At 69.4% G+C, this 55413-nt stretch carries 49 protein-coding genes (2 of these 49 only partly in view); 25 read left to right on the top strand and 24 right to left on the bottom strand.

The features are described from left to right. A protein-coding gene (locus G4D83_RS08950) for a serine hydrolase domain-containing protein (protein ID WP_163864250.1) crosses the window boundary here: on the bottom strand, nt 1-1252 show its 5' portion. 35 nt of this gene lie to the left of the window's left edge; 1252 of the gene's 1287 nt are visible here — the first part of the coding sequence; the start codon lies at nt 1250-1252; its stop codon lies off the left edge, out of view. Between the two features lie 75 nt (nt 1253-1327). On the opposite strand from G4D83_RS08950, the gene G4D83_RS08945 reads away from it, so the two are divergent. From G4D83_RS08945 to trxA, 6 genes are all read left to right on the top strand, one after another. After that, complete coding sequence (locus G4D83_RS08945) at nt 1328-1963, top strand: TetR/AcrR family transcriptional regulator (RefSeq protein WP_163864249.1); 636 nt, start codon at nt 1328-1330, stop codon at nt 1961-1963. Nucleotides 1964-2105: 142 nt separating this feature from the next. After that, complete coding sequence (locus G4D83_RS08940; protein ID WP_163864248.1) at nt 2106-2765, top strand: LON peptidase substrate-binding domain-containing protein; 660 nt, start codon at nt 2106-2108, stop codon at nt 2763-2765. Between the two features lie 93 nt (nt 2766-2858). Beyond that, nucleotides 2859-4751, top strand: a complete 1893-nt coding sequence (nadE, locus tag G4D83_RS08935) for an NAD(+) synthase (protein ID WP_163864247.1) — start codon at nt 2859-2861, stop codon at nt 4749-4751. A gap of 150 nt (nt 4752-4901) precedes the next feature. Further along, nucleotides 4902-6044, top strand: a complete 1143-nt coding sequence (locus tag G4D83_RS08930; RefSeq protein ID WP_176435307.1) for an outer membrane protein — start codon at nt 4902-4904, stop codon at nt 6042-6044. 146 nt (nt 6045-6190) lie between these two features. After that, nucleotides 6191-6517 carry an FKBP-type peptidyl-prolyl cis-trans isomerase gene (locus G4D83_RS08925; protein ID WP_163864246.1) on the top strand — a complete coding sequence of 109 codons (327 nt, stop codon included), beginning with the start codon at nt 6191-6193 and terminating at the stop codon, nt 6515-6517. A 40-nt stretch (nt 6518-6557) separates the two neighbouring features. Further along, entirely contained in the window at nt 6558-6947 is a 390-nt protein-coding gene (trxA, locus tag G4D83_RS08920; RefSeq protein ID WP_163864245.1) for a thioredoxin, read from the top strand. 108 nt (nt 6948-7055) lie between these two features. Here trxA and G4D83_RS08915 read toward each other — a convergent pair whose 3' ends face one another. Together G4D83_RS08915 and G4D83_RS08910 are read right to left on the bottom strand one after the other, a co-directional pair. After that, nucleotides 7056-7649, bottom strand: a complete 594-nt coding sequence (locus G4D83_RS08915; RefSeq protein ID WP_163864244.1) for a DUF2378 family protein — start codon at nt 7647-7649, stop codon at nt 7056-7058. 66 nt (nt 7650-7715) lie between these two features. After that, the gene (locus G4D83_RS08910; protein ID WP_205522594.1) at nt 7716-8594 is read right to left on the bottom strand and encodes a hypothetical protein; all 879 of its coding nucleotides are present in this window, start codon (nt 8592-8594) and stop codon (nt 7716-7718) included. A gap of 136 nt (nt 8595-8730) precedes the next feature. Here G4D83_RS08910 and G4D83_RS08905 point away from each other — a divergent pair, with 136 nt between their 5' ends. Then, on the top strand, nt 8731-11337 hold the full coding sequence (locus tag G4D83_RS08905) for a TonB family protein (RefSeq protein ID WP_163864371.1): 2607 nt from the start codon (nt 8731-8733) through the stop codon (nt 11335-11337). An 80-nt stretch (nt 11338-11417) separates the two neighbouring features. Beyond that, nucleotides 11418-12254, top strand: coding sequence for a hypothetical protein (locus tag G4D83_RS08900; RefSeq protein ID WP_163864243.1), 837 nt, complete (start codon nt 11418-11420; stop codon nt 12252-12254). A 5-nt stretch (nt 12255-12259) separates the two neighbouring features. On the opposite strand, the gene G4D83_RS08895 is transcribed toward G4D83_RS08900, so the two are convergent. Next, nucleotides 12260-13507 (bottom strand): sterol desaturase family protein, encoded by a 1248-nt coding sequence (locus G4D83_RS08895; RefSeq protein WP_163864242.1) that lies wholly within the window; start codon nt 13505-13507, stop codon nt 12260-12262. 65 nt (nt 13508-13572) lie between these two features. Here G4D83_RS08895 and G4D83_RS08890 point away from each other — a divergent pair, with 65 nt between their 5' ends. Next, nucleotides 13573-14160: a Crp/Fnr family transcriptional regulator gene (locus G4D83_RS08890; RefSeq protein WP_163864241.1), complete on the top strand. Its 588-nt coding sequence runs from the start codon at nt 13573-13575 to the stop codon at nt 14158-14160. A 14-nt stretch (nt 14161-14174) separates the two neighbouring features. Here G4D83_RS08890 and G4D83_RS08885 read toward each other — a convergent pair whose 3' ends face one another. The 11 genes from G4D83_RS08885 to G4D83_RS08835 all read right to left on the bottom strand — a co-directional run bounded on the left by G4D83_RS08885 (nt 14175) and on the right by G4D83_RS08835 (nt 22231). Continuing rightward, nucleotides 14175-15167, bottom strand: a complete 993-nt coding sequence (locus G4D83_RS08885; RefSeq protein ID WP_163864240.1) for an Ig-like domain-containing domain — start codon at nt 15165-15167, stop codon at nt 14175-14177. Between the two features lie 122 nt (nt 15168-15289). Continuing rightward, entirely contained in the window at nt 15290-15997 is a 708-nt protein-coding gene (locus tag G4D83_RS08880; RefSeq protein WP_163864239.1) for a hypothetical protein, read from the bottom strand. A 156-nt stretch (nt 15998-16153) separates the two neighbouring features. Next, nucleotides 16154-16792: a hypothetical protein gene (locus tag G4D83_RS08875; RefSeq protein WP_163864238.1), complete on the bottom strand. Its 639-nt coding sequence runs from the start codon at nt 16790-16792 to the stop codon at nt 16154-16156. Nucleotides 16793-16929: 137 nt separating this feature from the next. After that, a complete protein-coding gene (locus G4D83_RS08870; protein ID WP_240356223.1) occupies nt 16930-17538 on the bottom strand; it encodes a hypothetical protein in 609 nt (202 codons plus the stop codon). 53 nt (nt 17539-17591) lie between these two features. Beyond that, on the bottom strand, nt 17592-18260 hold the full coding sequence (locus G4D83_RS08865; protein ID WP_163864237.1) for a hypothetical protein: 669 nt from the start codon (nt 18258-18260) through the stop codon (nt 17592-17594). 345 nt (nt 18261-18605) lie between these two features. Next, nucleotides 18606-18869 (bottom strand): hypothetical protein, encoded by a 264-nt coding sequence (locus G4D83_RS08860; RefSeq protein ID WP_163864236.1) that lies wholly within the window; start codon nt 18867-18869, stop codon nt 18606-18608. A 69-nt stretch (nt 18870-18938) separates the two neighbouring features. Next, on the bottom strand, nt 18939-19508 hold the full coding sequence (locus G4D83_RS08855; protein ID WP_163864235.1) for a MarR family winged helix-turn-helix transcriptional regulator: 570 nt from the start codon (nt 19506-19508) through the stop codon (nt 18939-18941). Between the two features lie 184 nt (nt 19509-19692). Further along, nucleotides 19693-20322, bottom strand: coding sequence for an EcsC family protein (locus G4D83_RS08850; RefSeq protein ID WP_163864234.1), 630 nt, complete (start codon nt 20320-20322; stop codon nt 19693-19695). Between the two features lie 37 nt (nt 20323-20359). Then, a complete protein-coding gene (locus G4D83_RS08845) occupies nt 20360-20803 on the bottom strand; it encodes a hypothetical protein (RefSeq protein ID WP_163864233.1) in 444 nt (147 codons plus the stop codon). 97 nt (nt 20804-20900) lie between these two features. Continuing rightward, nucleotides 20901-21293: an aspartate 1-decarboxylase gene (gene panD, locus G4D83_RS08840; RefSeq protein ID WP_163864232.1), complete on the bottom strand. Its 393-nt coding sequence runs from the start codon at nt 21291-21293 to the stop codon at nt 20901-20903. A 95-nt stretch (nt 21294-21388) separates the two neighbouring features. Beyond that, nucleotides 21389-22231 carry an LEA/WHy family protein gene (locus G4D83_RS08835; RefSeq protein ID WP_163864231.1) on the bottom strand — a complete coding sequence of 281 codons (843 nt, stop codon included), beginning with the start codon at nt 22229-22231 and terminating at the stop codon, nt 21389-21391. 151 nt (nt 22232-22382) lie between these two features. Here G4D83_RS08835 and G4D83_RS08830 point away from each other — a divergent pair, with 151 nt between their 5' ends. The 5 genes from G4D83_RS08830 (at nt 22383) to G4D83_RS08810 (ending at nt 28065) form a co-directional block, all read left to right on the top strand. Further along, nucleotides 22383-23864: an alpha/beta hydrolase gene (locus tag G4D83_RS08830; RefSeq protein WP_240356222.1), complete on the top strand. Its 1482-nt coding sequence runs from the start codon at nt 22383-22385 to the stop codon at nt 23862-23864. Continuing rightward, entirely contained in the window at nt 23864-24598 is a 735-nt protein-coding gene (locus G4D83_RS08825) for an ABC transporter ATP-binding protein (protein ID WP_163864229.1), read from the top strand. The genes G4D83_RS08830 and G4D83_RS08825 overlap by 1 nt, the downstream gene beginning before the upstream one ends. Continuing rightward, entirely contained in the window at nt 24595-25767 is a 1173-nt protein-coding gene (locus tag G4D83_RS08820; protein WP_163864228.1) for an ABC transporter permease, read from the top strand. The genes G4D83_RS08825 and G4D83_RS08820 overlap by 4 nt, the downstream gene beginning before the upstream one ends. A 112-nt stretch (nt 25768-25879) precedes the next feature. After that, the gene (locus G4D83_RS08815; RefSeq protein ID WP_163864227.1) at nt 25880-26947 is read left to right on the top strand and encodes a DUF2804 domain-containing protein; all 1068 of its coding nucleotides are present in this window, start codon (nt 25880-25882) and stop codon (nt 26945-26947) included. Nucleotides 26948-26961: 14 nt separating this feature from the next. After that, nucleotides 26962-28065: a zinc ribbon domain-containing protein gene (locus G4D83_RS08810; protein ID WP_205522593.1), complete on the top strand. Its 1104-nt coding sequence runs from the start codon at nt 26962-26964 to the stop codon at nt 28063-28065. 37 nt (nt 28066-28102) lie between these two features. On the opposite strand, the gene G4D83_RS08805 is transcribed toward G4D83_RS08810, so the two are convergent. The 3 genes from G4D83_RS08805 to G4D83_RS08795 form a co-directional block, all read right to left on the bottom strand. Continuing rightward, the gene (locus tag G4D83_RS08805) at nt 28103-29461 is read right to left on the bottom strand and encodes a DUF6986 family protein (protein WP_163864226.1); all 1359 of its coding nucleotides are present in this window, start codon (nt 29459-29461) and stop codon (nt 28103-28105) included. 24 nt (nt 29462-29485) lie between these two features. Beyond that, nucleotides 29486-32038 carry a M1 family metallopeptidase gene (locus G4D83_RS08800; protein ID WP_163864225.1) on the bottom strand — a complete coding sequence of 851 codons (2553 nt, stop codon included), beginning with the start codon at nt 32036-32038 and terminating at the stop codon, nt 29486-29488. A 103-nt stretch (nt 32039-32141) separates the two neighbouring features. Beyond that, complete coding sequence (locus G4D83_RS08795) at nt 32142-32681, bottom strand: hypothetical protein (RefSeq protein WP_163864224.1); 540 nt, start codon at nt 32679-32681, stop codon at nt 32142-32144. A 133-nt stretch (nt 32682-32814) separates the two neighbouring features. Between G4D83_RS08795 and G4D83_RS08790 the strand changes: the two genes are divergently transcribed. The 3 genes from G4D83_RS08790 to G4D83_RS08780 all read left to right on the top strand — a co-directional run bounded on the left by G4D83_RS08790 (nt 32815) and on the right by G4D83_RS08780 (nt 36689). Beyond that, nucleotides 32815-34875: a sensor histidine kinase gene (locus G4D83_RS08790; protein ID WP_163864223.1), complete on the top strand. Its 2061-nt coding sequence runs from the start codon at nt 32815-32817 to the stop codon at nt 34873-34875. Nucleotides 34876-35027: 152 nt separating this feature from the next. Next, entirely contained in the window at nt 35028-35690 is a 663-nt protein-coding gene (locus tag G4D83_RS08785) for an NlpC/P60 family protein (protein ID WP_163864222.1), read from the top strand. Between the two features lie 63 nt (nt 35691-35753). After that, nucleotides 35754-36689, top strand: a complete 936-nt coding sequence (locus G4D83_RS08780; protein ID WP_163864221.1) for a biosynthetic peptidoglycan transglycosylase — start codon at nt 35754-35756, stop codon at nt 36687-36689. A 10-nt stretch (nt 36690-36699) separates the two neighbouring features. On the opposite strand, the gene G4D83_RS08775 is transcribed toward G4D83_RS08780, so the two are convergent. The 3 genes from G4D83_RS08775 to G4D83_RS08765 form a co-directional block, all read right to left on the bottom strand. Beyond that, nucleotides 36700-38667 (bottom strand): CBM96 family carbohydrate-binding protein, encoded by a 1968-nt coding sequence (locus tag G4D83_RS08775; protein ID WP_163864220.1) that lies wholly within the window; start codon nt 38665-38667, stop codon nt 36700-36702. A 172-nt stretch (nt 38668-38839) separates the two neighbouring features. Then, on the bottom strand, nt 38840-39427 hold the full coding sequence (locus G4D83_RS08770) for a hypothetical protein (protein ID WP_240356221.1): 588 nt from the start codon (nt 39425-39427) through the stop codon (nt 38840-38842). Then, nucleotides 39424-40155, bottom strand: coding sequence for a hypothetical protein (locus G4D83_RS08765; RefSeq protein ID WP_240356220.1), 732 nt, complete (start codon nt 40153-40155; stop codon nt 39424-39426). The genes G4D83_RS08770 and G4D83_RS08765 overlap by 4 nt, the downstream gene beginning before the upstream one ends. A 493-nt stretch (nt 40156-40648) precedes the next feature. On the opposite strand from G4D83_RS08765, the gene G4D83_RS08760 reads away from it, so the two are divergent. The 7 genes from G4D83_RS08760 to G4D83_RS08730 all read left to right on the top strand — a co-directional run bounded on the left by G4D83_RS08760 (nt 40649) and on the right by G4D83_RS08730 (nt 47816). After that, complete coding sequence (locus tag G4D83_RS08760) at nt 40649-42022, top strand: DUF2156 domain-containing protein (RefSeq protein WP_205522592.1); 1374 nt, start codon at nt 40649-40651, stop codon at nt 42020-42022. A gap of 194 nt (nt 42023-42216) precedes the next feature. Beyond that, nucleotides 42217-43530: a cytochrome-c peroxidase gene (locus G4D83_RS08755; protein ID WP_163864218.1), complete on the top strand. Its 1314-nt coding sequence runs from the start codon at nt 42217-42219 to the stop codon at nt 43528-43530. Nucleotides 43531-43543: 13 nt separating this feature from the next. Then, entirely contained in the window at nt 43544-44662 is a 1119-nt protein-coding gene (locus G4D83_RS08750; RefSeq protein ID WP_163864217.1) for a metallophosphoesterase family protein, read from the top strand. 15 nt (nt 44663-44677) lie between these two features. Next, complete coding sequence (locus G4D83_RS45980; RefSeq protein ID WP_240356219.1) at nt 44678-45502, top strand: c-type cytochrome; 825 nt, start codon at nt 44678-44680, stop codon at nt 45500-45502. A gap of 45 nt (nt 45503-45547) precedes the next feature. Then, a complete protein-coding gene (gene sitA6, locus G4D83_RS08740) occupies nt 45548-46222 on the top strand; it encodes a SitA6 family polymorphic toxin lipoprotein (RefSeq protein WP_163864216.1) in 675 nt (224 codons plus the stop codon). 6 nt (nt 46223-46228) lie between these two features. Beyond that, a complete protein-coding gene (gene sitI6 / locus G4D83_RS08735) occupies nt 46229-46948 on the top strand; it encodes a SitI6 family double-CXXCG motif immunity protein (protein WP_163864215.1) in 720 nt (239 codons plus the stop codon). A 139-nt stretch (nt 46949-47087) separates the two neighbouring features. Beyond that, the gene (locus G4D83_RS08730; RefSeq protein ID WP_163864214.1) at nt 47088-47816 is read left to right on the top strand and encodes a 2OG-Fe dioxygenase family protein; all 729 of its coding nucleotides are present in this window, start codon (nt 47088-47090) and stop codon (nt 47814-47816) included. Nucleotides 47817-47858: 42 nt separating this feature from the next. On the opposite strand, the gene G4D83_RS08725 is transcribed toward G4D83_RS08730, so the two are convergent. Further along, a complete protein-coding gene (locus tag G4D83_RS08725) occupies nt 47859-52070 on the bottom strand; it encodes an MG2 domain-containing protein (protein WP_163864213.1) in 4212 nt (1403 codons plus the stop codon). 194 nt (nt 52071-52264) lie between these two features. Between G4D83_RS08725 and G4D83_RS08720 the strand changes: the two genes are divergently transcribed. Further along, on the top strand, nt 52265-54346 hold the full coding sequence (locus G4D83_RS08720; RefSeq protein WP_163864212.1) for a prolyl oligopeptidase family serine peptidase: 2082 nt from the start codon (nt 52265-52267) through the stop codon (nt 54344-54346). 4 nt (nt 54347-54350) lie between these two features. Here G4D83_RS08720 and G4D83_RS08715 read toward each other — a convergent pair whose 3' ends face one another. Both G4D83_RS08715 and G4D83_RS08710 read right to left on the bottom strand, forming a co-directional pair. Beyond that, complete coding sequence (locus tag G4D83_RS08715; protein WP_163864211.1) at nt 54351-55157, bottom strand: ABC transporter permease; 807 nt, start codon at nt 55155-55157, stop codon at nt 54351-54353. A gap of 2 nt (nt 55158-55159) precedes the next feature. Beyond that, a protein-coding gene (locus G4D83_RS08710) for an ABC transporter ATP-binding protein (RefSeq protein ID WP_163864210.1) crosses the window boundary here: on the bottom strand, nt 55160-55413 show its 3' end. 508 nt of this gene lie beyond the right edge of the window; 254 of the gene's 762 nt are visible here — the last part of the coding sequence; its start codon lies off the right edge, out of view — the gene reads right to left on this strand; the stop codon is at nt 55160-55162.

Here is a 55413-nt window from a genome sequence, read left to right as displayed (position 1 = left end):
TTGCCGCGGCATAGACGGCATCGCGCACGGCGCCGGGGAACGCGCCCGACATGCCCTCCAGCGCGGTGTTGGTCAGCGCCACCACCGTGATTCCACTTCGCGGGTCCACGAACCAGTTGTGCCCGTAGGCGCCGCCCCACTGCCATGTCCCCGCCGACTGGGGACTGTGCGCCTGCACCGGGTCGATGAGCACCGCCGACGCGAGCCCCCAACCCCAACCCGGTCCCTGCGGCCGCGACTCCGGACCCACGTGGATGGAGCCGAGTTGCTCGACGGTGTTCTGCTTCAGCACCGGCGCTCCACCCTTGCGCAGCGCCTCCAGGAACTTCACGTAGTCGCTCGCCGTCCCCACCATGCCGGCGCCTCCAGAGGGGAACGCTCGCGAGTCCAGCGCCCTGCCGGGGGTGTAGTGGACCACTCCCGCGCCGAAGGGGATGTCGTGCGTCTTGTCCATGCGCACGGGGACAGGTTCGCCGTCCACATACGGCGTCGCGAGCCGCGAGACATCACCGACGCGGAAGCCCGTGTCCTTGAGTCCCAGGGGCTGTGTGACGAGCCGTGAGATGACCTGGGGCAGTGGCGCGCCGCCCGCGCTCGCGACGACGGCGCCCAGCACATCCGTGGCCACCGAGTAGGCCCACTTCTCCCCAGGCTCCGAGGACAGCGGGACGGTGGCGAGGCGACGCAGGTTCTCCTCCAGCGTGAGCCCCGGCGGGTTGTCGAGCCCATCCGAGACCCTGGCCTTTTGATAGGGCCCGGGGACTGGCTGGTTGAAGCCGTACATCAGTCCCGCCGTGTGCGTGAGCAGATGCCTCACGGTGATGACGGGCTCGCGTCCATCCGGGAGCTTGGGACGGAACGTGGGCAGCCACTTCGTGACGGGGTCCTCCAGCGACAGCTTCCCCTGGTCGACCAGCGCGAGCGCCGCGACGGAGACGAGCGGCTTCGTCATCGACGCCAGCCGGAACACCGCGTCCTCGCGCAGGGGCTTCTTCGTCTCGCGGTCCGCGAAGCCCGCGGCGCGTCGATAGAGGACCTCTCCGTCCTTCGCGACGATGACCACGGCCCCGACGATGCGCTGGTCCGCGAGCGCCTGGTCGATGACCGGGTCCAGGCTCACCGCGAGGGCGCTCGACTCGGGACTCACGGCGACAGCGCTCGCCACGGTGGCGCGCGGCTCGGATTTCACCGGGGTGGACGGAGAGACACCCAGGCCCGCGGCCACCAGGAAGGTGGCGAGGATGGAATTCATCGGAGGGGACTCCTTTTTATGTAGCGAGTGTTATGTAAATAGGAAGGCCCTTTTTCGATTTCAATAGTGACCGTTATGAAAATAGTCACCCCCACCCGTCCCCGTGGCCGTCCCCGTGAGTTCGATGAGACGAAGGCGCTGGATCTGGCCATGATGGTGTTCTGGCGGCTGGGCTATGAGGGCGCGTCCGTGGCGGACCTCACCGGCGCCATGGGCATCACCGCGCCCAGCCTCTACGCGGCCTTCGGCTCCAAGGAGGGGCTCTACCGCCGCGTCCTGGCGCACTACCAGGCGGGCCCCGGGGCCTTCACGTGGGCCGCGCTCACCGAGGAGCCGACCGCCCGGGGCGCCATCGAGCGGGTGCTTCGCGAGTCGGCCCGGGTCTTCACCCGTCGCAAGCACCCACACGGGTGCATGATTTCAACGGCCATCCTGCGCTGCGCGGAGGCCCACCAGCCCGTGGCCGACCTGGTCGCCAGTCTCCGTGCGGGCGCGGTGGAGCTGTTTCGCGAGCGCATCGCCCGGGGCATCGCCGCCGGAGAGCTGCCACCGGAGACGGACGCGGGCGCCATGGCCCGCTTTCTCGGCGCCATCGTCCAGGGAATGTCCGTGCAGGCCCAGGACGGCGCGAGCGAGGCGGAGCTGCTCGGGCTCGTCGAGGTGGCGATGCGGGCCTGGGGTGGAGGGGCTGGCCGCCCGCGCGCACGGTAGTCGGCGCGAGGAACCGCACCCGAAAACTCCCAGCGAATCCCAGGGGTTGCGCCCGTGGGACTGGTCAAGGCCGTGGTGGAGCGCGGGTTTGCGGTGCGACGGGCGTCCGCGAGGCTTATCAACACAGGTAAGGATGCCCGACATGACCGCCCAAGAACGCGTGGAGCGCGCCGCCGCGAGTGCGCTGAAGGTCTTCCCGTTGCCGTCGGCGGTGCTGTTCCCCCACACCGTCATCCCCCTGCACATCTTCGAGCCCCGCTACCGGGCCATGGTGAAGGACGCGCTGGCGACGGACCGCGTCGTCGCGCTGGCACAGCTCGAGGACGGCTGGGAGGGCAAGTACGAGGGCCGGCCACCGATGCAGTCCATCATGTGCGCCGGCGTCATCGTCTGGGACGAGGAGGTGGAGGAGGGGCGCTACAACATCCTCCTCCAAGGTGTCAGCCGCATCCGCATGGTCTCCGAGCTGACCACGGACAAGGCGTACCGCGAGGTGCAGGCGCTGGCGCTGCCGGACCTGCCGTACGAGGGGCCGGAGGAGGAGCGGCTGCGTCAGGCCGTCTTCGAACTGGCCGGGCGTGTGCCGCCGACCTTCGCCGAGAACCTGCTGCCCGTGACGGCCCGTGCGACGGGCGGCAAGCTGGCGGACGTGGTGGCCTCCGCCATCAGTCCAGAGGCGGAGCGACGCCAGCACCTTCTCTCGGAGCTGGACGTGAAGCGCAGGTTGGAAGCCGTGCTGGAGGACGTGGGTGAGCTCATCGCCCGGCTCCAGCCCGTGCGGCCCTCGGGCCCGCTGAACTGACCCGAGTCCGCCTGGCCTCGTGGGGCTTGCCTTGTGCGTCGCTCCGCGCATTGCTGCGCTCCGCGTCGGACGCGAAAGGGGAGCGGGAGAACCATGCGGCTCGTGAAAGTCGGCATCGCCAGCGTCAACACCACCGTGGGAGCCTTCGTCCACAACACGGACCGGGCCCTGGTCCTGGCGAAGCGGATGGCCGAGGACGGCGTCACCGTGGGCGTCTTCCAGGAGCAGGTCATCGCCGGCTACCCCGCCGAGGACATGGTCCAGTGGCAGGGCTTCATCGACCGGCAGTGGCCGGAGCTGGAGCGCTTCGCGCGCGAGACGGCCTCGCTCTCCACCGTCTTCGTCGTCGGCGTGGGCGTCGCCCTCCAGGGTCAGCGCCTCAACTGCGCGGCGGTGGTGGCCGGAGGCAGCGTGCTGGGCCTGGTCCCCAAGGAGAAGCTGCCCACGTACAGCGTCTTCTATGAGGCGCGGACTTTCGGCCGGGGCCAGCCGGGCATGAAGGAGCGCTACCGCGGCGTGCCGCTGGGCGACTACCTGTTCCAGTTCGACTTCGGCCTCGTCGCGCCGGAGGTCTGCGAGGACATCTGGAGCGCGGACGGCCCCATGCGCCGGCGCACGTACTCAGGCGCGGAGCTGGTGGTGAACATCTCCGCGTCGCCCTTCCGGCTGGGCTTCGTGGAGACGCGCCGCGAGCTCATCGCCACCCGCGCCGCGGACCACCAGTGCACCATCGCCTACTGCAACGCGGTGGGCAGCAACGACGGCCTCATCTTCGACGGCGGCGGCTTCCTCAACCAGAACGGCCGCCACGTCATGGAGACGCCGCGCTTCCAGGAGGGCTTCGCCGCGGCCGTCGTCGACCTGGACCGCACCCTGCGCCTGCGCGGCGAGGCCACCACGTGGCGCGTGGACCGCGAGGCGTGGTTGACCACCGGCGGCCAGGGCACGGCGGTGCTGGACTGCACGGAGGCGGTGCGCACGCGGCGCGAGACGCTGACGTACCCCGTGCCCGCGCACCGCAGCTTCTTCCTGCCGCCCCCGGACAAGCGGCGCCCCGCGCGCGAGGCGCTGTGCGAGGACATCCTGGACGCGCTCTCCCTGGGCGTGGGCGACTACTTCGAGAAGACGCGCGCCTTCAAGGTGCTGGGCATCGCCCTGTCCGGTGGACGTGACTCGCTGTTGACGCTGCTCATCGCCCACCGCTACGCGAAGCGCGCGCGGCCGGAGAACCCGGGCTCGCTCATCCAGGCGTTCTACATGCCCAGTCGCTACTCCAGCGACTCCACCCGCGACGCGGCGGAGACCATTGCCCGCGAGCTGGGCGTGTCCTTCCAGAGTGTCTCCATCGACGAGGCCTTCGAGCGCGAGCGCGACGTGGCCGCGAAGATGCTGAACGGCACCCCCGTCACGCCGATTACCGAGCAGAACATCCAGGCCCGCCTGCGTGCCCAGCGCATGTGGAACTGGAGCAACTCCTGCGGCGGCCTGTTCCTCCAGACGGGCAACATGAGCGAGAAGTCCGTGGGCTACACCACCATCGGTGGAGACCTGATGGGCGCGCTCGCCGTCATCTCCAACCTGCCCAAGACAGTGGTGATGTTCCTCCTGGACTACCTCCAGGACGTCACCGGCTACGAGGGCATCCGCAAGGTGCTCGCCAAGCCCGCGGGGCCGGAGCTGGCGCACAACCAGGTGGGGGAGGAGGAGCTGATGCCCTTCCCCATCCTGGATGCGTGCTTCTACCTGTTCGCGAGCGAGAAGCTCACGCCCTCGGAGATGCTCCGGGCGCTGACGCCCATGTTCCCGGAGGTGGAGACCGGAAGGCTGGGCGGCTACGTGGACAAGTTCGTCCGCCTCTTCACCCAGTCCATCTACAAGTGGGTGCAGTCCCCGCTGTCGCTCCACGTCGGCAACCTGGACCTGGACCGGGAGCGCGCGCTCCAGTTGCCCGTCGTCACCGGCTCGGAGTGGATGCGCGAGAAGTAAGCCTGCTCGTGCAACCGTGTTGCCCGGGCTCCACGCCCGGCCGCCTGCTCAGCGAGGGGGCGCGCTTGGGTGATCTCCACCCAGGTGTGCCTTGCCGGATGTGGCCTCGCCGACAACCTTCATGTCAGCCACTCGACGACGGAGGGTTGAATGAAAGCGAAGATTCTTGCAGGCGCCATCGGGGCGCTCTTCTACGGCACCTCGGCTCTGGCTTCGGACGGCGACTGCCCACCGCCCCAGGCGAACGCGGGGAGCACCGGCCAGGGAGTGCTGCTGGCCCAATCACAGGACTCCTCTGGGGATGGCTCGTACCAGGAGGAGGACCTCATCATCGAGACGCAGCCCGTGCCGGATTCGTCGAGCATGGACGACAACTCGGGGATGGGAGGCAGTGGACAGAGCGGGCAGGATGACTCGTCCAGCAGCAGCCAGGCCGCTCCTCCCGCGAAGGGTGAAGTGCTCCTGAACATGCCGCTGCGCTGCGAGCCGGCGAACCAGGATGCCTCCCAGCAGGGCACGGGTGGCAGTGGTTCCTCGGGTCAGCAGGACATCCAGGGCCTGCAGGCGCCGCCGCCGCAGTCCTCGCCACAGCCGCGTCCGGAGGCGGCCCCCGCCGTGGAGCCTCACTCCGAGTCATATCCGGCCGAGCCGCAGGACGATGCCATTGGCGGCAGCGGTATCTCCGCGCCTCCGCCCTCTGACTTCCGTCCTTCGGCTGACGCCGCGGAGACCGTCGAACCGCTTGAGGTGAAGAAGAAGGAGAAGAACGACATGCGGGGTCTGAGCGTGTTCGTGGGCGGTGGTGTGGAGGGCTACACCGGCGCGCTGGCACCGCAGCTCAACCCGGGCCCCACCGCGGGCGTGACGGCGGCCTTCCGGCCGTCCAAGGTGTTCGGCATCGAGCTGGGCTATACCGGCGCGCTGAACGACATCGACTCGGCGCGGGGTGAGGTGAACACGGACGGTCCTGACCTCGTGCGCAACGGTGGAACGGCGGTGGCGACGCTGGGCCTGTTCCCCACCGCGTGGCAGCCGTATGTGCTGGGCGGCATTGGTATCAGCGATTACAACTTCCGCGGCGGCCAGTCGCTGGGCTACCGGGATGACACCGTCGGCACCGTGCCGGCGGGCGTGGGTCTGCGCGGCCACGTGGGTCACTTCACGGTGGACGCGCGCGCCAACTACAACTTCCTGTTCGACAAGGACTTCGCTCCCGGCATCGAGTCCGGCGGCGGCGACTTTGGCAACGGAGGCAGCTACCAGGGCGTCGTCAGCGTGGGTGGTACGTTCTGACGCAGGCGGCCTGAAGTCTTCACGCCAGGCGTGAGTCGGTGGCGCGGTGCCCGGTAACCAACGGGCCCGCGCCACTGTGCTTTCCAGTGCGGCGCCACGGAGGTTGGCGAGTTAAGGTGGAACCTTCTACTGCAACAGGAGACGGAATGGGCTTGGGTATCGAGGACGTGAAGGTAGGCACGGGCACGGAGGCCACCTCCGGCAAGTCGGTCACCGTGCACTACGTGGGGACGCTGACGAACGGCACCAAGTTCGACGCCAGCCGGGACCATGGTTCCGAGGGCTTCACCTTCAAGCTGGGTGCGGGCCAGGTCATCAAGGGCTGGGACGACGGCGTCGCCGGGATGAAGATTGGCGGCGTGCGCAAGCTCACGATTCCGCCCGACCTGGGCTACGGCGCTCGCGGCGCCGGTGGAGTCATCCCGCCCAACGCCACCCTGCTGTTCGAGGTGGAGCTGTTGGGAGTCCGCTGAAAGTCACGCTCCGCCCTGGCGGGGAGAAACGAGGACCGTCATGGCGACGGTGACAATCACCAAGGACAACTTCAAGGAAACAGTCGGCAAGGATGGCATCGTCATCCTGGACTGGTGGGCGTCGTGGTGCGGCCCGTGCCGCATCTTCGCGCCCACGTTCGAATCGGCGTCCGGCAAGCATGCGGACATCGTCTTCGGGAAGATTGATACCGAGGCGCAGCCGGAGCTGTCCGGAGCGTTCGAGATTCGCTCCATCCCCACGCTGATGGTGTTTCGTGACGGCATCCTGCTCTTCGAGCAGGCTGGCGCGCTTCCCGCCGCCGCGCTGGAGGACCTGGTCCGCCAGGTCCGCGCGCTCGACATGGAGCAGGTGAAGAAGGAAGTCGAGGAGCGCCGGGGCAAAGAGGGCAAGGAAGCGCCCAAGGCCTGAGTCGGTCCTCGCCGGAGGGGCCTTCAGGGCCCCGTCCGTGCCGCTGGCCGGAAGCGTCTCGCGGTGCTTCCGGCCGGTCGGCGGCTCCCTCGGGAGGAAGCGAGGGGGCTACCAGTGGATGAGCAGCGAGAAGTCCTTGAAGGGCGGCTCGCCGGACTCCAGCTCCACGCGGAAGCGCCGCTCCGGATTCGTCTTGAGCAGGCCACTGCGCACCAGGCCACTGCACCACGCGGGGCCGAAGAACTCGTCCTTGAAGCGCAGGCGCGCGGTGGTGTCGGAGACGCGCTCGTACTCCCGCTCGCCGAAGGTGCTGGTGGCGCCCGCCAGGCCCGCGCTCATCGACAGGCCGCGGTGCGGGTCCTCGCCGGTGATGGCCATCACCATGGCGCCCACGGGGGCGGAGAAGACGTGGCTCGCGGCGGTGAAGGACAGCTGCTCCACGGCGTGGGAGTAGTCCTCGCCCAGCGCGCGCTCCACGGAGCTGGCGCCCTCGTGGAGCAGTTCCAGGTACTCGCTGGCGGGGCGGTGTGAGGGGGCGCCGCGCGCGGGGACGCCGGGGATGGGTGCTCCGGCGGCCCGCGCCAGGTTCTGACCCATCCGCTGCGCGATGCTCTCGCGGAGGCTCTGCACGAACAAATCGAGCACCATGTGCTCGGGACGACACAGGGCCAGGCGGGCCTGCAGGTGCGGAGGAGAGTCCATGTGACTTTCCTAGCGGCGGCAGGCCAGCCAAGTCCAGCGGGGGTGGGGTGTCCGCGGGTCGGCCTGTCATTTGGCGACCGTGCAGACACCTCCACCGTTGAGGTGGGCCTGGTCGACAATGCTCTGGGTGACGAACTCCTGCAGCGTGCGCACATCATGCGCTCCGGGCAGATACACCACGGGCTGACCCGCTGCGTCGCGCAGTTCAAGACCCTGGGCATCCTTCAAGTCGGTGAGCTGCTGTGAGGCCAGTCCCCCTGGGGTGATGAGACGCTCCGAGTTGGCCGTGGCGGCGAGGGCGTCGAAGCGCAGCTGCACGCCTTTGTGGGTGCCGAGCCTGTCGTAGAACATGTGCTCGGCGTGGATGGTGACCTCCACGTCCGCCCGGGAGCCCTCTGGGACGATGATGCCCTGGGTGCCATCCACCCCGTTGATGCAGTCCACCATGCGTGCCTGCACGGGGAAGCCCATGCGGAAGTCGAAGATGCCCACCCCCGCCTTCACCGCGCGCCCCTCCACCCAGTAGCTGAAGCCGCGCTCGCGCATCATCGCCAGGTCCCCGGCGGAGACCTGACCGTCCGCCAGCTCCGTGTCCGCGCGGGGCGGGCTCACGTGGAAGCCCACGTTCCAGCGACCCGCCGGCAGGCCCGTCAGCTCCGTCAGCGGGATGTCGCCCTTCTGCACGTCCACCAGCACGTGGCGGCGGCTGTCCCGCACCTCGCCCGAAGCGGACGTCAGGGTGAAGTCGCCGAGCGACACGAGGTACTTGGTGAACTGCACGGACCAGCCGTCCTGGAAGAGCGTGTCCGGCAGGCCCCGCTGGGTGCCGTCTCCACCGCTCATCGTCACGCGCACGTCTCCCGGGGCCACGGAGTCACAGGCCGGGAGCACCAGTGTCAGCGCCAGCAGCGCACAGAGGCCAGGGACGCTCGATTTCAGGTTCATGTGTCTTAGATGTATATGTAACCAAGTTGCAATTCAAGCGGACCGTGTTGTATCTCCGGGCCGTCGACGTTCCGGTGGCGAGGTGTCTTGGGGTGCCGCCGAACCCAGGAGTGAGGTCCTCGCCGTGTGGATTGCGATGCTGGTGTTGTGTGCGGTGGGGGCGTTGGAGGAGCCGCCCATTTCGCCGCCGGTGCCCGTGGAGGCGGTGGCGCCGGTGATGCCCGGGGATGCGCCAGTGCTGGAGCATCCGGCGACGGTGATGTTGCGGCTCACGATTGACGACGGGGGCGCGGTGTCGCGGGTGGAGGTGCGCGAGTCGGCGGGCGCCGTGTTCGACCGGGCGGCGATGGGCGCGGCGGTGCGCTGGCGATTCGAGCCGGCGCTGCGGGGTGGAGTGCCGCTGGAGGTGCAGGTGGATGTGCCGGTGCAGTTCGCTCCCGCGCGAGTGCGCGAGGCGCTGACTGGGGTGGCGGGAGCGGAACGAGCGAGTTCCGAGTCCGCGCGAGCAGCCACCGAGGACACGTCGCGCGGGGAGATGTTGTCAGCGCCAGCGTCGACGGAGCCCGTGGGTGGCGCCGTGGACGTGCCGACCAGGGAGTCGTCACCGTTGGATGTTCTCGAGGCATCGAAGCCGTCCGCTGGAGCTTCGTCTCCGGGGTTCTCCACCACGGTCCGGGGCGTGGCCGAGGCGCCGCCACCCGTCGCGGTGGGGGACTTCCACATCGAGGTGGGGCAGCTCGCGGACGTGCCGCGCAACTCGGCGTCCGACCTGATGTTGCTCGCGCCCGGGGTGATGCTGGCCAATCACGGAGGCGAGGGCCATGCGGAGACGGTGTTCATCCGAGGCTTCGACGCGGGCGAGGGCAAGGACGTGGAGATGCGCCTCAATGGCGTGCCTCTCAACGAGGTCTCCCATGCCCACGGGCACGGGTACGCGGACACGTACTTCATCATCCCGGAGCTGGTGGACTCGCTGCGGGTCACCGAGGGGCCCTATGACGCCTCGCAAGGTGACTTCGGCGTGGCGGGCACGGTGGAGTACCAGCTCGGCCTCGCGCGTCGTGGGCTCACCGCGTCGGCCAGCTACGGCAGCTTCGCCTCGCGTCGGCTCGCGCTCGTGTGGGGCCCGCCCGAGTCCACTGAAGCCACCTTCGTGGGGCTGCTGCTGCGACAGGGGCAGGGCTTTGGACCGAATCGCTCCTTCGCCAATGCGACCGCCATGGCGCAGGTGGAGCTGCGGCTGGGAGACGACACGCGGCTGCGCCTGCTCGGCGCCAGCTCTGGGGCCCGATTCGCGTCAGCGGGCGTGGTGCGGGAGACGGACGTGGTGGACGCGCGATTGCCGTGTGCGGCGGACGCCGACTCGCAGTTCTTCTGTTTCTATGACGAGAACCAGGGCGGCGCGAGCCAGCGTCACCTCGTCTCCGCGGAGCTCCAGTCGCGGCTCAAACGCGGCGGCAGGATGGTGCAGCAGGGCTATGTGGTGCTGCGGCAGACGCGCATCCGCGACAACTTCACGGGCTTCATCCAGGACACGCCTCCGGGCGAGGACGCGCAGCGTGGAGATGGCACGGAGGGCTACTACCGGGGCAGCACCCTGGGCCTGCGCGGGCGCTACATCCCGGGGCTCACCCTGCTGGGACAGTCGCGTCCGCTGGAGCTGGGCTACGTGGCCCGCTACGACGATGTCCGCACGCGCTCACGACGACTGAGGGATAGCGGTGGCGCGCCGTACTCCACCTTGTTCGACAACCAGGTGCGCACCACGAACCTGGGCGGATATGCGTCCCTGCGCGTGCAGCCGCTCGACTGGCTGGCCCTGCGGGTCGGCGTGCGGTTGGACACGTTCCTGTTCGGCGTGGAGGACCTGAACCGTCCCGCCGTGGACCGCGATGGGCCGCGCATCCCCGAGGAGTCCCTGGAGGCCTATGGCTTCTTCGCGAGTCCCCGCGCCAGCGCGGAAGTGAAGCTGTCGTCTCGGCTCACGTGGCTGACCAGCGCGGGGCTGGGAGCGCGCTCCAGTGATGCCGCCGCGCTGTCGGACGCGGAGCTGGCGCCGTATGCGCGGGTCGCCTCGGGAGAGACGGGGCTGGGTTGGAAACGGGAGGGCGAGGCGCGGCCGTATTCGCTGGAGGCACGTGGTGCGGTCTTCGCCACGCGCGTGTCGCAAGACTTCGTCTTCGACGAGCGATTGGGGCGCAACCAGCCCATCGGTGCTTCACAGCGACTGGGTGCCTTCGCGACGGGGCGGCTGCGGTGGGCCGACTGGCTCGATGCGCAGGCCTCGGTGGCGTGGGCTCGCGCGACGCTGCCTGTTCCGGGGGCGTCGTCGTGGAAGCTGTGGGACGGGGCGGTGATGCCGTACATCCCCGCGCTGCTGGGACGGGTGGATGCCTCGGTGCGAGGTCACGTCACGGTGGGCAGCGAGCGACTCGGGTGGAACGTGGCGTTGGGGCACAGCGCGGTGGGGCCTCGGCCCCTGCCGCTCAATCGCTACAGCGAGCCGGTGTTCCTCTTCGACGTGGGGACTCGCGCGCGCTGGGACTGGATGGAGCTGGGCGTGTCCGTGGAGAACGTGCTGGACGCGCGCTGGCGTGAGACGGAGCTCAACTACGTCTCCAACTTCCGGGGGCCCGATGCGCCCGCATCCCTGCTGGCCACGCGCCACTTCTCCGCCGGAGCCCCGCGCACCTTCCGAGGAACCCTCACGCTGTATCTGGACTTCGAGGAGGACGCTCCATGAGGCGCCTGTCCCAGCGAACATCGCCAAACCCTGGCACGACGCGATGCCTGGCCGCATGGGAGCGCCAAGGAGGGAGCCCCATGACACGCGCGCTTCTTCTTTCTCGTCGTGCCTTCATGCTGTCCATGGGCGCGGCGCTTGTCGGTGGCAGCTCCGCGTGTGGACTGTCCGGCACCGGCGGGCGAGGCATCGTGTTCCACATGGGCTTGCGCACGGCGCTCGCTCCCGAGGCCTCGCGCGTGGGCGAGTTCACCACCGACACCGGGTGGAACGTGCGGCTCGACTCGGCGCGGATGGTGCTCGGGCCCATCTACCTGTTCGAGAATCCCTCGCCGCTCCAGCAGCAGACGCGACGTGCCCTGGAGTCACTGCTGAGCGTGCTCGTGCCCGCGGCCCATGCACATGACGGAGACTTCTTCTCGGGCGGGACGGTGCTCGGGGAGTGGGACCGCGAGGTGGTGTTCGACCTGCTCTCCGGAGGCGAGGCCCAGGTGCTGGGGCGCGCACCGGGAATCGCTGGCCGGGTGCGCTCCTTCTCGCTGCTGCTCCAGCCTCCGTCGCGGGCGCTCGGTGAAGCGGCGGCCCCGCTCGAAGGCCACTCGGTGCTGATGGCGGGCACGGCCTTCCGAGGAGAGACGCGCGTGCCCTTCCGGGTGGCGCTCGACTTCCCGCCGCCCGTGGAGCTCCAGCGCGTGGACTTCGTTCCCATCGAAGCGGACCTGGACGACGACGGACTCTTCGTCGTGGAGGCCCGCCCTCATCGGTGGTTCGAGGGCGCGCACTTCGACCGGCTGACGCTACCCGCTGACGGCGGTCCGGTGGATATCACTCCCGAGACGCAGGTGCACCGCGCGCTGTCCGTCAACGCGCGGCGCTTCACGGCCTTCTCGGGCGCCTGGGAGCCTGGGGTGGACTGAGCGGCTCAGCTCACGCCGCGTGCCACGGGCGCGGGACTCCGGTTGCTCGCGCGCGCGACGCTGATCCACACGAGGGTGACGGCGAGCCAGCCCACGGTGAGGGCTCGCCACGACAGCGGAGCGTTCGCCTGGACGAGCCACAGCGTCACGGCGCCGCCCATGGCGAACACGCGAGCCATCTCCAGCGCCAGCCCCCAGCGCTTGGACTCCATCATCCCGCCCCAGGCGGTCGCCATGCCCCAGAACAGGACGCTGAGCATCACCTTCTGCCAGCCCACCAGCGGCGAGGCGTGGTGGCTCACCAGCAGCATGAAGGGCATGGACGCAATCATCTGGAAGACGAGGTAGCCGCGGATGTTGGGCAGCTCGGTGGACTGGAACTTCACCTCCTGGCCCTCGCGCTGCCACTTCGTCTCCTCGCGGGCCGGAAGGTCGGCGGGGCGCCAGCCGGTGGGCATCACCCACAGGCGCAGCCGGTCCCACCCACTGCGCGTCTTCACCGCGTCACTGGCGAGCTTCGCCCAGAACTGGAAGTTGATGACGGTGGGGTCCCAGGTGTTCGGCGGGGTGGTGACGCCGTAGGAGCACTCCTCCGTCTCGTCGGCGTAGGTGCCGAACATCTTGTCCCAGATGATGAGGAAGCCCGCGTAGTTCTTGTCGATGTAGATGGCGTTGCGCGCGTGGTGCACGCGGTGGTGCGAGGGCGTGTTGAGCCAGGACTCAATCCACCGGGGCAGCTTGGGGATGACGCGCGTGTGCGGGATGAACTGGAGCACCAGGTGGAAGGCCACCATGGCCAGCACCGCCTCGGGCGAGAAGCCGACGATGACGAGCGGCCAGTAGAACAGGAACGAGAAGATGCGCTGCGTGACGCTGGCCCGCAGCGCCACCGCGTAGTTCAGCTCCTCGGTGGAGTGGTGCGGAGAGTGCGCCGCCCAGCCGATGTTGGTGCGGTGCCCGAAGCGGTGGAACCAGTAGAAGAGGAAGTCGACCCCCAGGAAGAGCCCGAGCAGCGCCCACGGGGACGCGACGTCGAGCTTCCAGGGCGCGAGCTGACCCAGGATGGTGAAGAGGGGCAGCATCAGCAGCGCCACCGCTACGTTGACGCACTGGTTCAGGACGGCGGTGCCCACGCTCGCGATGGAGTCCTGGAAGCTGTAGTAGCCGTTGCGCCTCGCCACGCAGTAGACGAACTCGCCCAGCGCCAGGGCGATGACGAAGGGTGTGGCAATCGCGTAGACGTTGATGGACATGTCCCAGGTGTACGGCGCCCGGCTCGATTGCCGCCTTAACCTGGGTTAACCTCGCCCTCGTCCCCGTGAGATTCCCGAAGCTCTACGAGCAGCTCGCCCCGCTCGGTCCCATTCCCGAGAGTGAGTGGGAGCGGGCCGAGTCGCTCGCGAGGGAGCAGGCGGTGGAGCGCAAGGCCCACTTCCTGCGCCCCGGTGACGCGGCGGACCGCTTCGCGGTGGTGCTCCAGGGCGTGTTCCGTCTGGTGCGCGTGTCGGCGCGAGGCGGCGAGACGGTGAAGGCCTTCCGCGCCGAGGGTGAACTCCTGGGCGCCTACGCGGAGATGCTCCAACGCGTGGCGTCGATGACGTCCATCGAGGCGCTGGAGCCCGCACGGGTGCTGGTGTTCCGGACGCAGGACTTCCAGACGCTGGAAGAGGGTCACGGCTGCTGGGTGCGCGTGGCGCGTCGCGTCGCCGAGCGGCACTTCCTGCTCAAGGAGCGCCGGGAGCAGGAGTTCCTGGAGCTGTCCGCCGAGGAGCGGCTGGACACCTTCTGGGCGGAGAACCCGCATCTGCGCGGGCGCGTGCCACAGCGCGACGTCGCGGCCTACCTCGGCATCACCGAGGTGGCCTTGAGTCGCATCATGTCGCGCAAGCGCAAGCGCACGGAGTGAGCTTCACCGGCTCGTCAGTATCGCTCGAAGACGAAGGTGAACTTCTCCAGTGGCGTCGGTCCGTAGGTGAGGCGCAGGAAGCGGTCTCCAGCGGGCGCGGTGAACTTCAGCACGTGGGTCATCGCGGGAAGGCACACTTGCGGCGCTGGCGTCACGGAGGAGGCAATCATCGTCTCGCTCTCCGTCACGTCGTGCACCACCACGGGGACGTCCTGGTTCAGGTACATGATGACCGGCTCGTCGCGCTCCGCGGAGACGACCTCCGAGTAGCCGAGGAACGACGCCCCGCTCGCCGGCAGCGTCAGCTCGTAGAACTCGTGAGGCGAGTCCGTCGCGGGATACATCGTCGTCGGAGACGCGCCCGCCCTCACGGCCACGGGAGCCTCCAGCAACGCGTGCCCGCAGGCGTGCTCCGTGACGCGGTCCCGCTCTCCCGTGGTGAAGTCCAGTCGGCCATTGCCGAGGCCCGCATGCGCCGCGTCCAGCGTATTGCCCGCGACATCCCGCAGCGACGTGAGGTCCAGCGAGTAGCGGTTGTCCTCCTCCAGCGGTGGCAGGTCCGACTCTGGACGCGGAATGGAGAGCGACAAGGTCAGCGCATCCTCGGACCAGGTGCCCGTGAGGACTCGAGCGGCGTTGGCGGGCACGCTCACGTCCAACAGCGTCACCTGCGCGGCGGTGGAGTCCATGGGCTCGCTGAAGGAGATGCTGACGAGCCGCCGCAGGCTCGTGTTCGTCGCATCCACCTTGTAGGTCTGCACGGGCAGCACGTTCGTCGCGCCTTCCTCGGGGCTGGACGCGGTGACGTGGGGCTTCGTGGTGTCGCCTCCCGCGTCAGGGCCCGCGTCTGTTGGAGTGCCCGAGTCTGGTGGAGTGCCCGAGTCCGGTCCGGCATCCGTCGCGGTGCCCGCATCGGGGCTCGGGTTGAGGGGGTCGTCGTTGTCGCAGCCCGTCAGGGTCAGGACAGCGCAGGTGGAGAGCAGGGCGGCGACGTGAGACAGACGCATGGTCGGGTGTTTCCTCGCGGGGATGCTGGGACGGACGGGTGTGAAGCGCGGGGCGCCCTCGAATACAGAGGGCGCCCCGCTGGAGGGGCCACGGTGGGCCTCTGGTTACAGAGGGGTGAGGCTCAGCAGTTGAAGATGGCGGGGTTCGTGTCGTCGCAGTCGAACCGCTGCTTCACGTAGCCGGCGGGGGCTTCGCAGGCGTAGCGGTACACGGGCGTGTTGGTGCCGTACCCGTCGCCGTCCTGGTCCCGGTAGAAGCGGTCCCGGTTGTCGAAGAGGTACTCGGGGACGACTCCGACCTGGTGCCCCGTCGCGGGGCCCGTGGCCAGGATGTACTCGCGGCCCACGACGAGGTCATACACGCGGGCCTGCGTCAGCGAGCAGGCCGTCTCCGAGACGGACTCGCTGACGAGCGTCGACACCGTGGCGCTGGTGGTGGTGTCCACCACCGTGAAGGCCACGTTCTGCGACAAATAGAACGAGATGGACTCCACCGTGGAGGTGCCCGACGTCACGGCGACAGGGGTGAACGTCACCGAGCCCTCCGCCCCCGACGGAAGGTTCAGCGTGTAGTGCTTGTGCCGCGTGCTGATGTCCGGCGCGGTGGCGATGCGCGTGGCGCTCGCCGTCACATTCACGTTGTCCGCGCCGTTGCTCGCGTGGGTGCAGGCGTGGGTCGTCATCAGCGTGTCATCCACCGATACGCACCCTGCCTCCAGCGGCGCCTCCGACTGGCCCGCCGACTCCTGCTCCACCTCGTCCATGGGGCCGCAGGCCGCCAGCGACAGCCCGAGCAATGCACCGCAAAGGGTCTGCTTCAGCATCTTCATTGTGGGGTTCCTTTCAAACGCCGGGCGCGACGCGCGGGCACCGAAGCGGGCGTCCACCGCCACTCCACGGCGCGGGCATTCATGTCTTAAATGTAATTGAGTTGCAATAATGGCGCGGACGTTTTCCTTGGGAAGAGGGCGTGCGGGTGTGCATGGCTATTCGAGGTGTTCGATGACCAGGCCGACCTCGGGGAGCGAGGTGGGGCCGAGCGTGAGGGTGTACTGGACGCGGTCTGTCAGCTCGTAGCCGACCATGTGTCGAAGGCCCGAGCAGAAGTCGCCCGCGGGCTTCGTTCCCGCCGGGGTGAGCTGCGTCTGGATGGCGGTCTCCACGAAGGTGACGGGGACGTCGGGCGTGCTGAGGTAGACGACGAAGTCACCGCTGGCGAAGGCCTTGTAGCTGAAGGTTCCCGTGTACTGGCCGTTCTCCTCGCGGAGCTTCACGGTGTAGTGCGTGTGGAAGTCGTCCACGCGTGGGTTGCGAGTGGTGGTGGCCGTCACGGTGACGTAGGGGCCGTGCGCGACGTGCCAGCAGGCATGTTCCCCGTCATCGCCGAAGTCGAAGCCGTCGCTGGGGACGTAGTCGGGGTCCACTTCACAGGCGAGGCCTTCGAGCGCGGCGACGTGGCCCTTGTTGCAATGACACCAGTCGCCCTCGGCCTCACGGTGGATGTGGCCATTGGGAGCGCACGGGTCTTCGGCGTGAGGCTCGACGTTCGGGGGCGTCTCGCCACCATCGCAGGCGGAGACCGCCACGGCGCACGAGGCCAGAAGGGCACGGAGGTTCAATCGCATGCGGGAGCGCTCCATGGGGAGGCGAGAGGAGGGTGTCATTGAGAGACATGGGGTGGCGGGAGTGGCGTGGACGACGTGGCTCGGGGCGGAATGCCCGGAGCGCTCCGGGCACCCGCGAGGGTGAAAGAGGGTGGGGACTACGGCTCGTGGTGGTGCGCGGCCTCCTCGATGACGAGCGAGAAGGTGGAGTTGCGGCTCAGGACGGAGCGGAACTCCAGGTAGTACTCGGTGTCGGCTTCCAGGTCCGCGACGATGGCCGTCTTCAGCGCGCCGCACACGTCGGTGGGAACCTGGTAGCGGCACTCGCGCGCGACTTCGAGGCCCGTCGCCGCGTCGTAGATGCGCAGGCCGCGGTGGCGCGACAGCAGGAAGGCGAACTCACCGGACTCATCGGGGAGGAAGGACACGCGGCCCGCCCAGCCCCAGGAGTTCGTGTTCCAAGGGAGGGTGAGGTTGTACGCGGTGTGAGGCGTGCTGACGTCCACCAGCACGGGCGCGCCCAGGGCGGCGGCGGTGGCGGCCTCGAAGGGCCCCAGCTCCGCGTGGATGCAGGCGTGCTCCACGACTTCGGCCAGCTCCTCGGGCTCCTCGCAGGAGGGCAGCAGGCCGAGCAGCGCGGAGTCGTCGGTGGACAGCTCGGCGGCGGGGACTTCCTCCTCGGCGGCGGTGGTGCTTCCGCAGCCGGTGAGCAGGAGCGCGACGCTGGTGGCGAGCAGGGACTTCTGGAACAGGGACTGGGGCTTCATCGAGGGACTTCTCCTTGTGGGACTGCTGGGGTGAATCAGTGGCGATGGGGGGCTCAGGGGACGTCCGGCGGGAGGACGACCCAGGCGGCGGAGACCTCACCCGAGGCGAGGTGCTCGGCGGGCAGTTGCAGGTGCGCGCTCCCACCGGGGAGTCGCAGCTCGGGCGTGAGACGGAAGGCCGCCTCGTAGGAGGCCGCGTCCGGGAAGGTGACGCGACTCACGCAGCCCGCGGCGAAGCAGCGCGGTGCCTCCGGTGACTGGATGGGCAGCACGCTCGTCGCCACCTGCTGGCGCCAGAGGTCCAGGGCCTCTCGGGCCTGCTGCGTCCAGGGGGCGTGGCTCTCTCCGGAGGCGGCCAGTGATGCGAGCACGGCCTCTCGGCGCGCGGCTGGCCCGGATGCGGCCGCGCGCAGTGCTTGAACGACGCGCTGTCTGGGCTCCGAGGGCGGTCGGCGCGCGCGGACAGAGGGCGCGGGTTCGAGTCCCGTGGTGTCGAGCGCCGACGGAGTGTCCGTGTCAGGAGGTCTCGTGGGCTCCGCAGCGGAGACGGGGAGCGCGGGGCGTGGTGGCGGGGCTGCTTCGTTGAGGCGCGGTGCCCGCGCGGACTCCGTCGCCGTGGATACCTCCGTGAAGGATGGCTCCACGGGGCGGCGGAGCAGCACGGACGTGAGGGCCGCGAGCGCGAGTCCCGCCACTCCCACGCCCCAGATGAGTCTGTTCATGACCGCCGCTCCTGCTCCGTGGCTGACGGGTAACGAGAGGTCGTGTCCGACCCCGAATGTCAGCGAGCCCCGCAAATATGCAACTGATATCTAAAAGTAATCAAGTTGCATTTACGGGGCGTGCCCGGCGCCTGTTCGAAGTCGGGTGCACTCGGGGGAATCGCGCGGTGCGTCCCTCGCGCCGGGCGTGCGCCGTGGGGCTGAGGACGAGCCCAGAGGTTCCGCGCTGCTTCGCTCGCGGAGGTCTGGAGTGGGTTGCCCGACAAGAGTCTCGGAGCGGGCGCGTGTCCTCGATGGACGAGTCCCCTCACGCGACAGCGCGTGGGCGCCGTCGGCGGGTCATCGTCATCGAGGCAACGAACTCAACCTGGAGTCGGCTCGACAGGCGTGTCCTGTGCCTGGAGTCGGCTCCGCGGGCGTGGCCCGACTGGGCGAGCACATGCAGGTGTTGGTGAAGGCCCGCTCGAAGCTCAGCCCGTTGCTCGCGAGGTGCTGGAACGAGGGCAGGTGCTGCTCCGCCAACCCCTGGGGCCAGTGGCGGAGCCGACGCTGCCGATTCGTCAGGATGATGAGCAGGTTGGGCGGCGTGGAGGCGTCGCCGAGTCGCATGGGCCACTCCAGGATGACGAGGGCCTCCAGCGTACTCCGCGATGTCCCTCCACGCCGGAGCGCGAACCGTCAGGCCGCGTTGGCGGTGACGCCTACGTCCTCGACGGCGGCGAGGCGGGGATGAGGCGTGGCGCGAGCACCGTCCGCGTCGGCCTCTTCCGCGGCCTGCTCCTCCGCGCGGTTCCAGCAGCCCAGCGCCTCCACCCAGCCCTCGAGCAGGTCCATCAGCGCGCTGCGCTGCTCACCACCCAGCGGCATCAACAGGCGCGCCATCCGCTCCTGCACCACCGTGTCCGCGCGCTCCGCCAGGGCGCGGCCCTGCTCGGTGAGGCGCACTCGCACGCGGCGGCGATCATGCCGCACGGAGCGCTCGCGCTGGACGAGCTTGGCGTCCTCCAGGCGGTCCAACAGCCTGCTCAGTCGAGGCAGGGCGATACCACCCAGTCGGTCGGCGAGCACGTTGACGGGCAGCAGGCTCTCCGCCTTCAACCACCAGATGGCCTGTACCTCCATCGGGTCCAGCTCCTGGTGAGGCAGGGCACCCAGAGGGCTGCTGAGGGCGCCGCAGCGCGCCACATCGATGACCAGGTTCCGCAACCGCGCCACCTGCACACGCACTTCCGCCGAAAGCTCGGACATCTTCGTGCCTCCGCCTTTTCGAGCGCCGCTCCCGGTCCGGCCCTTGGGAGTTCATTCGGTCGCCCGCCATGGATGGGGGCTTTCGCCCCGCCTGGAATCGGGAACGAAGAGGCAACGAGGGCATATCGGACCCGTGAATTAATCCGGGCGCCAGGCGCCCGTGGATCCGCACGGCCCGTGGCCTTCAGCTGGCCTGCTGGTGGCGGCCGGCCTTGGCCTTGGCGTGGGCCTTGTCGAAGCCCTCGTAGAAGCGCACGGCCTGCTCGCCCACGCGCTGGATGTGCTGGTTGTTGAAGTAGGCCGTTATCGGCGCGGCCACCAGCGGCATGGCGCGCCCCAGCGTGTGCAGGCCGCCCTTCTCCAGCATCAGCGCGGCCAGCTTCCCCAGCACCTTGGGGCTGGAGCGTTGGATGGGGCCCAGACCGTTGGCGTAGCCGAACAGGTCCAACATCTCCCCGCGCGCGCGCTCCGTCTTGAGGTTGACCTTGTAGAGCGTGGCCAGGTCGGTGAGCAGGATGATCTGCAGATACGCCATGAAGAGCAGGTCGGCCGGCAGCGCGACGAGTCCGAAGACGCCGCTCACCCCACCCACCATGCTGGCCAGGTTCTTCTTCTCGTCGACCAGGCGCTGCGCCAGCTCCCGCACCTCCGCGCGGGGGTAGCGCTTCTCCAGCTCCGCCACCCGCACGCGGGCGCGCTTCGTCTCCTGGAGAACGATGTCCGACAGCCGCGCCGAGCCGAGCTTCTTCAGCTCCGCGGGCGTCAGCTTCTTCATGAAGGCCAGCCGCTCGGCCACGCTGTCGTAGAAGCCCATTGTCGACGCTCCTCTTGGGGCGGGTGTCCCGCGTCCTCTAATAACCCCGCTCGGAGAGATAGAGGTCCACCAGCGCGCCTTCTTCGTACCAGGCGTGCCGCATCTCCACGTTGAACCAGCGCGAGTCCGGCTTTGCTCCTCGCACCTCCAGCTTTATCTGGTTGGGGGACGTGTCGATGACGGCCGCGCGCGCCTTGCAGGCATAACCCGGCTCCTCGCCGTAGCCACCCTCCAGGCAGACTTCGTCGCCCACGGACAGTCGCCGGGTGTACTCCGTGGCCAGGTAGAGCGCCTCGTCGCAACTGGAGCGCACCGATGACTTCCCGTGCGCCACACAGCGAACTTCGAGGGGCGCCTTGACGACGGGGATGGCTCCGTAGAGCGGATCCTCGTCATTGGGGTTGGGCCGGAAAGAGCCCACTGCGGAACAACCGGAGAGTCCCAGCGCGAGCACGCTGGCTCCCACCCACATCCGCCTCATCGTGGTGATTCCTCCGGGGCCATGGGCCCCCCTCTAAAGGTGGGCCGAGCATGGCAAAAGGCGCGCGGAGGGGAAAGCGACGAGAGGGAGACTGCCCTCAGGCGAGCCGGCGAGCGGGCCCCGGAATCTCTTCCGTCTGTCCCGGGACGATGCGGTTCTGGGCGTCCACGAAGACGACGGTGGGCTTCCAGGCGCGGGCCTCTGCTTCCTCGACCTCCGCGAACGTGGCGATGATGACCAGGTCCCCGGGCTTGTTGAGGTGGGCGGCGGCGCCGTTGATGCAGATGACGCCGCTGCCGGGCTCGCCCTCCAGGGCATACGTCTCCAGGCGGGTGCCCTGGGTGACGTTCCAGATGGCCACCTTCTCGTTGGCGATGATGTCCGCCGCACGCAGGAGGTTCTGGTCGATGGTGACCGAGCCTTCGTAATCCAGGTCGGCCTGGGTCACCGTCGCGCGGTGAATCTTGGACTTGAAGAGGATGCGGCGCATGGCGTGTGTCCCCAAGGGGCGCCCAACCGTAACGGCAAGGGCGCCCTGGGACAACATCGAGGTTGAATCCCGCCCGCCTGCTGCCCGGACGGGCGTTATTTCACGATGTTGACGAGCTGGCTCAGGTTGAGCGGCACGGACTGGGTGTCCGAGGTCAACTTTCCATCCAGGCTCAGCTTGGCGTTTCCGCCCGAGCGCAGGGCCATGGCCGCGGAGGCCGCCCGAGCGAAGTGGATGGTGAGCGGGAGCGTCACCTGCTTCGTCCCGCTGCCGTCGAGCATGCCCAGGTTTCCGGTGGACAGCGTCCCCACATCCGCGCCGGCGATCTTGAGCGCGCCGGTGATTCCGGCGACGGGCAGGGGGAAGCTGTTGCGGTTGGTGATGGCCAGGGGGAACTCCACCGTGGCGCTGGTGAGGCCGACGTTGGTGATGCGGGGCGGCTGGAAGGACACCTGCGGAATCTTGGGCACGTCGAAGGTGCCCTCTTTTTCGAGCGGGAAGTTCAGCACGCCGATGGGCGTCTGCACGCCGACGCTGCCCTGGGCCTTGAACAACGCGCGGTCCTTGTTGAGGAAGGTCTCCACGACGGGGACGATGTCCGCGAACTTCACGTTGGCGGGGAAGACGAGCTCGCTCCTGCCGTTGGCCTTGAGGTTCAGGCCCTTCCTGGGCTTGCCGGCCACCACCTGCTTGCCCTCGACGAAGAAGGAGTAGTCGATGCTCGCCAGCTCCAGACCGAAGCCGTTGGGGTTGTTCACCTCGTAGACGAGGTCGACGGTGGCGTCGGAGAGCGACGCGCTGGAGAGCCGCGCCGTCTTGAAGGAGAGGGTGGGCTTCTTGAAGACCCCCTTCAGCGTCTTCTGCAGGGAGGCGCAGCCGCTGAACGTGGTGAAGCAGAGAGCGGCCAGGACGAGGACGGCGCGTTTCATCGTGGGCATGGGCGTATCACCAGACGGTCCCTCGCGGCGGGGATTCACGGCGGGGCGCTCGCTCGTGAGGGGTATACCCCTTCGCGCGTACAATTTTGGGATGCGGTACAAAGCCCGCACTCTACACAGGGAATCGCCGTTGACGGAGATCAGGCCACACATGCCTACTTGTGTTCCGCGTAGGGCCTGGCGCGCGCTGGCGCTGGGGTTGTTGGGGTGGGCGCTGGCGTCGTGCAATCGGGGTGGCGCCTCGGCGGCCGAGGCGCCGCGCATCGCGCTGAAGCCCTGCCGGCTGGAGGGCCTGGCGCCCCAGGCGCAGTGCGGGACATACGAGGTCTTCGAGGACCGCGCGGCGAAGTCGGGCCGCAAGCTGTCGTTGAGGGTGGTGGTGGTGCCCGCGCTGGCGGCCCAGCCCCAGCCCGACCCGCTGGTGCTCCTGGCGGGAGGCCCCGGGCAGGCGGCCACGCGGATGGCGTTCATCCTGCCGACCGTCGAGCGCATCCGCCGCCACCGCGACATCCTGCTGGTGGACCAGCGCGGCACCGGTGACTCGAACCCGCTGGACTGCGACCCGGACGAAGGCGAGAGCTTGTCGGAGGCCCTCGATGACAGTCAGCTCCTCCCTCGGATGAAGAAGTGCCGCGAGGGCTGGGACGCGGACGTGCGCCAGTACACCACGCCCGTGGCCATGGACGACCTGGACGAGGTCCGCGCGGCGCTGGGCTACGAGAAGCTCAACCTGTGGGGCATCTCCTACGGGACGCGCGCGGCGCTGGTGTACATGCGCCAGCACCCCGAGCGGGTGCGCACGGCCATCCTCGACGGGGTGGCGCCGATGAGCATGTACCTGCCCCTGTACATGCCCCGCGACGGTCAGCGCGCGCTGGACCTGCTGCTCGTCCATTGCGAACAGGACGCGGCGTGCGCGAAGGCCTATCCCGAGCTGCGCGCGCGCACGGAGGCGCTGCTGTCGAAGCTGGAGACGCCTCAGCGCGTGCGGGTGGCGCACCCGCTGACGGGCAAGCCGGAGGAGGTCGTCCTGTCGCGGCGGGCCTTCCTCGGCGTGCTGCGCAGCCAGTTGTACAGCGCGAACTCCGCCTCGCTGGTGCCGCTGATGCTCGACCAGGCGTCGCGCGACGACTGGGGGGCGTTCACCGCGGTGGCCGTGGGACTGCTCAACGACACGCGGCGCGGGATGAGCCCAGGGCTGCTCTACGCTGTCTTGTGCGCGGAGGACGCGCCCTTTTTCGACGGGGCGAAGGTGGAGGCGGAGGCGAAGGGCACCTGGTTCGGAGCGGACGTCGGTCTGCAGGCGCTCTCCGTGTGCCAGGACTGGCCCCGCGCCGCGCTGCCCGCGGGCTACCGCGAGCCGGTGGTGTCGGACGTGCCCACGCTCCTGCTTTCGGGAGAGCTGGACCCGGTGACGCCGCCCTCGTGGGCCGACGACGCGAGGCGCACGTTGTCGCGCTCGCTCCACGTGGTGGTGCCCGGCGTGGGCCACAACACGCTGGGCGCCGACTGTGCCCTCGCGCTGATGCAGCAGCTCGTGGCGAGCGGCGCCGTGGAGGGGCTCAAGCCCGCTTGCGGCGCGAACCTCACCCGCCCCCCTGTCTTCACCTCCTTCGCTGGCCCCGTGCCCTGATGATTCGAGCCGCGAACCTGCACAAGCGCTTTGGCCCGGTGACCGCCGTGGAGGACGTGTCCTTCACCGCCGAGGACGGGATGATTACGGGCCTGCTCGGCCCCAACGGCGCGGGCAAGACGACGACGCTGCGGATGCTCTACACGCTGGTGCGGCCGGACAAGGGCAGCGCCAGCGTGGACGGCGTGGACGTGGTGACGCGTCCGGCGGAGGCCCGTCGCGCGCTGGGTGTGCTGCCGGACGCGCGGGGCCTGTACCCGCGCCTGACGGCCCGCGAGCACGCGAGGTACTTCGGCGAGCTGCATGGCCTGTCGGGCGCCGCGCTCGACAAGCGCGTGGACGAGCTGGTGGACCTGTTGGAGATGAAGGACATCGCGGACCGCCGCGCGGAGGGCTTCAGCCAGGGAGAGCGGGTGAAGGTGGCGCTGGCGCGCGCCCTGGTGCACGGGCCTCGCAACGTGCTCCTGGACGAGCCCACCAACGGGCTGGACGTCATGAGCACGCGCGCGGTGCGCACGCTGCTGCGCCGGCTGAAGGACGAGGGGCGCTGCGTCGTCTTCTCCAGCCACGTCATGCAGGAGGTGGCCGCGTTGTGCGAGCGCGTCGTGGTGGTGGCGCATGGCCGCGTGGTGGCGGACGGCACCCCGGACTCGCTGCGCGCGAGCACCGGCAAGGACAGCCTGGAGGAGGCCTTCGTCACCGTCATCGGCAGTGAGCAGGGGCTGGTTCAATGAGGGGATTGATTGCGACGGTCTTCCGCAAGGAGATGAAGGACCACCTGAGAGACAGGCGCTCGGTTCTCACGTCCCTGGTGACGGGGATGACGGGGCCCTTGCTGACGCTGGTCCTGTTCAGCCTCATCGCCTCCTGGACCCGGCAGGACAAGGTCCTGGAGGTGCCCGTCATCGGCCGCGAGCATGCGCCCAGCCTGATGGCCTTTCTCGCGCGCAACGGCGCGGAGCTGAAGGAGGCTCCCGCGGACCATGAGAGCCTCATCCGCGCGGGAAAGCTCGACCTGGTGCTCGTGGTCCCCCAGGACTACGGCAAGTCGTTCTCCGCCGGGCACACCGCCGACGTGAGCCTCGTGGTGGACAGCTCGCGCCAGTCCGCACGCGCCACCGTGCAGCGCGCGCGGCGGCTCCTGGAGGGCTATTCGCAACAGGTGGCGACCCAGCGGCTCATCGCTCGCGGTGTGGCTCCGGAGCTGGCCCGCCCCATTCTGGTGGAGGACCTGGACCTCTCCACGCCGGAGCGCGCCGCCGCCCTGATGCTCAACATGGTGCCCCTCTTCCTGATGATCATGGCCTTCACGGGGGGCCTGCAGGTGGCCAGCGACACCATGGCCGGTGAGCGTGAGCGCGGCTCGTTGGAGCCGCTGCTGCTCAACCCCGCGTCTCGCGGAGACATCGTCCTGGGCAAGTGGCTGGCCACTGTCAGCTTCGCCATGGCCTCGACGCTGGTGACGCTGGGAGTCTTCGCGCTCGTGGTGCGACAGCTGCCGCTCGAGGACGTCGGGGTGAAGGCGCGGTTCGACGGGCCGGCCATCCTGAGCATGGCCGTCGCGATTCTCCCGCTGGCCTTCGGCGCTTCCGCGCTCCAGATGTGGGTGTCCACCTATGCTCGCTCCTTCAAGGAAGCGCAGACGTATCTGTCCCTGCTGGTCATGCTGCCCACCCTCCCGGGCGCGTTGATATCGATGTCTCCGATACAGGCGAAGGCGTGGATGTTCGCGGTGCCAGCGCTGGGGCAGGGACTGCTCGCGGGAGAGGTGATGCGAGGCGAGTCGCTGGGGCCGGTGCCCTTCCTCGTCGCCATCGTGTCCAACATCGCGCTGGCGCTCGTGGCCCTGGCCGCCACCCAGCGGCTGCTCTCCCAGGAGCGCATCATCTTCGGCCGGAGCTGAGGAGCCGAGGCACACCGACAGTCACTGCCAATGTCGTCGAAGCGTCGGTTCCCGCCCATTCCCGCCGAGCCGGAGTGACTTCGGCCGGCGGTTGGCTTCCAATGGGCGGGGAATGACGCCCGAGAGAGAAGCCCTCCTGCCCCTGGCGCCGGCCTCCGTGGCCACCGCGCAAGGTGAGCCCCGATTCGGCACGTACCAGGGTGAGCTGCCCGAAGTGGACCTCCCCAAGCTGCTGGGACGGTGGGCTCCAGCCCGGACCACGCGCCTGCTCAAGCGCAAGCGGTGGCACTACACCTTCGTGGCGACGCCGGAGGTGGCCGCCCTCTTCGCGGTGGTGGACCTGGGCTACTCGGCCAGCGCCTTCGCGGTGGCGTTGGACCTGCACGAGCGCAAGCCGCTGTGTGACGTGAGCTTCCTGGGCGCTCCAGGCCCCATGCTGTCCTTGGGAGACAAGCCCGGCGCGGGACTCTCCGCGTCCTTCCGGACGCTGGGCGGAAAGCTGTCCATCCGCCGGGGCGAGGAGGACGAGCGCTACCAGGTGGCGGTGGACGTCAGCCGCGTGCGCACCGGCAGCCTCAACACCTTCCAGTGGGCCGGCGAGCTGCTCGTCGCGGGCGGCCCTCCCGCGCTGACGGTGATTGCCCCCGTACAGGGTGACGGGCTCGTGAATGTCACGATGAAGCGCAACGGCCTGTTGTCCTTCGGCAGCCTGGAGGCGGGCGGCAAGCGCTTCCGGCTGGACGGAGGCGTGGGCGGCATCGACTACACGCAGGGCTACCTGGCGCGGCACACGGCCTGGCGCTGGGCCTTCGCCGCGGGCCGGCTCGCGGACGGCACGCCCGTGGGGCTCAACCTCGTCGAGGGCTTCAACGAGAGCAACGCCGACGCCAACGAGAATGCGCTGTGGCTCGGCGACAGGCTGTACCCGCTGGCTCGCGCGCGCTTCGAGTACGACGCGAAGAACCTGCTCGCGCCGTGGAAGCTGACGACGGTGGACGGCGCGGTGGACCTGCGCTTCCAGCCCTTCTACGTCCACCGCGAGGAGCGCAACCTGCGCCTCATCATCAGCCACTTCGCGCAGCCGGTGGGCTTCTTCGAGGGCACGGTGACGGTGGGCGGCCAGACGCTCCAGCTCTCCAACGTCCCCGGCGTCACCGAGGACCAGGACATGCTCTGGTGAGCGTCGTGCCTCCCATGTCCTGTCCCCACTGCCACCAGCCCCTTCCCGAAGCGCGCATCGCCGCGTGTCCCCACTGTGGCCGGGACGTGAAGTCTTCCTTCGACAAGCCGCTCATCTCCGAGGAGACCGCCGAGTCCGCCCGGCGCACCGCCGAGTCCGCGGGCCGCGCCGTGCAGTCGATTCTGGAGGACCCTCGCCTGCGGGAGCGACTGCCGGGAGGCTCGCTGCCGCTGCTGGGCTCGGGGCTCGTCGCCGCCGCCGTGCTCCTGCCAGGGCTTCCCATCCTCGGTGGGAGCATCGGCCTGCCGTGGTCCGTGACGATGCTCGCGGGCAGCGTGCTCCTGGGTGCCCGGGAGTGGAGCGCCGCGGGTCGCCCCGTCCCGCCGCCCCTGGAGAAGCTGGCCCAGGTTGCCGCGCACCCGGCCTTTCTTCCCCTCTTCACGGCGCTGGCCATCACCTTCGCGTTCCTGTCCCTGGGCTTCGGACTGGTGCCGCTCGTCTGGATAGGGGCCGCCGTCGTCCTGGGCTACGTGCAGTGGCGCGTGTTCCAGGCGTCTTCCGCCTCGGCGCCCGAGCTGCGGCCTTCGCCCGAGGCCTCGCGGTTGAAGCAGTGGGTGTGCGCGGGCGCGGCCGTGTGCGCGCTGTCGCTGCTGTTCTCCTGGGGCACGGGGATGCGCCTGTCCACGTCCCTGGGCGGCTACGGCTACGACGACAGGTTCGTGTACGAGACGGACAGCACCGGCCGTCCCACGGGCCACACGTATACGGACAGCAAGTACACGTGGAAGCCCGGCATCACCAACACGTCCACCTTCTTCGCGAAGTCGGGACGCGCCCGGCCCGGTGCGCCGCTCATCGTCCTGGCCCTCATGTCCCTGGGGCTGCTGGCCGCCGTGCCGCGTGCGCGTGACGCCATGCCGTCCATGCTCCCGTACATCCTGGCCGGTGTCGTCACCCTGTGGGGACTGCTGGGCCTGGGGATGAGCGCGGGCCCGCTGCTCTTCCTGCTCGGCGCGGTGGCCATCGACGTGGCCCTGGTGCGCGCGCATCGCGCGGCGAACCACGGGACAGGGGACACACCTCCGGGTGGCGAGGATGCGCCGCCGGGCCCGGGCTGACGCCGGGAGCTGAGTCCTCCCGGCGGGAGGCGCCCGTCTACGCGACGCGGGCGCGGCGTGACTCGACGATGGCGCGGAAGGAGCGGCTTCGCAGCTCCTCCAGCGTGAGGCCGCTGGCCAGCGCTTCGTCCTGGCTGAGCGCGCCGCAGCTCAGGCCCCGGAGGAAGAAGTTGAGCAGGCCCTGACCCGTGGCCGCGTCGTCGAACACGTCACCCACCAGCGTCGCCTGGGCCGCCTTCTCCATGAAGGCCTTGAGGCGACGGGTGGCGGTGTCCAGGCCTTCGAGGAAGAAGGCATACACGGCCGCGTAGCGCACGGGGAGCTGCGCGGGGTGCAAGTCCCAACCCTGATACCAGCCTCGCTCCAGCGAGTGACGGATGTGGCGATAGGAGAGCTGCCACACCCGCTGAACCGCCTCGCTGTTCTCGCGCAGCTGCGTGGGCAGCAGCGGCAGGTCACCCTGCTTCTTGTTCGGCGGTATGGGCATCACGTTCGTCGCGCCGTCGGCCAACTGGATGCCGGTGCCCGCGAGGGAGACCTGCACCAAGTCCCGCAGGAAGTCGCAGGCGGGGTGCAGCATGCCCTGCACGTGGGCGCTGACGCTGAGCGCGGCGGTGTAGTCATACAGCCCCAGGTGCACGCTGGAGCACCGCCCCGCGCCCGCGGCCACCAGCGCCGGCAGGTGCAGCCGCCCCTCCTTGTCGAAGAGGGCCTGCGGCGTCTCCACCATCAGCTCCAGCCCCATGGAGCCGCGCGCGAGGCCGTGCTCCGTCTCCAGGACCTCCAGGATTCGGGCGAGCGCCGCCACCTGCTCGGGCGCGGAGACCTTGGGCAGGGTGACGACGAAGGACGGAGGCAGCTTGCCTCCGCTGTGCTCCAGCAGCGTGGTGACGAAGAGGTCCAGCGTGCGCGAGGACCGCTCGAACAGCTCCTCGGTGAAGGACTTCACCCGGATGCCCACGTACGGCGGCAGCGAGCCCTGCGCCAGTCCCTGTGCCATCTCCCGCGCGGCGGAGACAGCGTGCGAGTCCTCCTCCGCGTCGGGACGGTGGCCATAGCCGTCCTCGAAGTCGATGCGGTAGTCCTCCACTGGCTCGCGCGCGAGCTTGTCCAGCACGCGCTCGTAGACGCGCTGGGCGAAGCGGCCCCGCTGCGGCAAGCCCAGCCCGTGGGCCAGCTCCGCCGCGTCCGGCGCGTAGTCCTTCATGGCTCCCAGCGCCAGGTTCCCCAGCTTCCGCGCTGCCTCCGCGCGGAAGAGGTGGGCGCCGCCGTACACGACGTGCACGGGCTGGCGACGCGGGGAGTCCCCCGGGTAGGCGCGCGCGAGCTCGGCGTTGGCCCGCCGGAGGGACTCACGCGCGTCGGAGAGGCTGGAGGGCGTCAAGGTGGTCTTCATCGAGAGCCTCTCAGGAGGTGTGCATCAGGCCTGGCGCTTCAGCCACGCGGAGACCTCGGGGCCGCAGCGCTCGAGCAGCTCCACGTCCTGGGACAGCCGCTCCAGCGTCTGCGCGGTGGCCTGGTTGGCGTCGCTCACCGGCTGGTCCTTCAGCAGCGCCTTCACCGCCTCCAACTGCTCGCGCGTGCGCAGCATGCCCAGCGACTCCACGATTCGGCGCACCAGCATGGGCGCGCCGCCCGTGCGCGCCACGACTTCCTTCCACTGCTTGCGCATCTGCGCCCACCACGCGTCGCGGCCGGTGCGGTTGGCCAGGAGCCCCGTCACGAAGCTGGCCACGTCCTGCGTCTTCACCGTGTCGGAGAAGAACAGGCCCTGCGCGCGCTCGGCCAGCGCCGGGTCCTCGAAAGTCGTGAGCGCCATCAGGTAGCGGCGCTGCGTGGCCGGGTCCGGCTCCCCCGGCATCTTCTGGAGGAACGTGTCGAAGAGGGCCGAGTCCCCCGCGCGCGCCACCATGGCCACCGCGGCGTCGAGCAGGTTGGGCTCCAGCGCGTCACGCTCTCCCTGGAGCATGCGCGCCACGCGAGGACGGGCCTCCGCGAGTGCCTCCGGGCTGCGCGAGAGGCCACCCACCGCGCGCACCAGCGCGGAGCGCCGCAGCTTCACCCGGTCCGACTCGCCCGCCGTCGCCTGCCAGCCCAGCTTCTTGAGTCCCGGGCTGAGCAGCTTCTCCACCCATGCGCGCACGCGCGCCTGGTCCTCGCCGTCCACCAGCCGGCTCTCCACGTATGCGAGCCTGCCCACCAGCTCGTCCAGGACGGAGTCGTCCTCCTCGTTCCCGAAGCGCGCGGCCAGATCCAACAGGTCCGCCACCGAGTCCCGTCCCGAGCGCACCAGCGCCCACTGGTCCGCCAGGAGGGAGATGCGCTCCGAGGGCGCCAGGGCCTGGAGGTTCGACGTCAGCCCCGCGAGCGACGCCTTGTCGTAGGCCACGCGGTAGAAGCCGGTGGAGCCCGCGTTGGCGCACAGCCACTTCACCGCGCCGGAGCCCTCCAGCTTCACGGTGGCCTGCTTGTCGCGCAGGAGCACCCGCTGCTCGCGCACGCCCGTGCCGTCCTCGTAGCGCAGCACCATGGGCACCGGCCACTTCTCGCCGCTCTCCACGCCGGGCTCGGAATAGAAACGCTGCTGTGACAGCGCCACCTCGTGGCCCTCCACGCGCGCCGTCACCAGGGGGAAGCCGCTCTGGCCCACCCACGCGGTGGCCAGCTCCTCCACCGGCTGCTTCGCCGCCTCGCCCAGCGCGTTCCAGAGGTCTTCCTTCACCGCGTTGGCGCGCGCGTGCTTGCGCATGTACAGGCGGATGCCGTCGCGGAAGGGGCCCTCCCCGAGGAAGCCCTCAATCATCCGCAGCACCGCGCCGCCCTTCTCGTACGTAATCGCGTCGAAGCTCTCACCGGCCTCGCCCGCGTTGCGCACCTCGCCGTGGATGGGGTGCGTGGACTTCAGCGCGTCCAGGAACAGCGCGCTGGTGCGGTGCGAGTCGAAGTCCAGCCACATGCGCCACTCGGGCTTCCACTGGTCGACAATCTTGAAGGCCATCCACGTGGCGAACGCCTCGTTGAGCCAGAGGTCGTCCCACCACACCATGGTGACCCAGTTGCCGAACCACTGGTGCGCCAGCTCATGCGTGACGACTTCCGCCACGCGCTTCTGCACGGACAGGGGCGCGGTGGCCGGGTCCAGCAGCAGCGCGACTTCGCGGTACGTAATCAGGCCGGCGTTCTCCATCGCGCCCGCCTCGAAGTCCGGGATGCCCACCTGGTCCACCTTGGTGAAGGCATACGGCAGGCCGAAGTAGTCCTGGAGCCGGGGCAGCACCGCCAGCGCCACGTCCTGACCGAAGCGCGTCAGGTGCTCCTTCTCCTTCAGCGCCCAGGTGCGCACCGGCACGCCGCCCACCAGTTGCTCCGGCGTACCCACCAGCGGGCCCACCACCAGCGCGATGAGGTAGCTGCTGAGGACCTCCGTCTCCTGGAACGTCACCTTCGTCAGCGCGCCGTCCTGCTCCTCCTTGATGATGGTGCCGTTGCCCAGCACCGCGAGCCCCTTCGGCACGCGCACGCCGAGGGCCCATTTCGCCTTGAAGGCGGGCTCGTCGAAACAGGGGAAGACGCGGCGCGCGTCAGCGGCCTCGAACTGCGTCGCCGCCACCTTGCCCGCCATGTACAGGCCGCGCAGGCCGTCCGTGAAGGGGCCCGTCCACGCGAGCTCCAGCGTGGCGGGGCCCTTGGGCAGCGGCGCGTCGAAGGTCAGCACCACCGTCTCGCTCACCGCGACGGGCCGGATGGACGCGGGCTTGTGCTGCGCATTGCCCGAGCGGAAGGTGACGTCGCCCAACTGGAGGGCGATGGCGTGGAGGATGATTTCGCGCGTGGGCTCGGCCAGCTCCACGTCGACGGTCTGCTGTCCGGAGAAGGACTTCGCGTCCAGGTCCAGGGTCAGCGTGGCCGCGTAGCGGGAGGGGCGAACGGCGGTGGGGAGCCGGAAGTTCTTGTCTTCGGTCGGATGCGCCATAGGGAGGCGGAATCTAGCCTCGCTCGCGGCGCGCGTTCCCACTTCTGTCACCCGGGTGCAAGAAACCTGTCGTCCGCCGGGTGGGGTGTCGTCCGCCACACCCTTACGGCCCCGACTCTCCCCCCGGGGTTTTCTTCCGTCCGCGCGGCGCGGGGCCTGGGACCAACTGGTGGAAGAGGCTGGACTCGCGCTGGAAGAAGCCGTCCGTGTGGAATGAGTGGGACAGCTCCAGGAGCTGGAAGTCCAGGTGATGACACAGCTCATGCAGGAAGGTGCGCAGGTACGTGCGGAAGGCCACCACGCGCGCCTGCTTCGCGGTGCGCATCCAGACCTGGAGTCGAGGCCTGCGCCCCGGCTCCCAGGTGTAGAGCCCATGCAGCTCGCCCTCCTCGGACGAGGGCCGCACCTCCAGCACCTCCACCCGGACGGGGGCGACATCCAGTCGCTCACACAGCGCACCGCCGAGCTTCGCGGTGGCGCGCTCCAGCGGGGCCCGCTCGCCGGAGGCCAGCGCCTCTCGCACGGCCTCCACCTGGGGGCGCAGCGTCGTGGGCTCCCTCACCCGGAGGGCCGTCACTCCATCGCTCATCCGATAGATGCGTTGCTGCTCGGGGCTGAGCTGCTCGTAGTAGGCGAAGGGCACGGGGCGGCGACACTCTAGCGAGCATGGGGCGCGGGCGCGCCCGCATCCGGTCCTCCGAGCATGGGCCTTCCCGCTCCCCTGGCCTCGCCGCGCTTCCTCGCCCGGGCCTGCCTACCTTGCGGTGGGGGTCGGAATGGCACTCACGCTGGGGCGCGCCGCCTGGGAGCGCGCGGTACTGCTCGCGGTGTCCTTCGAGGTCCTGAAGGTCGTCAGCTCCCACTTCGTGTTCCCGCCCCTGAGCAGCGCGGTCCTCTGGCTGCCCGCGGGGTTGACGCTGGCGTTCCTGCTGCGCTCCCCCACGCGCATGTGGCCCGCCCTGCTGGCCGCCGTCTTCGCCGCGGAGCTGGGCTCGGTACTGTCCCAGGGACTGCCCTGGGGGCTGTCCGCGACCTGGGCGTTGGGCAACGTGTTGCGCACCTGGCTGGCCGCGGCGCTGATGCGGCGCTGGGTGGGGCCGGCCGTGCGCTTTCACCAGGTGCGGGATGTCACTGGATTGTTGATGCTCGGGGGAGTGGTGGGCGCGCTGCCGAGCGCCACGCTGGGTGCGCTCGCCGCGACGAAGTGGCTGGGCTCGGCATCGTTCGGGCGCGAGTGGATTGTCTGGTGGCTCAGCGACGCGCTGGGCACGGTGCTCGTCGCGCCGTTGATACTGACGTGGTGGCCGGTGACGCGCGCGTCTTCGCCGCCAAGGCGCCTGGGGGAGTCCTTCCTGTTGATGGGCGCGGTGGCGCTCGTCGGCATGCTCGTCTTCCACATCGATGGCCCGACGGAGTCCGCGGCCATCTCCACCACGTTGCCCTACGCCGCGTTTCCCCTGGTCATCGCCGCGGCGCTGCGACTGGGCCCGCGAGGGGCGGCGACCGCGTCCGCGGTGATGAGCGTGGTGGCGGTGGAATACACGAGGCTGGGCAGGGGGCCCTTCGGAGAGCTGCCCGTGCCCGCGTGGGAGCGCGGCCTGTCCGTGCAGGTGTTCCTGGCGGTGCTCAGCCTGTCGGCGTTGACGGTGGCGGCCGTGGTGGCGGAGCGGCGACGGGCGGAGGTCGCGCAGCGCGTGCTGGCCACCGTGGGCGTGGTGCTCGCCGAGTCTCCCGAATGGAGCGTCACGCTGCCCCGGGTGGCACGGCTGCTCGTGCCCGAGCTGGCGACGGGCGCCGCCATCTGGTTGCAGAACGCCGAGGGCGTGGTGGAGCGGGTGGCGGCGGCCGGGTGGACGCAGGCGCGCGAGGTGGGGCTGCGAGGCGGATTTCCCCCGCTGCCGGCACGGGTGAGCGAATGGGTTGGCGCGGAGGGCTCGGGGGTGCTCGTGCCGTTGCAGGTGCGCGGGCGGGTGGTGGGCGCGCTGGCGGTGGCGATGGAGCTTTCGGGCACGGGCCGACGCACGCGGGAGCACGTGCTGGCGGAGGACGTGGCGCGCAGGTGCGCCATGGCGCTGGAGAACGCGCGGCTGTTGGAGGAGGCCCGCGACGCCGTCGCCGTGCGTGAGGACTTCATCGCCGTGGCGGCGCACGAGCTGCGCACGCCGTTGGCCACCATCACCCTGCGCGTGCAGGGGTTGATGGGGCTCTTGCGGGATGACCCTCGCCAGGGCTTCCTGCTGGAGCGCCTGGATGCGATTGCCCGCCAGTCACGCCGCCTGACGCGACTGGTGGAGAACGTGCTGGACGTGGGCCTGTTCAAGGCGGGCGGGCTGGAGCTGCGGCGCGAGTGGGTGGACCTCACCTCGCTGGTGGAGGAGGTGGTGGAGCGCTCCATGGAGGAGGCCTCGCGCTCGCGGACCCCGCTGCGGTTGACGACCCCGGGCGCCCGGGTGCGTGGCTGGTTGGACCGGGACCGCGTGGACCAGGCCCTCTTCAACCTGGTGTCCAATGCCATCAAGTTCGGCGCGGGGGAGCAGGTCGACGTGGCGCTGGGCCAGGTGGGCGACCGTGCCCGGCTGGTCATCACGGACCGGGGCATCGGTGTTCCTCCCGAGGCGGTGGAGCGCATCTTCGGCCCCTTCGAGCGGGCGGTCTCCACGCACGAATACGGCGGGCTGGGCCTGGGGTTGTACCTGACGCGACGCATCGCGGAGGCGCACGGCGGCTTCGTCCAGGTCCTCAACACTCCGGGTCAGGGGGCGTCCTTCGTGCTGGAGCTGCCAGTGGAGCCGGGGCTCTCGTTGAGAGAGGAGTCCCGGCCCCAGGCGGGAGCCTGAGGCGAGTTGCTGGGGGGTGGAAGCGCCAGCAGGGCGACTTCGAGGAGCAGGGTGGGAAAGAGATTCCCCAAGGGGAGGTGGGGGAGCTGTTCGCGAGCCAACGTCCCCAGTGGGCCCGTGGCGAGGCACGCCCATTGCTCTGTCGTGCGGGTATGTACCGTGGAGCGTGGCTCGGGGCGTTGGTGGGGTTGTGGGTGTGGGGCGGGACGGCCGAGGCCGCGAGGCGCACTCCGCCGAAGCGGGCTACTCCCGTGGCCTTGTCGGACCGGGCCTTGTGGCGTGCGAAGGGCTGGGTGGGATTGGGCTCGCTGCGCACGGTGAGCACGGCGGTGAACGACGACTGCTCGGGCCTGACACAGCTCGCGTACCGCAAGCCCGGCCTCAGCCTGCTGCCGGAGCTGACGCTGCCCGGAGAGAATGGCGTGAAGGCCATCTACCGGAAGGCGGGCACGCTGGGCGCACTGCGCGAGGAGCCGCGCGCCGGTGACCTGGTGTTCTTCCGGGAGACCATCGACCGCAACAAGGATGGGCAACTCAACGACGGCCTCACGCACATCGGCATCGTCGAGCGGGTGGGGACCGATGGCACCGTGACGTTCGTCCACCGCGCGGGTGGCGGGGTGAAGCGCAGCCGCTTCAACCTGGCGCGTCCCGAGGCGAGGAAGGACGACAAAGGCCGCGTCCTCAACGACTGGCTCCGTCGCCGCGACAAGCGCAACCGAGGCTACCTGGCGGGAGAGCTGGTGGCCGGGTTCGCCTCGGTCGATGAGCGCTGGAAGGTGGAGCCCGTCGCCGCGTCGCGCGCTCTCCGCTGAGAGAGGACACGGCTCCGGACGGGGGCGTGACGGCGGAGGCCGGAGGCGCTATGCACGGCGTTGATGTCGAACACGGACGGACGACCAGAAGTCCCTGAGACCTCGGAGCAACCCGAGGCCGTGCCCCAGTCCGCGTCACCGGTGGCCGTTGTTCCTCCGGCGCCCTCTGTTACCCGCACCACGCCGACGCCGCGCTTCAAGTCGTGGCGGCGACGGGGATTGCTCGGGCTGGCGGTGCTGCTGCTCGGCTTCGGCGTGTATGAGTACGTCACGCTCCCGGAGGCCGAGTCGCTGGTGCGGGAGAACCCGAAGTCGACGGCGCTGATGGACCAGCGCGCCGAGGAGGCTCGGGAGGCAGGCAAGAAGGTCCGCCGCCGACAGCAGTGGGTGCCGCTCACGTCCATCTCCAGGCACGCGGTGGCCTCCGTGCTGGTGTCCGAGGACGGGGGCTTCTACGGCCACGAGGGGGTGGACACGGCGGAGTTGCGCAAGGCGATGGGTGATGCCTGGGAGAAGCGCCAGCTCGGCCGTGGCGCATCGACCATCACGCAGCAGCTCGCGAAGAACCTCTGGCTGTCCACGGACCGGAGCCTGTTCCGCAAGGCGAAGGAGCTGGTGCTGGCCCACCGCCTGGAGGAAGCGCTCACGAAGAAGCGCATCCTCGCGCTGTACCTCAACCTCGTGGAGTGGGGAAACGGCGTCTACGGCATCGATGCCGGTGCGCGTGAGCACTTCGGCGTGTCCGCTTCCCAGCTCTCCGTGGCGCAAGGAGCCATCCTCGCCGCGATGTTGCCGGCGCCTCGCAAGCGCTCTCCGAAATCGGGCTCGCGGGCGCTGTGGAAGCGCGCCCATTGGATTGTCGATCAGCTTGCGTCCCTGGGCCGCATCACCGGCGAGGACGCGGCCACCGCCCGCACGGACATCGACCGGTTGCTGGGCCGGACTCCCGCCGCGAGCAGCGGCGGCGAGGAAGAGGAGGACACGGGCGACGACGCGTGACGCGAGCGCTTCAGCGCCGTGGCTCGGAGGTGAGCTGGAGGAACAACAAGTCCCCTTCGCCTCGTGAGGTGTACATCGTGTCCTCTGGTGCCACCGACGCCTCGAATGGAATGCAGACCCGCGCCTGGCCACCGGGCGTCACCTGGAGCGCCACGTTGCCAGGGCCGGTGATTCCCAGGGCCTGCGAGTCGAGGTGGGCACCCGAGGCGTCATAGCGCGCCAGGAAGTGGAGGACGTCACCGCGAGGGACGGAGGACTTGCCGAGCGCGCCGCCTCCCAAATCCAGGCGCTCATCTCGCGTCCACCCTCCGATGAAGAGCTCGCCGGCCGAGCTCAGTCCCAGGGTGTGGGCCCGTGCCGCGCCCCGCTCGCCCAACACCCGCACCCAGCCCTCCGCGGCCGTCGAGTGCAGCGTGCCGAGCAGCACGTCCTCGCTCGCGTCGTGCTGCTCTCCGCCGAAGGAGAACGTGCCGCTGACGTCACCGGCGAAGGCCACGTCCCCCTGTGCTAGCGGCGCGAGCGCGCGAACACTGCCGCGAGCTCCGTTGAGCGCGCGGAACCACTGCGGCGTGCCGTTGGCGGAGAGCTTCCCGAGGAAGGGCGTGCGTGGCGCTGTCGCTCCCAGCAACGAGGAGTCGGTGTCTCCCCCCACGTAGATGAAGCCCGAGCCATCCGTGGCGAGCGCCTCCACGCGCGTGCCCGAGTCTCCCCCTGGAAACGCGAGGGACCAGGCGTGCGCGCCATTCGCATGGAACTTCGCGAGGAAGAGCGCCGTCACGGTGGCATCCCGCGTCCGGTTGCCCGGGTCCGCGAACAGCCTGCCTCGGCCCAGGCCCATCTCCCCCTGGAAGTGGCCGGTGACGACGAGGCTGCCTTGCGGGTCGATGACCACGGCCTGGGCGCGCACCATCGCCGTGCGGCTGACGCCAGAGGCCGAGGGGGTGTGCTCCGCGCGAAAGCCCTTGGACCAGAGCGGCTCGCCGTCCGGTGACAGCTTGAGGAGGAAGAAGCCCGCGGTGCCCGGTGTCTCGTCGATGCGCGGCAGCGCACCCGTGCCCAGGTCGGGAGCGCCTTGATACGTCCCCACCAGCCACGCCTCACCCGAGTCCGCGACGGCGAGCCCCGTGGCTCCCACCTGCTCGCCCACGGCATACGCGCGAGACCATTGGTGCGCGCCGTCCGCTCCGTAGCGCGCGACGACGAGGCCTCGCTCACCCAGGAAGACCTCGCCTCCGAAGTCGCCGCTGCCGGTGAAGGCGCCTGCCACGAGGAAGTCGAGGCCGTTCTCCGCGGTCGCCATCACCCGCACCTGCTCGTCACCGTGTCCACCCCGGTGGAGCACCCAGTCGGGCGCGGGGGCTTGAGGTCTCGGTGAGGCCGTCTCCAGCTCCACCACGAGGCGTGGATGCAGGGCGGGGTTGCTGTCCTCGCGCGAGCTGAAGTCCGAGCCGTCGACACCCGTCGAATAGAGCCCGAGATTCAGGTCGCCGTTGCCCGTCACCGCCTGCGTCACGTCCAGCTCCGTCCAGCTTCCGGCGCGCAGTGCTCCCGCGTCGGCCAGGGGCGTCCCCAAGGGCGCAGGCTGCCGGTCGTACGTGACTTCGTCTTCCTTCCACCGGGCGTCGACGCGATGGACGACGGGACCATCCTCCGAGCCATTGGTGACGAACAGGCGCAGGGTGGCGCGCTTCACGCGGCCTTGCACGCCCTTCACCTGGAAGCGCAGGAACGCGCGGTACTCGGTGGGTGAGCGGTCCACGCAGAGCTGCTCCTCCGCGCCCAGGTTCATCGAGGGCCGCGAGGAGTCCACCTGCGCGTCGGCGACCGCGACGAAGGTGCCTCCTCCGGCGGCGGAGTCTCCCTGCCGCACCATGGGCTCGGCGCCCTGGGACGAGGTGCTCCCTCCGCAGTGCGGAAGGAGGGCCAGGACCGCGACGACCCCTGCTTCCCTCCAACCCGCCTTCCACTTTCCGCGCATCCATCCCCCCAGGCTCGACACTCGTGGGGGGCTCGCTGTGCATCGAGGGTGCCGCGCTCCACGGGCGAGCGCGGTGCGCGGCACGACGCGCGCCTCGTCCCGGAGTGCGAGACGAGGGCAGCGCGCTTCCGTCCCAGGGAAGTGGTGAGGGCCGCGAGGGGCGAAGCGTGGGCTACAGTCCTCCGACCTCCAGCGCGCCGCCCAGGCCCGGAAACGGCTTGGTGAGCACGGCCTGGAAGACGATGTTCTCGAGCAGGATTTCCACCGGAAGCTGCGGCGCGCCGAGGTCCCCGCGCGCCACGGTGTTGCTGACGATGAACCAGACGCGCCGGCGTCCCACGGCGTCCTTCAGCGCGGGGCTGTCGATGCGCACCGCCGTGCGACTGGCGGGTCTGAACTCGCGCGAGGGGAGAATCTCCGCGGCCTGGGTGTAGTACGCGGGCCGGTTCAGGTCCGTATAGAGGAGGGGCTCTTCCGGCGTGGCCTGCCCGGTGAAGGACAGTCGCATGGAGGTGCGCAGCGTCAGCGTCGTGGATGGATTGACGACGTCGAGCGTGGAGGCGACCTGTTCCACCACGAGGTCCAGGTCCTCGGTGTTCACCGACTCCTCGGGCAGGTCCAACGCCACCTCCGCGTAGACGGGCTGGAGGACGGAGGTGACGGGCACCCGCACGTCGAAGGGCTCGGTCTCGATGGCGATTTCAGCCGAGCAGCCGGACAACACCAGGAAGCATGAAGCGAGGAGCGCGCGGGTCATCATCGGAAGGTCCAGGAGAGGTCGAGGACGGGGAGGACGGGCAGCTCCTCTCCCGGAACAGCGGGGTCGCTCAGGTCCACGTAGGTGACGCCCAGTCCGAAGCCGAGGTGCTCTCCTCCATAGCGGAGGCCCGCGGCGGCTCGGAGCGTCGCTCCACCCTTCACCCGCACGCCCGCTTCGCCCACCACGGACCAGGGGCCCGTGAAGTTGAAGGCGACGCCGCCCGTGAAGGACAGATAGTCGGAGGTGTAGTGCGCGTAGCGCGCCTCGCCCTGCACGAGCAGGGGACCGAGCACGAGGCCGTAGACGCCGTAGAAGGACGGGCCGCTTAGCTCCGGCTCGAAGCGTTGGATGGAGGGCGTCTCCGACTCGACGATGCTGGAGTAGACGGAGGCGCCGATGAACCGCGTGTAGCGCGCGCCGAGCACCAGGCGGTGCGGGCCCGCCGCCATCGCCCAGCGCAAGCCCACGTTGGGCGCGAGCATCACGTCCGCGTAGACGGAGGTGTCCACCGCCAGCCCCGCGAACAGGGGCAGCGCGGTGCGCTGGAGGCCGAGCACGGGCGCGTCGATGACCTCGGCCGCGTCGGTGCCCATGAGGCGCGCGGTGTTGGTGCGCACGCCTGTCGAAGGCTCGGCGGCGGACGGTGTGGAGAGCAGCAGGACGGCGAGGATGCAGGGCGGGATGTGCCCGGCGCCACTGGGGGCACCGGGACGTCTGGAAGGACTCAAGCCGGGAGCTCCTGTGAAAGGGGCCCCGTGTCTAGCGTGTCGCTTCACGGCGTCGACTCGTGCACCGCGCGACTTGGTGAACTGTCGACAGATGTTTCACGCGGTCATTCGCGACCTGCCCGGAGCTTCGTGGTGCCGCGCGTGGGCGGCAGTGAGCGGTGTGGCCCGCTTCGCACCGCGTCGTGGCGTGGGCGGTGCGGCTTGCTTCGCACTGTGCCTGCTGGACAGGCGAGCGCTCGGAGGGCGAGGTGGGGCGCCCTCCCGTGGAGGCATATTTCCAGAGGTGCGTATGAGGCCAGCTCACCGCCCGGCACGGTGCGCCTCATGGCCGAGGACAGCGTGGACTGCCCGCGAGTGACGCGGCGTGAGACACGTCTCCGCGAGGTGGGCATCATCCCTGGAGAGTCCCGCCAGGCGCGCATCGTCGGCGTCGGGAGGGCTTTGGGTGCGAGGAACCTGGCGGGCCCCTGACGGCCCGAGGAGCTCGAGTCACGTGGACGCCGACGGCGAGGCAGGAACGCAAGAGCGCGAGCGGGCACTGGAGCTGCTGCGCCGGTTCGGGTGGAACGCCACGTCCTTCCAGGTGTTGATGCCGGGCTTCCGCTACTGGTTCGACCCGGCGGGAGATGCCTTCGTCGCGTACGTGGACACGGGCGGCGCATGGGTGGCGGCGGGCGCGCCCATCACCGCGCCGGAGTTCCTGGCGCGCGCGGTGGCGGGCTTCCAGGAAACGGCGCGCCGTGCGGGCCGGCGGGTGTGCTTCTTCGCCACGGAGCCGCGCTTCATGGAGTGGGTGCCCATGCAGTCGCTCTCCATCGGTGAGCAGCCGGTGTGGGAGCCCTCGCATTGGGAGTCGGTGGTGCGCGGCAGCAAGAGCCTGCGCGAACAGCTCCGCCGAGCGCGCGCGCATGACGTCGTGGTGCGCGAGCTCTCCGCGCAGGTGCTGGAGGACGCCGAGCACCCCACGCGACAGGCCTTGGAGCGACTGCGCGAGCGCTGGCTGGCCTCGCGCCGCATGGCGCCCATGGGCTTCCTGGTGCAGCTGCGTCCGGATGCCTTCGCGCGGGAGCGGCGCGCCTTCGCGGCGGAGGTGAAGGGCGAACTGGTGGGGGTCCTGCTCGTGTCGCCCGTCTACGCTCGGGATGGCTGGTTCCTCCAGGACCTCTTGAGAGACCCCGAGGCGCCCAACGGCACCGCCGAGGCCTTGGTGGACGCGGCGATGCGCGCGGCCTCCGCCGAGGGACGGCGCTACGTGACGCTGGGCCTGGCGCCGCTCGCGGGCCCCGTACCGTCGTGGCTGCGACTGGCGCGCGCATGCGGCAAGCCGCTGTTCGACTTCGAGGGCCTGCGCGCCTTCAAGGCGAAGTTCCGTCCGGACACCTGGGTGCCGCTCCAGCTCGCATACCCCGAGCCCCGGGGGGAACTGCTCGCCGTGTATGACGCGCTCCGAGCCTTCGCGCGTGGCAGTCTGCTGCGCTTCGGCGTGACGACGCTGCTGCGGCGGCCCCGGCTGCTGGTGCATGGGCTGGCGGTGCTGCTGATTCCCTGGACGGCGCTGCTGGCGCTGCCCGCCACCACGCGCTGGTTCCCTTCCATGCGCGTGCAGTGGAGTTGGGTGTTGTTCGACGTGGGGTTGGCGGTGGGACTCTTCTCGCTGGTGAGCCGCTGGCGGGACAGCCTGGCCACCGCGCTGGTGTGCCTCACCGCCGCGGACGCGTGCCTCACCTTCGTGCAGGCCGCCACCTACAACGTGGAGCGCGCGCGGGGCCCCGTGGACTGGCTCGTCATCACCGCCGCCGTGCTCGCGCCGGCCACCGCCTCCGGGTTGCTTGTCCGCGCGCGCGCCTTCCGTCTGCCCGCGCGCTGACGCACCGCGCTTCCTCCAGGACTCAACACCTCATCCGCCTCGCGGACCCCGTGGGTTTCCACAGGTGGACACTCCTCCTTCGGTCTCCTGGACCGCGGGCCGAGGAAAGTGGTGTTTTCCAGAAAGAGCTGTTCCGGCATCGGGCGCCGCGACTTTCTCGCGGCGTCGTCCGTTGCCGGTTGGGAGGGGTGACCATGCGAACGCCGTCAGGCGTTGCCCTGTCGCTCGCCGTGTTGCTGTGGGCCCATGAGGGCCACGCCGCGCCCGAAACACAGAGCTCGGCTCCGCCACCATCACCATTGCCGTCCGGGGTGTCGCTCGTGCTGTGGAAGCTGTCGGTGCCCGCGAGCGCGGCACCGACACCCGAGCGGGTGGCGTTGGGCGAGAAGCTCTTCAACGACAAGCGACTGTCATTGGATGACAGCACGTCCTGCGCCACGTGCCATGACCCGAACAAGGGCTTCACGGATGGCAAGCCGGTGGCCGAAGGGGTGAAGGGCCAGAAGGGCATGCGCAACAGCCCCACGGTGCTCAACGCGCTCTTCAATGCCTCGCAGTTCTGGGACGGGCGCTCGTCCACGCTGGAGGACCAGGCGAAGCTCCCCATCTTGAATCCGATTGAGATGGCCATGCCCTCGCCAGAGGCGGTGGTGACGAAGCTGCGCGGGATTCCCGAGTACGTCACCGCCTTCCAGGCCGTCTTCAAGCGGGACATCACCTACGACGACCTGGCGTCGGCCATCGCCGCCTTCGAGCGCACGCAGTTCTCCGGCAACGCGCGCTTCGACCGCTTCATCCACGGCGAGTCGAAGGCGCTCAACGAGTCGGAGCGCCGGGGCTGGGCCCTCTTCAACGGCAAGGCGCGGTGCAACTCCTGTCACGCGGGCAACGCGGTGTCGCCGCTGTTCAGCGACCAGAAGTTCCACAACATCGGCGTCGCCGCGCACAAGCAGGACTTCCCGCAGCTGGCGCGCGAGGGCGTGAAGGTCGTCCGCCTGGGCGACGAGCGGCAGATTGACGAGCTGGCGCTGCAGACGCGCTTCTCCGAGCTGGGGCGCTTCCTGGTGACGAAGCAGGAGAACGACGTGGGCGCGTTCAAGACGCCCACGCTGCGCAACGTCGGAATCACCGGCCCGTACATGCACGACGGCTCGCTGCCGACGCTGTGGGACGTGATGGACCACTACAACAAGGGCGGGGTGGCCAATCCGTTCCTGGACGGTGGGATGCAGCGACTGGGGCTGACGGAGCCTGAAATCGATGACCTGGTGGCCTTCCTCTTCACGCTGACCGACGAGCGCTTCACGAAATACAACGGTCAGGAACTGGCGAGACAGCGCGGGCGCAAGGGCCAGCGGCCGGAGCGGGACACCGCGGTGGCGCTGGGGAAGAAGGGCAACCTGGGAGACCTGGCGCCCAATCCGGACCTGTCGGTGAAGAACCCGGCGGACATCGGTGTGTATGGCACCGAGACGCTGCCCAAACCCGCTTCGACGAAGCAGCCCTGAGGAGGCGCCGTCCATGGGGAACAAGTTCCGAAGCATCGAGACGAAGCACTACGAGGAACGCGACGCCTTCTTCGAGGGCCTGAAGCGGTTGGACCGGCGCGCCTTCCTGCGGGTGGCGGGGATGTCCGCGGGCATCGTCGCGGGGATGGGCTTGAGGTCGCCGCAGAGCTTCCAGCTCGTCAACGTGGCGGAGGCGCAGGGGACCAAGCCGCGCTTCTCCTTCGCGTACATCTCCGACACGCACCTGTACGAGCAGAAGCTGAATGACCGCTTCATCCGCTCCATCCTGAAGGCGGTGGACGACGTCAACGGGTTGGACCCGCAGCCGGACTTCGTGTTGTTCGGTGGGGACCTGGCGCAACTGGGGCAGGCGGGAGAGCTGAAGCTGGGGGCGCAGATTCTCAAGAGCGTGAAGGCGCCCGTGCGGATGATGGTGGGCGAGCACGACTGGTTCCTCGACATGGGGGAGCTGTGGCGGGACTTGTTCGGCGCGCCGAACTACTCGTTCGACCACAAGGGCGTGCACTTCGTGGTGCTCAACTCGATTCACGAGAAGGACTTCTGGACGGAGCGGAAGCTCACGCCGAAGGAGCGGATGCAGATTGTCGCGGGCCTGGACAATGGCATCCAGTCTCGCTTCGAGGTGGGCGGAGAGCAGCGCGAGTGGATGAAGCAGGACCTGGCGAAGGTGGACAAGAAGACGCCGGTCATCGTGTTCAGCCACTCGCCGCTCTACAAGTACTACCGGCCCTGGAACTTCTGGACGGACGACGCGGACGAGGTGCAGGCGCTGCTCAAGCCCTTCGAGCGTGTCACCGTCATCCATGGGCACACGCACCAGTTGTTGAGCAATCGCATCAACAACATCCAGTTCCACGGGATGCTGTCCACGGCGTGGCCGTGGCCGTATGCGCCGGAGGGGTTGCCTCAGTTGACGGTGCAGATGAATCGGCCGGACCCGTTCAGCCAGTTCGACGGCTGCGGGGATGGGCGGATGGACGTGCTGGAGTCGGGGTTGGTGGACAAGCTGTACAACCTCTGGGAGCGCAATCCCATCACCGTGCGCGCGAGCTACCTCGCGTCGGGCGGGAAGCAGGATGCGCCGCCCCGGACGAAGCTTCCGAGCTACTGAGCGCGAGGGGACACGATGACCTACCGGATGAAGCTGTGGGTGGGAGCGGGAGCGCTGTTGTCCTTCGCGGGGGGCGTGGCACTGGCCACGAGTCCCGCGCCGCGCCCCGAGTCTCTTCAGGCGACGGAGCTGCCGCGTCACAAGGTGCCGGTGTCGAAGGACGGCAACCTGGTGGTGGGGATGTGCGACGGAGAGACATCCCTGGAGGTGAAGGGCGTCAAGGAGGGGCAATCGCTGACGCGCGAGCAGGCGGCGCGGGTGTCGGCGGAGTTGATGGAGACGTGGCTGAAGAAGAACCCGGATGCGAACTGGGACCCGGCGCCGCCGCCCGGGGTGGCGCAGGGACAGAAGCAGGCGCCGCAGCAGAAGAACCCGCCCATGGGGACGCAGAAGCCCGCGACGGGAGGGGACATCCGCGAGGGAGGGGTGACGGCGGAGAGCGGTGGCAAGGAGGTCCGCAAGGAGGCGGGGGTGAACATCCAGGACGGGCACTCCTACGGCGCGTTCACCCAGCGAGACGAGGCGGTGTGGGCGGCGTCCACGCAGCAGTTCGTGGACGAGGGACACCGGGTGTTCCACGACGCGGCGGCGGTGGGAGGGACGATTGCGGTGTCCTGTGACATGTGCCACCCGGATGCATCGAACACGCATCCGGAGACGTATCCGAAGTACCAGGTGCAGCTGGGCCGCGTGGCGCTGCTGCGGGACATGATCAACTGGTGCATCGAGAACCCGGTGCGCGGCAAGCCGCTCGCGGATGGGGACCCGAGGTTGCGCGCGATGGAGGCGTATATCTACGCGCAGCGGAAGGGGACGAAGCTGGAGTACGGGAAGAAGTAGCTGTTGATATGACCCCTCGGGTGGAAGGTCTGCCCGGGGGGCGTCATGAAGTGGTGGCTGTGGTGCTGGTTGGCTGTCTGGCTGTCGTCGTGCGCGACGACGCCGACGCCCGCGAGTGAGCACGAGTATCCGGATGAGTACACGCGGCTGGAGGAAGGCGTGTGCGTCACGTTCCTGTGCGCGGCGGAGGCATGTGGCCTCTATCGGTGCGAGGACGTGGAGTCCTGGGGCCAGGTGGTGCCGGCGCGGGGTGCTTCGTTCGTGCTGCCGCCGAGCGCGGTGCGCTCACCGCAGCGCAACTGGGGCTATGTCCAGGGGTTGCCCGGGGACGCGCAGCCCGTCTTCATCATTCGCTGGTACGGGCGGGAGCTGCTGCCCAGTCAGAAGCGACTGCTGGAGATGGCGAAGGCGCTGGCGACGAAGCCTCGCGAGAAGCACCACATCTTTCCCCAGGAGGAAGCGCTCAAGTCCTGGTTCGAGTTCCGTGGCATCAACATCCACAAGGAGACGATGCTCATCGACGTCGACACCTGCCACCGCATCCACCATGGTGTGAAGGGTGGGGCCTGGAACGAGGCATGGAGGAAGTTTCAGCGAATCAATCGAGGTGCTACCCAAGAGGAGATGTACCGGTACGCTCGGGAATTGATTGTTCGCTTCGACTTGGTGGGACCGATTCTGCCCTACCATCTCCTGGTAGGTCCCGCCTTCGAGTTCTGACCCGCCATGAGATTCTACGACCTTCTGCCGGGTGGCGAACCCGATCCACAAATCGGTGAGTACAACGGTGCGCACAGATGGATGCTGCCGGGCGTGAATTGCCCCACCTGCAAGGCCATCTGGGGTGGAGCGGGCGTGCACCACCCCGCTGCGGACTTGTCCGTCCTGTCAGAGGCGAAGAAGTACGAGAAGGCTCGACTGGAGCAGGACTTCACGGAGTACGAACGGCTGCGCGACCAGGTGCGTGGCCTCGTATCTCCAGATGACCCTCTGGAGCCTGGAGCGACTTTTGGCCCGCTCGTGGGGACGGCCAAGGGACCCTTCTCCGCCTTCGTTCACCAATATGGGGACATCCTGCTCGTTCGCGAGGACGTGCTCGAACCCTTGCTCTCGAAGGGGCTTCGAGGTCTGCGCACCGTGAGAACGGCGCTGCGCTTTCGGCCGAAGGGTGTCGAAGAACTCCTGGAGTTCGATGTTCAGCACCGAGGGATGCTGCACCCTGACTGCATTCCCCCTCGGTTCGCGACGCCTTGTCCCAAGTGCGGCCGTCGAGGCCATGGCCTCCCCAAGGAGCCCATCCTCGACGCGGCTTCACTGCCGCCAGACCTGGACCTGATGCGCTTGAGGAACTACGCGATGGTGCTCGTTGTCACCCAGCGCTTCAAGGACGCCGTGGAGCAGCTCGAACTGGACGGACTGAGCTTCCGCGAGCTTCCAGTGCGCTGACCTCGCGAGCCCGTGACGTGCCCGCCTGCCAGCACTCCGGGCCCTTCACTTGGAGGACCGACGAGCCCGCACGAGACGCGAGTGTTGACGACGGTGGCCGGAAGGACGATGACTCGCTGGCAACGGTGTCCTCGCGCCCATGAGCTTCTCTCCGCCCATCTCCGCTCCTCCCGATGCCCTCACCACCCTGCGCGACCGGGGCTATGCCGTCCTGGACCGCGCGGGCCTGTCCGAGCTGGTGGGCATCCCCGCCGCGACGATGGACCTCTGGCGCCCCACCTGGGATGACCTCCCGGCGGACAGCTACCTGCGCGACGGTGGCCGGTATCGCTCGCGTCGACACTCGTGCTTCATCGTCGACGGCGACACCGTCACCTCCGTGCCCCACCGCGCACACTGGCAGCCCGTAGAATACAACGCCCTGCACGGCGGACTGGAGCGCTGGTTCGAGCCGATGACGTCCACCGTCGTCGAGCGTCCCGAGTGGCCCCGGCTCTTGAGCCAGCTCGCGGCCTGCGCGTCCGCGCTGAAGGGACAGCAGACCTGGTACGTGGAGTCGCACCAGTTCCGCATCGACACCACGGATGGCATCGGCCGGCCGACGCCCGAGGGCGCGCACCGCGACGGCGTGGACTTCGTCGTCGTGCTGCTGGTCGGTCGCCAGGACATCAAGGGCGGAGAGACGCGCGTGTTCGAGGCCGCGGGCCCCAACGGCATCCGCTTCACGCTGACGGAGCCCTGGTCGGCGCTGCTGCTCGACGACGAGCGCGTCATCCACGAGAGCACGCCCATCCAACCCGTGGGCGCCCAGGGGCACCGCGACACGCTGGTGCTCACCTTCCGCGCGAAGAGCTTCCAGGGACCCTGAGCGACGGGCCGTCCCTGGAAGCCCTCCACGGGTTTCAGCGACTCAGGACTTCGGGGCGATGGTGACCTTCACGCCCTCGGACCAGACCTTGTGCTCATCGGCGTAGTACAGGTACGCGCGGCTCGCGGGGCCGGTATACGTGCCGGGCACCGAGGCCACCAGCGACAGCGGCACGTCGATGCGCTTCTTCGCCTCCATGCCCCGCCAGTACAGGACGACGTCGCGTCCAATCACCTCGTACGCATCCACCACCTTGCGCTTCACCAGCTCCTTGAGCTGGTCATGCCGCACCTCCAGGCCGCCAGGCACGCCGAAGATGGCGACCGCCGTCGGCAGGTGCAGGCCGGTGCGATTCATCACCATGACGCGGGCCTCGGTGGGCTCGCCCTCGATGAGCTCGTGCTTCGCCAGGGCCACCTCCAGCGAGACCTGCGTGTCCTTGGAGCTGTCCGGCACCAGCGCGTTGAAGGTGACCTCCACCGTGTACGGCAGCTCCGAGCCATCCTCCATCCGCAGCTCCAGCTGACGCCCGCCCGGGCCGAGCAGCTTGCTCACGTCCGGCAGCTTGAGCGCCTCCTGCGCGGAGCCCGTGAAGCTGACCGGCTCACCCACCGGGCGACCCTCCACGAAGATGCGCACCCGTCCCGGGCGGAGGTTGGCCGCGTGGGCCTTGTCGTAGGCGATGATGGAGCGCAGCGCGAGCACCGTGCTCTGCGTCGAGCCGTAGCGACCCCCGTCGCTGGACTCCGCCATGTACTTCATCGCGCGCTGCACGTTCGCCAGGTACTCCGGCTCGCGCAGCCAGGCGAGCACGGACAGCGCCGTGGTCTCGATTTCGAGCGAGTCCCCCGAGCTGCCGACGATGGACTGTGTGCCGCCGCTGACCACGCCGTTCTGCTGCTGGAGCTTCGCGAGCCGGCCCATCATCGCCTTGGCTGACGCGCTGTCACCCGCGAGCGACAGCACGTTGGCCGCCAGGGCGACGACATAGCTGTTGCTGCTCTTCGTCGCGGCCTGCTTCACCGCGGCCACCTCGCGCGCCAGCTCCTTCGCCGTGGCGTCCTTCTGTGGCGCGCTCTCCAGCATCGCCCAGGTGATGTACGCGTTGGACGTGTCCGCGTCCTCCACCCAGACGTGCAGCGCGCGACGCTTGCGATTGAAGCCGCCCTGGCCGTCCCGCTGCTTCAGCATCCACTCCCGCGTGCGCAGCAGCATCTGCGTGTCCACGTTGTGGACCTGCTGCATGTCCGTGAAGTGGAGCAGGCCGAAGGCGGTGAGGGCCTCGTGGCCAGGGGCCTCGCCGAACCACTCGTAGCCCTGCTCCTTCGTCTCGAAGCCCACCAGGCGCTGGTAGCCCGACGTCAGCTTCTCGCGAGCGGAGGCGACGAGCTCCGGGTTCACCCCGGTGTGCGTCTGGAAGTACTGCTGCGCCATCGTCATCGGGTACGTGGTGGAGCTGGTCTGCTCGAAGCAGCCGCTCGGCTCGCGGATGAGGCGCGCGAGCGACTCCGTCAGGTTGGACACGGGGCCCGGGTACAGGGCGATGCTCGCGCGGATGCTGCCGGGCAGCACGCTGTCGGGGAGGGTGATGGTGTGCGTGGCCGGCTTCTTCGAGGACAGCAGCCCGCCGAAGGACACGGTGCCAGGGAAGCCTCGGGGCTTGATGGACAGCGTGCGGGTGACGGTGTCCGTGTAGTTGCCCGTGCTCGCGATGAGCTTCAGGTCCACCGGCTGCGACTGCTGGCCAATCTCCAGCGAGAGGAGCTGGCGCCCGCGCCCGTTCGCGGCCAGGTCCATGCTCTTGTTGCCGGACAGCTTCACGTCGCCCTTCAGCTCCGCCTTCAGCGAGACACCCGTCAGCGCGGCGTCCGTCCCGTTCACCAGCGCCACCGGCAGGCGGACGACGTCACCCGACGTCACCTCCAGCGGCAGCTTCGGCTCCACGTAGAAGGGCTGCGAGGACTCCAGCTCCGCCACGGCCGAGCCCAGCTCACCGCCGTCACCCACCGCGCCGGCCGTGGCCTTGAACGTCGTCACGGAGTCGTTGGTCGCGAAGCGCACGCGGACCTCGCCGGTGCGCGCGTCGGTGCGCACGCCCGAGTTCCAGTAGAGCGTCTCCGCGAAGTCCACCCGGTCCCCGGACTTGCGACCCGGCCGCGTCATGTGCGCGTACTCGCGGAGATAGATGAACGGCGAGGCCTGAAGCGGCTCCTCCCATTCCTTGGCGATCGCCCTCTTCTTCCTGGGCATCTCCTCGTCGTGGGGCGCATCGAGGACCTCTATCCTCTGCATCTGGATTTCCGCCGGAGGCTGCATCTCGGCCTCGGCGGCCAGAATGGGAGCAGGCTCGACAGGGGCGGGGGCAGGCGCAGCAGCGGGGGGAGCCGCGGGCATGGCGGCCACGGGGATGGCCACCACGCCCCCGGCGGCCACGGCGTCATCCCTGAAAGCGCCATCGGCCCCGCCTTCTTCTCGCTCTTCCTCGACCACCGGTTGGGCCTTGTTCCACCGCATGCCGCCCTTGGCGCTGGAAGGCGCCTTGGGACGGCGCTGCCCGCGCTCGTTGTCGTCGCGCAGGCCCGGCAACCGCAGTGACGCATGCATCGCGAGCGCGCGCTGGGCCGCTTCACCATGGCTGGACATGAAGGTGCGCGGGTTGATGAACGCGAAGCGCCTCCAGCCCTGGGTCCCCAGCAGCAGGTCCACCGCGAGGCGCGACTTCGGGTTCTTCTTGTCGAAGTAGAGCTGCGCGTCGGCCAGCTCCTTCACCTCGTGCTCCAGCAGCACCATCACCGGAAGCGAGGGCGCGTGCTCGCGCTTCTCCTGGAGCTGCAGCACCGCGTCGTCGGTGACGGTGAGCATCACCAGCGCGGAGACGGGCTCGCCGCCGCGCAGGGTGCGCGCCGTCAGCTCCACGGGCGCGCCCGGCTCGTAGCGGGCGCGGTTCGCCTTCAGCTCCACGGTGATTTCCTTCGCGGGCTGACGGAACACCAGTCGCTCCGCCAGGGGCCGTCCATCCGCGTCCCACACCGTGGCGATGAGCACGCCATCCGCCTTGCCTGGATCCAACGTCACCGGGTTCTCGTCATCGGCGTCGAGCACCGCCGAGGCCACGCGCAGGTCGCGCTGGCTCAGCGAGACCGACGTCCGGCCCACGCCCGTGTTGCTCACGACCAGCCGCACCAGCCCGCCCGGGGGAATCACGTCCTCCCGCGCGCGGATGACCGCGCCCCTCGCCTTCACGGCGGGCAGCGGGAAGGTCTTCTTGATGCCGGCCGGCGAGTCGATGCGCAGCGCGTAGTTCGTCTCGGCGCGAGGGGTGAGTTCGAAGCGGCCCCGGCCCTCGTGCTCCGAGCGGACGTTGGCGACAATCTTGCCCGTCTTCATGTCCAGCACGACGCCCGTCAGGTCCGCGGGCTTGCTCGCGGGCGTCTTCGCCTCGAAGTACACGCGCGACGTCAGCCCCGCCACCAGCTCACCGCCCTCCGGGTACATCGCCAGGTCCAGCGTCTGGAGGAGGATGGGAATCGTCTTCGCCGCCGTCTCCACCACGCCGCCATCCTGGATGGTGAAGGCCAGCGTCCCCTCGCCGCGCTCGATGTTCTTCGGCAGGTTGAAGCGGACGGTGCAGCGGCCCTGCGGGTCCACCGCGCATGACTCCTGGGCCACGCTGGCGCCGTCGACGAGCGCGGTGGCGGTCACCTTCGCCGTCTCGGGCACGCCGCCCTCCGCGCGCGTCACGTCGAGCGTCGCGGTGACGGTGTCTCCGGGGCCATAGCCATCGCGGAGGAACTGGACCTGCGTCTTCAGGCGGGGCGCGCGGTAGGCCCGCACCTCGAACTTGCGCTCCACCGGGGCCCCGGCCGTCCAGGGGTCGCTGACGCGCAGGGTGTACTCACCACCGGCCTGTCCGGCGGGGATGGGCCACGAGTAGCCCCAGACCGTCTCGGGAGAGGCCACCCGGCCCTGGGCGATGAGGTCTCCCCGGGGGCCACGAACCTCGATGAGGGCGTTCACCCCGCCGGTCATGGGCTTGTGGGAGAGGGCCTGGAGCACGAGCCCTCGCACCAGGACGGACTCGCCCGGCCGATAGAAGGGCTTGTCGGTGGAGACGAAGGTGAGGGGGCGGTCGCGACCCCCGGGAGAGGGCGCGTTCGGGCGGGCGGCGAGCACCAGGCCCGGCACCAGGAGGAGTGACGCGGCGAGGCCCAGGGTGCGGAGCACCCGGCGGAGACGCGGGACAGGGAGGGTCATGGAGGCTCTGAACGACTGAACTGGCGGGAAGTTCTGCGCCAGGGACTCGAGCTGAGCAGGACTCGGTGTGTCTCCGATAGGGGCCACGGTGCGCGGGTGGCCCGAGCGGCGGGGTTGGGCGAAGCTGACCCACCGGAATGGGCGCTGGCGGGCCGTGTTGGAGGGCTCGCCGCACCGCACCAGGAGATGAGGACATGGGCAGGTTGTTTGTCGCGCCGCTGCTGACCGGGCTTTTGACTGCTTCCTCGGCGCTGGCGGCGGAAGAAGACCCCTTCCTGTGGCTGGAGGAGGTGCAGGGGCAGCGGGCGCTGGAGTGGGTGCGCGCGCAGAACGCGAAGACGGAGGCGGTGCTGGAGAAGGACCCGCGCTTCGAGCCCTTCCAGGCGGAGGCGCTGCGCATCTTCACCGCCACCGACCGCATCCCCACGCCTTCCTTTCGAGCCGGGGGCGTGGACACCTTCTGGCAGGACGCGACGAACCCGCGCGGGCTGTGGCGGCACACGACGACGGAGGGCTACGCGAGCGCCGCCATCCCCTGGGAGACGGTGCTGGACGTGGATGCGCTGGCGAAGCAGGAGGGCGCGCCCTGGGTCTGGAAGGGCATCGACTGCCTGCCTCCCGCTGACTTGAAGTGCATCGTCTCCCTCTCCAACGGTGGCAAGGACGCGGTGGAGTCGCGCGAGTTCGACACCGGGACGAAGCAGTTCGTCGACGGCGGCTTCCGGCTGAAGGAGGGCAAGCAGTCCGTGTCGTGGCTGGACGTGGACACGCTGCTCGTGGGCCAGGACTGGGGCGGTGACACCCTCACCGAGTCCGGCTACCCGTTCGTGCTCAAGCGCTGGAAGCGCGGCACTCCGGTGGAGCAGGCGACCGAGGTGTTTCGAGGTGAGCGCACGGATGTGTCCGCCTCGCCCACCGTCCTGCACGACGAGGACGGACAGCTCCAGGGCGTGCTCATCAATCGCGCGGTGACGTTCTATGAGTCGGAGCTGTTCCTGCTCGGGGACGCGGCGCCGGTGCGGCTGCCCTTTCCGCGCAAGGTGTCGTTCCATGCGTTCGTCCAGGGGCAGGTGGTCTTCACGATTGAAGAGGACTGGGGAGGCTTCAAGCAGGGCGCGCTCCTGGCCTGGTCGCTGGACGCGCTGAAGCAGGACGCCGCGAAGGCGAAGCCCACGCTCATCTTCCAGCCCGGACCGCGCCAGGCCATCGAGCGCGTGTCGGCCACGCGCACCCGGCTGCTCGTCAATCTGTACGAGGACGTGAAGGGCGCGCTGGATGTCTACACGTCGAACAAGGGCCGCTGGACGCGCAAGCGGCTGGCGATGCCGAAGAACGCGTCGGTGGAGATTGTGGCCACGTCGTCCTCGCACGAGAAGCTGTTCGCGGGCGCGGAGGGCTTCCTGGAGCCGACGTCGCTGTGGCTCGGTGACGCGGCGGCGGGCACGGTGAAGCAGGTGAAGTCGCTGCCGGCGCGCTTCGATGCGTCCAAGCACCGGGTGGAGCAGTTCTGGGTGAAGTCGAAGGATGGGACGCGGGTGCCGTACTTCCTGGTGCGGCCGCTGAAGCCCAAGGCCGGCGGAGTCACGCCGACGGTGGTGTACGGCTACGGCGGGTTCCAGGTGTCCAAGCCGCCCATGTATCTGCCGGAGGTGGGCAAGCTGTGGCTGGAGCGCGGGGGTGCGTACGTCGTCGCCAACATCCGGGGCGGTGGCGAGTTCGGCCCGCGCTGGCATCAGGCCGCGCTGCGCGAGAAGCGTCAGCGGGCGTTCGACGACTTCGCCGCCGTGCTGGAGGACCTGGTCCGCCGCAAGCTCACCTCACCGAAGCACATCGGCATCTATGGCCGCTCCAACGGCGGTGTCCTCACCAGCGTGGTGATGACGCAGCATCCGGAGCTGCTCAACGCGGTCGTGATTGAGAGCCCGCTCATCGACATGATGCGCTACCCGAAGCTGCCGGCGGGCGCGTCGTGGGTGGGGGAGTACGGCAACCCGTTCGTCCCCGAGGACGCGGCGTTCATCTCGAAGTACTCCGCCTACCAGAACCTCAAGCCGGGCGTGCGCTACCCCAAGCCGTACATCACCACCAATACGAAGGACGACCGCGTGCACCCGGGCCACGCGCGCAAGTTCGCCGCGAAGTTGGAGGCGATGGGATTGCCGTATCTGTACTTCGAGAACACCGACGGCGGGCACTCGAACGACTCGGACCCGATGCTCAATGCGCGCCGGTGGGCGCTGCACCACGTCTACCTGTCGCAGCAGTTGATGGACTGAGCGCTCAGCTCACGCTCTCCGCGCTGTAGCGGGCGATGAGGCCCGTGCGCACGGCGAGGCGGAACACGCGGTTGAAGAAGAGGGCGGCCAGCACGATGTAGAGCACGGCGAGGCCGCCCCCCATCAGCACCGTCGTCCACGACACCGAGCCACCGGAGACGATGGTCCGCATGCCCTCGAACACGTAGGACGGGGGCAGGAGGCGGGCGATGGCCTGCATCCACGAGGGCAGTGTGGACAGCGGATAGAAGACGCCGACGAATGGGGACAGGAGCGCGGGGATGGGCCAGATGAACCACTCCGCGGAGGGCCCCAGTCGCAGCACCACCGCCGTGCCGATGATGCCGAGCGCGATTCCGAACAGGAACAGCACCAGCAGGAACGGCACCAGCATGGCGCCATAGACGAGCATCGACAGGCCGAACACGGCGCCCGCGACGACGAGCATGACGACGAGCCCCACCGAGCTGGTCGCGATGCTGGAGAGCACCAGCCCGGTGACGTACTCGGTGATGGTCATGGGGGTGGCGAAGACGTTGAGGAAGTTGCGCGACCAGACGTCCTCGAAGAACGCCATCGTCACGCCTTGCATCACCCGGGTGAGGAAGTCCCAGAGGAGCACCGCGCCGAGCAGCGCGGGCAACAGGTCCATGCCGGGCTGGTGGGTGATGGTGCCCAGGTAGCGGGTGATGAAGCCCCACAGGACGATGTCGATGGCCACCCAGACGAAGAGGGGGAAGACGCGCGAGGGGCTGCCGCGCAGCAGATAGAACTGGCGCAGGACGATGGCGGCGGCGCGGGACAGTCGCATGGCTAGGGGTGCTCCAGTGCGAGGGGCTCGCGGGCCACGGTGATGAACAGCTCCTCCAGCGTCGCCTTGCCGTGCTCATGGGGCAGCTTGCGAGGGTCTCCCTGGAGGAGCACCTTGCCGCGCGACATGAAGAGGACGCGGTCACACACCTCTTCCACCTCGTACATGTTGTGGGACGTCCACAGCACGCCGCCGGTGCCGTTCGCGGTGAAGTCGCGGATGCGGGCGCGGATGTCTCGCGCCGTCGACGGGTCCA

Origin of the sequence: Myxococcus eversor, assembly GCF_010894455.1 — a bacterium.
Classification (GTDB): domain Bacteria; phylum Myxococcota; class Myxococcia; order Myxococcales; family Myxococcaceae; genus Myxococcus; species Myxococcus eversor.
This window is presented reverse-complemented; position numbering and strand designations above follow the sequence as displayed.

What these genes read in the sequence shown, in the direction of transcription:
- G4D83_RS08945 (WP_163864249.1), top strand. Translation starts at nt 1,328, where the DNA reads ATGAAAATAGTCACCCCCACCCGTCCCCGTGGCCGTCCCCGTGAGTTC.
- G4D83_RS08940 (WP_163864248.1), top strand. Translation starts at nt 2,106, where the DNA reads ATGACCGCCCAAGAACGCGTGGAGCGCGCCGCCGCGAGTGCGCTGAAG.
- nadE (WP_163864247.1), top strand. Translation starts at nt 2,859, where the DNA reads ATGCGGCTCGTGAAAGTCGGCATCGCCAGCGTCAACACCACCGTGGGA.
- G4D83_RS08930 (WP_176435307.1), top strand. Translation starts at nt 4,902, where the DNA reads ATGAAAGCGAAGATTCTTGCAGGCGCCATCGGGGCGCTCTTCTACGGC.
- G4D83_RS08925 (WP_163864246.1), top strand. Translation starts at nt 6,191, where the DNA reads ATGGGCTTGGGTATCGAGGACGTGAAGGTAGGCACGGGCACGGAGGCC.
- trxA (WP_163864245.1), top strand. Translation starts at nt 6,558, where the DNA reads ATGGCGACGGTGACAATCACCAAGGACAACTTCAAGGAAACAGTCGGC.
- G4D83_RS08915 (WP_163864244.1), bottom strand. Translation starts at nt 7,649, where the DNA reads ATGGACTCTCCTCCGCACCTGCAGGCCCGCCTGGCCCTGTGTCGTCCC.
- G4D83_RS08910 (WP_205522594.1), bottom strand. Translation starts at nt 8,594, where the DNA reads ATGAACCTGAAATCGAGCGTCCCTGGCCTCTGTGCGCTGCTGGCGCTG.
- G4D83_RS08905 (WP_163864371.1), top strand. Translation starts at nt 8,731, where the DNA reads ATGCTGGTGTTGTGTGCGGTGGGGGCGTTGGAGGAGCCGCCCATTTCG.
- G4D83_RS08900 (WP_163864243.1), top strand. Translation starts at nt 11,418, where the DNA reads ATGACACGCGCGCTTCTTCTTTCTCGTCGTGCCTTCATGCTGTCCATG.
- G4D83_RS08895 (WP_163864242.1), bottom strand. Translation starts at nt 13,507, where the DNA reads ATGTCCATCAACGTCTACGCGATTGCCACACCCTTCGTCATCGCCCTG.
- G4D83_RS08885 (WP_163864240.1), bottom strand. Translation starts at nt 15,167, where the DNA reads ATGCGTCTGTCTCACGTCGCCGCCCTGCTCTCCACCTGCGCTGTCCTG.
- G4D83_RS08880 (WP_163864239.1), bottom strand. Translation starts at nt 15,997, where the DNA reads ATGAAGATGCTGAAGCAGACCCTTTGCGGTGCATTGCTCGGGCTGTCG.
- G4D83_RS08875 (WP_163864238.1), bottom strand. Translation starts at nt 16,792, where the DNA reads ATGCGATTGAACCTCCGTGCCCTTCTGGCCTCGTGCGCCGTGGCGGTC.
- G4D83_RS08870 (WP_240356223.1), bottom strand. Translation starts at nt 17,538, where the DNA reads ATGAAGCCCCAGTCCCTGTTCCAGAAGTCCCTGCTCGCCACCAGCGTC.
- G4D83_RS08865 (WP_163864237.1), bottom strand. Translation starts at nt 18,260, where the DNA reads ATGAACAGACTCATCTGGGGCGTGGGAGTGGCGGGACTCGCGCTCGCG.
- G4D83_RS08860 (WP_163864236.1), bottom strand. Translation starts at nt 18,869, where the DNA reads ATGCGACTCGGCGACGCCTCCACGCCGCCCAACCTGCTCATCATCCTG.
- G4D83_RS08855 (WP_163864235.1), bottom strand. Translation starts at nt 19,508, where the DNA reads ATGTCCGAGCTTTCGGCGGAAGTGCGTGTGCAGGTGGCGCGGTTGCGG.
- G4D83_RS08850 (WP_163864234.1), bottom strand. Translation starts at nt 20,322, where the DNA reads ATGGGCTTCTACGACAGCGTGGCCGAGCGGCTGGCCTTCATGAAGAAG.
- G4D83_RS08845 (WP_163864233.1), bottom strand. Translation starts at nt 20,803, where the DNA reads ATGAGGCGGATGTGGGTGGGAGCCAGCGTGCTCGCGCTGGGACTCTCC.
- panD (WP_163864232.1), bottom strand. Translation starts at nt 21,293, where the DNA reads ATGCGCCGCATCCTCTTCAAGTCCAAGATTCACCGCGCGACGGTGACC.
- G4D83_RS08835 (WP_163864231.1), bottom strand. Translation starts at nt 22,231, where the DNA reads ATGCCCACGATGAAACGCGCCGTCCTCGTCCTGGCCGCTCTCTGCTTC.
- G4D83_RS08830 (WP_240356222.1), top strand. Translation starts at nt 22,383, where the DNA reads ATGCCTACTTGTGTTCCGCGTAGGGCCTGGCGCGCGCTGGCGCTGGGG.
- G4D83_RS08825 (WP_163864229.1), top strand. Translation starts at nt 23,864, where the DNA reads ATGATTCGAGCCGCGAACCTGCACAAGCGCTTTGGCCCGGTGACCGCC.
- G4D83_RS08820 (WP_163864228.1), top strand. Translation starts at nt 24,595, where the DNA reads ATGAGGGGATTGATTGCGACGGTCTTCCGCAAGGAGATGAAGGACCAC.
- G4D83_RS08815 (WP_163864227.1), top strand. Translation starts at nt 25,880, where the DNA reads ATGACGCCCGAGAGAGAAGCCCTCCTGCCCCTGGCGCCGGCCTCCGTG.
- G4D83_RS08810 (WP_205522593.1), top strand. Translation starts at nt 26,962, where the DNA reads ATGTCCTGTCCCCACTGCCACCAGCCCCTTCCCGAAGCGCGCATCGCC.
- G4D83_RS08805 (WP_163864226.1), bottom strand. Translation starts at nt 29,461, where the DNA reads ATGAAGACCACCTTGACGCCCTCCAGCCTCTCCGACGCGCGTGAGTCC.
- G4D83_RS08800 (WP_163864225.1), bottom strand. Translation starts at nt 32,038, where the DNA reads ATGGCGCATCCGACCGAAGACAAGAACTTCCGGCTCCCCACCGCCGTT.
- G4D83_RS08790 (WP_163864223.1), top strand. Translation starts at nt 32,815, where the DNA reads ATGGCACTCACGCTGGGGCGCGCCGCCTGGGAGCGCGCGGTACTGCTC.
- G4D83_RS08785 (WP_163864222.1), top strand. Translation starts at nt 35,028, where the DNA reads ATGTACCGTGGAGCGTGGCTCGGGGCGTTGGTGGGGTTGTGGGTGTGG.
- G4D83_RS08780 (WP_163864221.1), top strand. Translation starts at nt 35,754, where the DNA reads ATGTCGAACACGGACGGACGACCAGAAGTCCCTGAGACCTCGGAGCAA.
- G4D83_RS08775 (WP_163864220.1), bottom strand. Translation starts at nt 38,667, where the DNA reads ATGCGCGGAAAGTGGAAGGCGGGTTGGAGGGAAGCAGGGGTCGTCGCG.
- G4D83_RS08770 (WP_240356221.1), bottom strand. Translation starts at nt 39,427, where the DNA reads ATGATGACCCGCGCGCTCCTCGCTTCATGCTTCCTGGTGTTGTCCGGC.
- G4D83_RS08755 (WP_163864218.1), top strand. Translation starts at nt 42,217, where the DNA reads ATGCGAACGCCGTCAGGCGTTGCCCTGTCGCTCGCCGTGTTGCTGTGG.
- G4D83_RS08750 (WP_163864217.1), top strand. Translation starts at nt 43,544, where the DNA reads ATGGGGAACAAGTTCCGAAGCATCGAGACGAAGCACTACGAGGAACGC.
- G4D83_RS45980 (WP_240356219.1), top strand. Translation starts at nt 44,678, where the DNA reads ATGACCTACCGGATGAAGCTGTGGGTGGGAGCGGGAGCGCTGTTGTCC.
- sitA6 (WP_163864216.1), top strand. Translation starts at nt 45,548, where the DNA reads ATGAAGTGGTGGCTGTGGTGCTGGTTGGCTGTCTGGCTGTCGTCGTGC.
- sitI6 (WP_163864215.1), top strand. Translation starts at nt 46,229, where the DNA reads ATGAGATTCTACGACCTTCTGCCGGGTGGCGAACCCGATCCACAAATC.
- G4D83_RS08730 (WP_163864214.1), top strand. Translation starts at nt 47,088, where the DNA reads ATGAGCTTCTCTCCGCCCATCTCCGCTCCTCCCGATGCCCTCACCACC.
- G4D83_RS08725 (WP_163864213.1), bottom strand. Translation starts at nt 52,070, where the DNA reads ATGACCCTCCCTGTCCCGCGTCTCCGCCGGGTGCTCCGCACCCTGGGC.
- G4D83_RS08720 (WP_163864212.1), top strand. Translation starts at nt 52,265, where the DNA reads ATGGGCAGGTTGTTTGTCGCGCCGCTGCTGACCGGGCTTTTGACTGCT.
- G4D83_RS08715 (WP_163864211.1), bottom strand. Translation starts at nt 55,157, where the DNA reads ATGCGACTGTCCCGCGCCGCCGCCATCGTCCTGCGCCAGTTCTATCTG.